At 39.2% G+C, this 57,671-nt stretch carries 30 protein-coding genes (1 of these 30 cut by a window edge); 22 read left to right on the top strand and 8 right to left on the bottom strand.

Annotated features, from left to right (window positions below; genetic code table 11):
• From TOL9009_RS0121105 to TOL9009_RS0121005, 21 genes are all read left to right on the top strand, one after another.
• Positions 1-2,297: the final stretch of a non-ribosomal peptide synthetase gene (locus TOL9009_RS0121105; RefSeq protein ID WP_029634528.1), read on the top strand. It extends 3,052 nt beyond the left edge of the window; only the last 2,297 of its 5,349 coding nucleotides appear in the window; its start codon lies beyond the left edge, outside the window; it ends in the stop codon at positions 2,295-2,297.
• Complete coding sequence (locus tag TOL9009_RS39975) at positions 2,290-7,827, top strand: type I polyketide synthase (RefSeq protein ID WP_063628697.1); 5,538 nt, start codon at positions 2,290-2,292, stop codon at positions 7,825-7,827. Before TOL9009_RS0121105 ends, TOL9009_RS39975 begins: the two co-directional genes overlap by 8 nt.
• Positions 7,811-8,722 carry a 3-hydroxyacyl-CoA dehydrogenase family protein gene (locus TOL9009_RS0121095; RefSeq protein ID WP_313770068.1) on the top strand — a complete coding sequence of 304 codons (912 nt, stop codon included), beginning with the start codon at positions 7,811-7,813 and terminating at the stop codon, positions 8,720-8,722. The genes TOL9009_RS39975 and TOL9009_RS0121095 overlap by 17 nt, the downstream gene beginning before the upstream one ends.
• A 15-nt stretch (positions 8,723-8,737) precedes the next feature.
• Positions 8,738-8,986 carry an acyl carrier protein gene (locus TOL9009_RS0121090; protein WP_029634526.1) on the top strand — a complete coding sequence of 83 codons (249 nt, stop codon included), beginning with the start codon at positions 8,738-8,740 and terminating at the stop codon, positions 8,984-8,986.
• Positions 8,987-9,026: 40 nt separating this feature from the next.
• Positions 9,027-10,211 carry an acyl-CoA dehydrogenase family protein gene (locus TOL9009_RS0121085; RefSeq protein ID WP_029634525.1) on the top strand — a complete coding sequence of 395 codons (1,185 nt, stop codon included), beginning with the start codon at positions 9,027-9,029 and terminating at the stop codon, positions 10,209-10,211.
• A gap of 3 nt (positions 10,212-10,214) precedes the next feature.
• Positions 10,215-11,285 carry an HAD-IIIC family phosphatase gene (locus TOL9009_RS0121080; RefSeq protein ID WP_029634524.1) on the top strand — a complete coding sequence of 357 codons (1,071 nt, stop codon included), beginning with the start codon at positions 10,215-10,217 and terminating at the stop codon, positions 11,283-11,285.
• 41 nt (positions 11,286-11,326) lie between these two features.
• Positions 11,327-14,713 carry a non-ribosomal peptide synthetase gene (locus TOL9009_RS39970; protein WP_051502974.1) on the top strand — a complete coding sequence of 1,129 codons (3,387 nt, stop codon included), beginning with the start codon at positions 11,327-11,329 and terminating at the stop codon, positions 14,711-14,713.
• A gap of 15 nt (positions 14,714-14,728) precedes the next feature.
• Positions 14,729-20,851 carry a type I polyketide synthase gene (locus TOL9009_RS0121070; RefSeq protein WP_029634523.1) on the top strand — a complete coding sequence of 2,041 codons (6,123 nt, stop codon included), beginning with the start codon at positions 14,729-14,731 and terminating at the stop codon, positions 20,849-20,851.
• A 17-nt stretch (positions 20,852-20,868) separates the two neighbouring features.
• Complete coding sequence (locus tag TOL9009_RS0121065) at positions 20,869-24,168, top strand: non-ribosomal peptide synthetase (protein WP_029634522.1); 3,300 nt, start codon at positions 20,869-20,871, stop codon at positions 24,166-24,168.
• 245 nt (positions 24,169-24,413) lie between these two features.
• Complete coding sequence (gene panP, locus TOL9009_RS0121060; RefSeq protein WP_029634521.1) at positions 24,414-26,075, top strand: pyridoxal-dependent aspartate 1-decarboxylase PanP; 1,662 nt, start codon at positions 24,414-24,416, stop codon at positions 26,073-26,075.
• A gap of 59 nt (positions 26,076-26,134) precedes the next feature.
• Positions 26,135-30,808 carry a type I polyketide synthase gene (locus TOL9009_RS0121055; RefSeq protein WP_038296496.1) on the top strand — a complete coding sequence of 1,558 codons (4,674 nt, stop codon included), beginning with the start codon at positions 26,135-26,137 and terminating at the stop codon, positions 30,806-30,808.
• Between the two features lie 33 nt (positions 30,809-30,841).
• On the top strand, positions 30,842-35,494 hold the full coding sequence (locus tag TOL9009_RS0121050; protein WP_029634519.1) for a type I polyketide synthase: 4,653 nt from the start codon (positions 30,842-30,844) through the stop codon (positions 35,492-35,494).
• 20 nt (positions 35,495-35,514) lie between these two features.
• A complete protein-coding gene (locus TOL9009_RS0121045; RefSeq protein WP_029634518.1) occupies positions 35,515-39,612 on the top strand; it encodes a non-ribosomal peptide synthetase in 4,098 nt (1,365 codons plus the stop codon).
• Between the two features lie 18 nt (positions 39,613-39,630).
• Positions 39,631-41,007, top strand: coding sequence for a cytochrome P450 (locus TOL9009_RS0121040; protein ID WP_029634517.1), 1,377 nt, complete (start codon positions 39,631-39,633; stop codon positions 41,005-41,007).
• 101 nt (positions 41,008-41,108) lie between these two features.
• Entirely contained in the window at positions 41,109-41,999 is an 891-nt protein-coding gene (locus tag TOL9009_RS0121035; RefSeq protein ID WP_029634516.1) for an SDR family oxidoreductase, read from the top strand.
• Between the two features lie 347 nt (positions 42,000-42,346).
• The gene (locus tag TOL9009_RS0121030; RefSeq protein ID WP_029634515.1) at positions 42,347-43,702 is read left to right on the top strand and encodes an MATE family efflux transporter; all 1,356 of its coding nucleotides are present in this window, start codon (positions 42,347-42,349) and stop codon (positions 43,700-43,702) included.
• Between the two features lie 447 nt (positions 43,703-44,149).
• The gene (locus TOL9009_RS0121025; protein WP_029634514.1) at positions 44,150-45,025 is read left to right on the top strand and encodes an oxidoreductase; all 876 of its coding nucleotides are present in this window, start codon (positions 44,150-44,152) and stop codon (positions 45,023-45,025) included.
• A 54-nt stretch (positions 45,026-45,079) separates the two neighbouring features.
• Entirely contained in the window at positions 45,080-45,232 is a 153-nt protein-coding gene (locus TOL9009_RS48485) for a hypothetical protein (RefSeq protein ID WP_190909849.1), read from the top strand.
• Positions 45,233-45,358: 126 nt separating this feature from the next.
• Positions 45,359-45,577, top strand: a complete 219-nt coding sequence (locus TOL9009_RS49530) for a hypothetical protein (protein ID WP_038296494.1) — start codon at positions 45,359-45,361, stop codon at positions 45,575-45,577.
• Positions 45,578-45,641: 64 nt separating this feature from the next.
• Positions 45,642-45,866 (top strand): MbtH family protein, encoded by a 225-nt coding sequence (locus TOL9009_RS0121010; RefSeq protein WP_029634513.1) that lies wholly within the window; start codon positions 45,642-45,644, stop codon positions 45,864-45,866.
• A gap of 297 nt (positions 45,867-46,163) precedes the next feature.
• Positions 46,164-46,598 (top strand): DUF1636 family protein, encoded by a 435-nt coding sequence (locus TOL9009_RS0121005; protein ID WP_242055538.1) that lies wholly within the window; start codon positions 46,164-46,166, stop codon positions 46,596-46,598.
• 145 nt (positions 46,599-46,743) lie between these two features.
• Here the strand turns inward: TOL9009_RS0121005 and TOL9009_RS0121000 are convergent, their stop codons facing one another.
• The 8 genes from TOL9009_RS0121000 to TOL9009_RS0120965 all read right to left on the bottom strand — a co-directional run bounded on the left by TOL9009_RS0121000 (position 46,744) and on the right by TOL9009_RS0120965 (position 56,303).
• Entirely contained in the window at positions 46,744-48,555 is a 1,812-nt protein-coding gene (locus tag TOL9009_RS0121000) for an ABC transporter ATP-binding protein (RefSeq protein ID WP_038296493.1), read from the bottom strand.
• Between the two features lie 100 nt (positions 48,556-48,655).
• On the bottom strand, positions 48,656-49,471 hold the full coding sequence (locus TOL9009_RS0120995; RefSeq protein ID WP_029634510.1) for an ABC transporter ATP-binding protein: 816 nt from the start codon (positions 49,469-49,471) through the stop codon (positions 48,656-48,658).
• A gap of 95 nt (positions 49,472-49,566) precedes the next feature.
• Positions 49,567-50,616, bottom strand: a complete 1,050-nt coding sequence (locus tag TOL9009_RS0120990) for a FecCD family ABC transporter permease (protein ID WP_029634509.1) — start codon at positions 50,614-50,616, stop codon at positions 49,567-49,569.
• Complete coding sequence (locus tag TOL9009_RS0120985; RefSeq protein WP_051502973.1) at positions 50,613-51,671, bottom strand: FecCD family ABC transporter permease; 1,059 nt, start codon at positions 51,669-51,671, stop codon at positions 50,613-50,615. The genes TOL9009_RS0120990 and TOL9009_RS0120985 overlap by 4 nt, the downstream gene beginning before the upstream one ends.
• A 632-nt stretch (positions 51,672-52,303) precedes the next feature.
• Entirely contained in the window at positions 52,304-52,798 is a 495-nt protein-coding gene (locus TOL9009_RS0120980) for a DUF427 domain-containing protein (RefSeq protein ID WP_029634507.1), read from the bottom strand.
• 360 nt (positions 52,799-53,158) lie between these two features.
• Positions 53,159-53,605, bottom strand: coding sequence for a hypothetical protein (locus TOL9009_RS0120975; RefSeq protein WP_029634506.1), 447 nt, complete (start codon positions 53,603-53,605; stop codon positions 53,159-53,161).
• A gap of 191 nt (positions 53,606-53,796) precedes the next feature.
• On the bottom strand, positions 53,797-54,609 hold the full coding sequence (locus tag TOL9009_RS0120970; protein ID WP_029634505.1) for a COP23 domain-containing protein: 813 nt from the start codon (positions 54,607-54,609) through the stop codon (positions 53,797-53,799).
• Positions 54,610-54,665: 56 nt separating this feature from the next.
• A complete protein-coding gene (locus tag TOL9009_RS0120965) occupies positions 54,666-56,303 on the bottom strand; it encodes a M48 family metallopeptidase (protein WP_029634504.1) in 1,638 nt (545 codons plus the stop codon).
• A gap of 236 nt (positions 56,304-56,539) precedes the next feature.
• On the opposite strand from TOL9009_RS0120965, the gene TOL9009_RS0120960 reads away from it, so the two are divergent.
• On the top strand, positions 56,540-57,334 hold the full coding sequence (locus TOL9009_RS0120960; RefSeq protein WP_029634503.1) for an HAD family hydrolase: 795 nt from the start codon (positions 56,540-56,542) through the stop codon (positions 57,332-57,334).
• Positions 57,335-57,671 lie beyond the last annotated feature (337 nt).

Below are 57,671 nucleotides of genomic sequence, written 5' to 3'. Positions count from 1 at the left end.
CTTTAGAAGCATATATTCATCAAGACCTACCTTTTGAGAAGTTAGTAGAAGAACTCCAGCCAAATAGAGACTTGAGTTACAATCCACTGTTTCAAGTGATGTTCGTTCTTCAAAATGTTCCAAAACCTAACTTAAGCCTATCGGATGTATCAGTTTCTTATGAAGAAGGTTACAACGGTACATCTAAGTTTGATTTGACATTGTTTATGGAGGACTCCGAGCAAGGTTTGGTTGCGACTTGCGAGTACAACACGGATTTATTTAATGTAGATACTATTACCCGGATGCTGGGACATTTCCAGACTTTACTGGAAAGTATAGTTAGCGATCCCCAACAGTGCGTTTCAGATTTGCAACTACTGACACCATCAGAAGTACAGCAGTTATTAGTTGATTGGAATGATACTAAAACAGATTATCCTCAAGATAAGTGCATTCATCAGTTATTTGAAGCACAGGTAGAGAAAACACCAGATGCGATCGCAGTTGTCTTTGAAAACCAGCAACTTACCTACCACGAGTTGAATAACCAGGCGAATCATCTGGCATACTATTTGCAAAAGCTGAGTGTTAAACCAGAGGTGCTTGTTGGTATTTGTATGGAGCGATCGCTGGAAATGGTAATTGCAGTGTTAGGTATTCTCAAAGCTGGCGGAGCCTACTTGCCCTTAGATCCTTCACATCCCAAAGAGCGTTTAGCCTTCATTTTACAAGACACCCAAAGTCCAGTACTGCTAACTCAGCAGAGGCTGATAAATAAATTACCAACTGATGGCATCAAAGTATTTTGTCTAGACTCCGATTGGAAAAAAATTGCTCAAGAGTCTTCAGAAAACCCCGTTTGCAAGACAAGTTCTGCCAACCTCGCCTATGTTATTTACACTTCTGGTTCCACTGGTAAACCTAAAGGAACATTAATTCCTCATCAGGGATTACTCAACTACTTAACCTGGTGTACTCAAGCATATACAGTTGAGCAAGGTAAAGGAACTACCGTTCACTCATCTCTTGCTTTTGACTTAACCATCACAAGTCTGTTCTCACCATTACTGGTTGGGTGTCAGGTAGAACTCATTCCCGAAGACCAAAGCATTGAGTCTTTAGGGAATGTACTTCGCCAAGAGTCAAACTTGAGTCTTGTTAAAATTACACCAGCCGAGTTATTATTACTTTCTGGGCAATTATCGTCAAAAGAAGTAGCAGGTATAACCAGAGCTTTCATCATTGGAGGAGAAAACCTCTTGACACAGAGCATCGCCTTCTGGAAAGCCTTTGCACCTGAGACGATGCTGGTAAATGAATATGGTCCAACAGAGACTGTTGTGGGCTGTTGTATTTATCGAGTGCCCAACGGTGAAATTGAGTCAAGCTCAGTTCCTATTGGTCAACCAATAGCTAACACTCAGCTATACATATTAGACCAATATTACCAGCCAGTGCCGATTGGAGTTCCAGGTGAACTATACATTGGCGGTGCTGGTTTAGCGCGGGGTTATCTGAACCAACCAGAACTTACGGCTGTTAAATTTATTCCCAATCTCTTCAGTCACGAGCCGGGAGCGCGATTGTACAAGACCGGGGACTTGGCTCGTTATCGTTGGGATGGAAATCTAGAGTTTTTGGGGCGGATTGACCATCAAGTAAAGGTACGTGGTTATCGTATTGAACTTGGAGAGATTGAGGGTTTACTGGGGCAACACCCAGAGGTTCAGGAAGCAGTAGTGCTGATGCGGGAAGATGTACCCAAAAATCAGCGTTTGGTAGCTTATTTTGTTGCCAATACTGAGATAGCACCTATTACCACCAATCTCCGGAACTTTCTCAAAGAAAAACTACCGGAATATATGGTGCCGTCGGTATTCGTACAGCTAAAGGCGCTGCCGTTAACGACGAATGGCAAAGTAGATCGTCGGGCATTTCCTGTACCAGATGGCGATCGCCCGGAGTTAGAAGAAGTTTATGTGGCTCCTCGTTTTGAGATGGAGCGAGTGATCGCTACTATTTGGCAAGAGGTGTTACACCTGGAAAAGGTGGGCGTAAATGACAATTTCTTTGACCTTGGCGGTCATTCACTATTGATGGTTCAGGTTAATAGAAAACTACGAGAAGTTTTGCAACGGGATTTATCAGTTGTAGAAATGTTTCAGAATCCAACTATCAATTCCTTGGCGCAGCATTTAAGTCAAAAGCAAGAGCTTTCTTTTACAGGAACACGCGATCGCGCTCAAAAGCAAATTGATGCACTGAATCGCCGGAAACAACTATTGAACAAACAAGGTAAAAATAATTATGAATAACGCTACAAATAATTTCTTAGAAGGTATTGCTATTATTGGAATGGCTGGACGCTTTCCCGGCGCAAAAAATATTTCTAGTTTTTGGCAAAATTTATGTGATGGAGTTGAGTCAATTTCTGCGTTTACAGATGAAGAATTAATTACCTCTGGAGTTTCAACAGAACTGCTCAGTGATCCTAATTATTTGAAAGTTGGAGCAATATTAGAAGATATTGATTTATTTGATGCTTCATTCTTTGACATTAACCCTAAAGATGCGGAAGTAACAGACCCCCAACATCGTTTGTTTTTAGAATGTGCTTGGGAGGCTTTAGAAAATTCTGGATATTACTCAACTAAGTGTGAAAGTCGGATTGGGGTTTATGCTGGTACTGGCTTAAACAAATATTTATTTATTGATTTAAACAATGACCTACTAGGCTCATCTCAATCGTATCAAAAGTTACTGGGTAATGATAAAGATTTTCTTGCCACTCGCGTTTCTTATAAATTAAACCTCACAGGTCCAAGTCTAACGGTACAAACAGCTTGTTCCACTTCCTTAGTGGCAATTTCTTTAGCTTGCCAAAGTTTGTTAAATTACCAATGCGACATGGCATTAGCAGGTGGAGTATCTATTCAAATCCCACAAAAAACAGGGTATTTGCACCAAGAAGGAGGAGTTCTATCCCCTGATGGTCATTGTCGTGCTTTTGATGCCAAAGCGCGGGGAACAATAATTGGTAGTGGCGTGGGAATTGTAGTTTTGAAGCGGTTAGCTGAGGCAATTGCAGATGGTGATCATATCTATGCTGTCATTAAAGGTAGTGCCATCAATAATGACGGTTCTGGTAAAGTTGGTTATACAGCCCCAAGCGTTAACGGACAAGCAGATGTAGTTGCAGAGGCACTGGCTTTAGCAGGTGTGGAACCTGAAACAATTAGCTACATCGAAGCTCACGGTACAGGAACTGTTTTAGGCGATCCCATTGAAATTTCGGCTTTAACAAACGTTTTCCGTGAAAGTACCGAGAAAAAGGGCTTCTGTGCCATTGGTTCAGTTAAAACGAATATTGGTCATTTAGACGCAGCAGCAGGGGTTACAAGTTTAATCAAAACTGTTTTGGCTCTCAAACATCAGCAAATACCCCCCAGCTTGAACTTTGAAGAACCCAATCCTGAGATTGATTTTGCTAACAGTCCTTTTTACGTCAATACCAAGCTAAGAGAATGGAAAACTAGTCATACTCCCCGGCGTGCGGGTGTGAGTTCTTTGGGTATAGGTGGGACTAATGCTCACGTCATTTTGGAAGAAGCCCCGATGCTTCCAGAATCTAGCCCTTCTCGTCCTTGGCAGTTATTATTACTTTCAGCCAAAACAGACTCAGCATTAAAAAGCGCTACTGTCAATCTGGCAGATTATTTAAAACAGCATCCTGATTTAAACCTCGCAGATGTTGCTTACACATTGCAGTGTGGACGACAAGCTTTTGAGCATCGGCAGACAGTTGTTTGTCGGGATATTGCAGATGCGATCGCCACACTGGAAAATCCCAAGTCAATGTCTACTAGTTTTCAAGGAACAGAGGAACGTCCTGTAGCTTTTATGTTCCCTGGACTTGGTACTCACTACGTCAACATGGCTGGAGAACTTTATCAAACTGAACCCACATTTCAAGAACAAGTAGACTACTGTTGTGAATTTCTTAAACCGCTTCTTGGTCAAGATTTACGAGATGTCCTGTATCCAAACAGAAATTCTCCACAACCTCAAGTCAACCAACAATCGACTCCTGAATCTCCAGGTTTAGATTTGCGGAAAATGTTAGGTCGAAATGAGACACAACCAGATGCACAACTGTTGTCTGCAACATACTTACTCAATCAAACTGATCTAGCTCAACCAGCCGTTTTTGTTATTGAATATGCGATCGCACAATTATTAATATCCTGGGGAATTCGTCCTCAAGCAATGATTGGCTACAGCATTGGTGAGTATGTAGCAGCGACTTTAGCGGGGGTTTTATCTTTAGAAGAGGGTTTAAAACTGATTGCTGCTAGAGCGCAGATGATTCAAAAGTTACCAAGTGGAGCAATGCTAGCGGTTCCACTTCCAGAAGCAGAAGTCTTCCCTATCCTTAATGATAAGCTCTCACTCTCTGCGGTCAATGGGTCATCAATGTGTGTTGTGGCAGGTGAAATCAGCGCTGTAGAAGCTTTAGAACAACAGTTAACTGAAAGAGGTTTAGCTTGTCGTCGTCTCGAAACTTCTCACGCTTTTCACTCTCAAATGATGGAGGATATTGCCCCTAATTTACGTGAGTTGGTAAAAACATTTAACCTCCAACCACCAAAAATTCCTTATATATCCAACGTTACAGGAACTTGGATAACAGCAGCAGAAGCCACCAATCCCGATTATTGGGTTAAGCATCTGTGTCAACCTGTGTTATTTGCTCCAGGTGTACAAGAGTTGTGGAAAAAACAGCATCCGATTTTATTGGAAGTAGGTCCTGGACAGACTCTAGGTAGCTTTGCGCTTCAATCTATAGAAAGTAATTCAGCGGTTAGTCCAATTGTTTTATCCTCTCTTCGGTATGCTTACGATAAGCAATCGGACTTGGCATTTTTGTTGAAAACATTAGGTAGGCTTTGGTTAACAGGAATCCAAATAGATTGGTCAGGATTTTATGCTCACGAGCGTCGTCATCGTATTCCTTTACCTACGTATCCTTTTGAACGTCAACGCTACTGGATAGAGCAACAAGAACAAGGGAGTCATTCCCGTACATATCAAGCATCGTCAGAAGAAAAGCTTGATGTCACAAACTGGTTTAACATTCCTTCTTGGAAACGTTCTGCTCCTCTTGTATCTGTTGCACAAGAAAAATTCATGGAGCCAAGCCATTGTTGGTTAGTATTTATTGACAATTGTGGTATTGGTAGTCAAATAGTAGAACAGCTTAAAGGCGAGCATCAAAGTATTATAACTGTCAAAATTGGAGAGCAATTTAGTCAAATTGGAGATTGGGAATATACGATTAATCCCCAAAGTAAAGATGATTATGATGCTTTAGTTAAAAAGATTCGCAATTTGGGTAAAATACCAAAGATAATTACTCATTTGTGGAACATTACACCATATAATGATGTAACATCGCGACTTGAATATTTTGAGGCGGCTCAAGATATAAGTTTCTGGAGTTTGCTCTTTCTCACCCAAGCATTGGGAGAACAAAATCTTACCAACTGTGTGGAAATTAGTGTTGTTTCTAACAATATGCAACAGGTGCTTGATGAAGAACATTTATGTCCCGAAAAGGCAACAATCCTTGGGCTATGTAAAGTTATTCCTCAAGAATATTCTGACATCTCCTGCCAAAGTATCGACATTAACCTTCCCCAAGTTGGTACTAAGCAATGGCAGCAGTTAATAGACCATCTTTTGATAGAACTTGCTACAGCAACATCTGACCAAGTAATTTCATATCGTGGAAATCAACGATGGATACAGTGTTTTGAACCCTTACCAATCGAAAGCAAAGACGTATCCACAAATAAGTTACGAGCAGGAGGAGTTTATGTTATCACAGGTGGATTAGGAGGAATTGGGCTTGCGATCGCAGAACACTTGGCAAAGACAGTACAAGCAAAACTAGTACTGATTGGACGTTCGGGATTACCTCCAAAAGCTGAGTGGGAGGAATTGCTATCAAGCCATGACAAGGAGGATTTGCTAAGTACAAAAATCAAAAAAGTTCAGCTTTTAGAGGAATTGGGTGCAGAGGTTTTAGTTTTGACAGCAGACGTTGCTAACCTCGAACAAATGCAGAGTGCGATTGATCAAGTACGCGATCGCTTTGATAATATTCATGGAGTGATTCATGCAGCAGGAACTCCAGGTGCAGGTCTGATTCAACTCAAAACACCTGCATTGGCAGCAAAAGTTTTTCAGCCTAAACTGAAAGGCACGCTGGTTTTGGATGCTGTTTTGCAAGATATTAATTTAGATTTTCTTGTTTTATTTTCCTCCAATACTGCAATTACAGGCGGTATAGGACAGGTAGATTATTGTGCAGTTAATGCTTTTCTCGATGCCTTTGCTCATTACAATTTTTACCAAAAACAAATCCCCACTGTCTCGATTAACTGGGATTGGTGGCAATGGGATAGTTGGCAAAAATCTTTGCTTTCATTTGCGCCAAATATTCAATCTGAAGTTAAGCAAATGAGACAGAAATGCGGTATATCTTTTTCAGAGGGTGTAGATGCATTTGAACGAATTTTATCTAAAAAATTACCTCAAGTAATTGTATCAACGAAAAAACTACAAACTGTAATAAAAGAACATAAAGCTTTCGCAGTGCCATTTATCTTGCAAAAATCAGGAGAATCTCGTCAATCTAAATTAGCACACCCAAGACCTATTTTAGAAACTGCTTATGTTGAACCCAATAATGCAGTCGAGCAAAAGATTGCTGATATTTGGCAGCAATTATTGGCTCTTGAGAAAGTCGGTGTTAATGATAACTTTTTTGATTTGGGTGGACACTCGTTAATCGCAATTCAATTAGTTTCTCAGCTTCGTCAATATTTTCAGATTGAACTATCACTAAGTCGTATTTTTGAAGTGCCAACTATAGCTGAGTTAGCCTTAGTGATTGAGGATATGCTGATAGGAGAATTGGAAGAATTAACCGAAGACGAAGCAGAAAAGCTTGTTTCAGTTCCTGCAAAACAGCAACAACTATCTCAGACTGTTAGCCAGCGACGCTGCAAACTACCTAATAATCTAGAAATTGTTTACCAAAGTAAAGCTGAGGTTGACTATTTCTACGAGGACATATTTAAGAATCAAGTGTATCTCAAGCATGGAATTAAGCTATGTGATAATTCCTGTATTTTTGACGTGGGAGCAAATATAGGTATGTTTACACTTTTTGCATCTCAACAATGCCAAAATCCCACGATTTATGCTTTTGAACCAGCACCTCCTTTGTTTGAAATTTTACGTCTCAACACTACTTTGCATGAGGTAAATGTTAAACTATTCAATCTAGGGATATCGAACGAAGTAAAGACAGCGACATTTACCTTTTATCCTCATAGTTCCGGGATGTCCTCGTTCTATGCTGAAAAAGAAGAGGAAAAAGAAGTCTTAAAAGCCATCATGCTTAATCAACTAGAAAGTGGGATGACTGGCATGGATGAAGTTATGGAATATGCTGATGAATTATTGGTAGAAAGGTTGAGAGGGCAGAATTTTACTTGTCAGTTAAAAACTCTCTCCGAAATTATCAGCGAACAAAAAGTTGAATCTATCGACTTACTAAAAATAGATGTACAAAAAAGTGAACTGGATGTTGTTCAAGGTATCCAAGATCAAGATTGGGGAAAAATCAAACAGATTGTAATTGAGATACATGATACAGATGGAAGGCTGGAAAGTATAACAAGTCTGCTGAAAAAGCAAGGTTACAACGTTGTAGCTGAACAAGAAGATTTATATCAAAATTCAGTTATTCATAATGTTTATGCTATCCGCATCTGAAATTAAAATATTAGGTAGCAAAGGTAGGTTCGTGGAAGTTATGAATATTAAAACAGTAGGTGTTGTTGGTGCAGGGGTGATGGGAATAGGGGTTGCACAAAACCTCGCTCAAACAGGTCATCAAGTTATTCTAGTAGATATTTCTGAACATGTTCTGGATAAAGCTAAACAGGAAATCAGAAATAACATCCGCTTTCAAGGTTTTTTCAAAAAAAGCGATCGCAAAGATACTCCAGATGGTATCATCGAAAAAATAGAGTTTTCGACAAACTATAAAAGCCTGGAAAATATAGATTTTGTAGTTGAAAATGTCACCGAAAAATGGGATATTAAAAGAGATATATATCCACTACTAGATTCTATTTGTCCACCAGATTGCGTATTCGCTGCTAATACATCAGCTATTCCCATTACCCGCATTGCTTCAGTCACCAAGCGTGCCGATAAAGTTGTTGGTATTCACTTTATGAATCCTGTACCCATGAAGCCGATGGTGGAGATGATTCGTGGATATCATACCTCTGATACAACAATTGAGACAGCAAAAAGAATGCTAGCTCAGATGGGTAAAGAATGCATAATTGTTAATGATTCACCGGGTTTTGTTTCCAACCGAGTTTTAATGTTGACGATTAATGAAGCCATTTTCTTACTACAAGACCAAGTTGCCTCAGTGGAGGATGTAGACAAAATTTTTAAAGGCTGTTTTGATCACAAAATGGGACCTTTAGAAACAGCGGATTTGATTGGGCTAGACACGATTTTGTTTTCTATCCAAGTCTTGTACGAAAACTTTAACGATAGTAAGTACAGACCATGCCCTTTACTAAAAAAAATGGTAGATGCAGGGTTGCATGGAAGAAAAAGTGGAAAAGGATTTTACGTATATCAATAGGAATAATCAAGACTAATGAACCAAATTCAAGTTAGAATAAAAACTTTCCTTTCAAAATTTTTCGGCAATCATGATTTGCAACCAGATGAAGACATTTTTGCTCTAGGTTTTGTCAATTCTATGTTTGCCATGCAACTTGTTTTATTTGTAGAGCAAGAGTTTCAGATTGCCATTGAAAACGAGGACTTAGAATTTGAAAATTTCCGGACAATCAACTCTATTGCTAATTTAGTTGAGCGTAAAACTGCTATTCTCGTGCAGTAATAAAATATAAATTGCCATTTTATGTGGCAGAAATGATATTATGAAACTGGAACTGTCTGCTCAACAAAAAAACGCCAAAGCTGAATTTAGAGCTTTTGTTAATCAGGAAATATACCCTAATGCTGGCGAATGGGATAAGAAAGAATTTACCCCGCCAGAACTAATTAAGAAAATAGCTCAACGTAGTTTTCTCGGTGCCATATTGCCCCAAGAATATGGCGGACAAGGAATGGACTTGATTACCTATGGCATACTCAACGAGGAAATAGGACGGGGATGTTCTTCTGTGCGGAGTTTGCTGACAGTTCACAACATGGTTGCTCATGCTTTGTGTAAATGGGGTAATAAATTCCAAAAACAGTATTGGCTTCCCAAATTTGCATCTGGAGAAATGATAGCTGCTTTTGCATTAAGCGAACCTAATGTAGGTAGCGATGCCAAAAGTGTAGAAACAACAGCAACACTTGCTGATGATGCTTATGTCTTGAATGGGCAAAAGAAATGGATTACCTATGGACAAATAGCAGATGTATTTTTGGTCTTTGCTAAATGCGAGGGGAAACCCACTGCTTTTTTAGTTGAAAAAAATAGTCCAGGACTTTCAGTCAAACCGATGTCTGGTATTTTAGGTACTAGAGCTTCAATGACAGCAGAATTGAATTTCAATAACTGTCAGATTTCTTTAGAAAATTTAGTAGGTAAACTAGGTTTTGGATTTTCCTATATTGCTGCTACTGCACTTGATTATGGTAGATATAGTGTGGCATCGGGTTGTGTAGGTATTGCTCAAGCTTGTTTGGAAGCTTGTATCAAGTATACAAATGAGCGAAAACAGTTTGGTGTTTATCTGAAAGAACATCAATTAATTCGCCAAATGATTAGTCAGATGATCACTAACGTGAAAGCAGCAAGGCTATTATGTTATCAAGCTGGTTATCTTAAAGATATTAACGACCCCAACTCGATTATGGAAACTTCCATTGCGAAGTATTTTGCATCCACAGTAGCTACCAAAATAGCAAATGATGCCGTGCAGATTCATGGTGGCAATGGTTGTAGTAGTGAATACCCAGTTGAAAGGTATTTACGCGATTCTAAAATCATGGAAATCATTGAAGGGAGTACTCAAATTCAAGAAATTACCATCGCCGAGTCAGGTTATCAAGATTATCTTTTTTCAACTGTTCCTACTGGCTTGGAAAAGAAATTAGCAGAGAGAATATAAAATATGATTAGTACTAAAGAGCAAGACATAAATAGCAAACAAAAAGACAAAAAAGTTATTAAATGTGTCGTTTGGGATCTAGATAATACCCTATGGCACGGAGTTTTGCTGGAAGATGAGAAAGTTTATCGGCGAGAAAATATAGTAAATCTTATTGAGACTTTAGATAATCGTGGTATCCTACAATCTATAGCTAGTAAGAACGAACGTGCTACAGCAATAGCCAAACTAGAAGAATTTGGGTTGAAAGAGTATTTTTTATATCCACAAATAAATTGGAACTCTAAAGCTACTTCTATCAAAGAAATTGCTAAATTACTGAATATTGGTCTGGATGCGATCGCTTTTGTTGATGATCAATTATTTGAACTAGAAGAAGTAAAATTTACCCTGCCAGAAATTCTCTGTATCAACGCAGATGATATAGGAGATATTTTAGATATGCCAGTCATGAATCCCCGTTTTGTTACGGAAGATTCACGAATTAGGAGATTGATGTATATTAGTGATATAGAGCGTAAAAATGTAGAAAAAGAATTTGTCGGCACAGCAGATGAATTCTTAGCTACTCTCAACATGAGTTTCACAATATCCTCTGCAAAAGAAGAAGATTTGCAGCGTGCAGAAGAATTAACACTAAGAACTAACCAATTGAATACAACTGGTTATACCTACTCCTATGACGAACTCAATCATTTTCGTCAATCAGAAAATCATAAACTGCTGATTGCAAGTCTGGAAGATAAGTATGGAAGCTATGGAAAAATAGGTTTAGTTTTGATTGAATGCCAAGTTGAAATATGGACAATAAAGCTTTTACTAATGTCTTGTCGCGTTATGTCGAGGGGAGTCGGGACAATTATGATGAATCATATTATGAGTCTGGCTCAAAGCAATAATGTCCGCCTTTTGGCAGAGTTTGTATCAAACAATCGTAATAGAATGATGTATATATCTTATAAATTTGCAGGTTTTAAAGAAGTTGATAAAAATTGTGATTCAATTATTTTTGAAAATGATTTAACTCGAATTCAACCTGCACCCTCATATGTAAACTTTAAAGTAATCGATTAAGTTATTTGTCATAAAAACTGATAAATTATAAATATAATACTATGGATAGTAAAATAGATAAAATTATTAAACGACGTTCTAACCTCTCACCTGCTAAACAAGCTATTTTAGAAAAGCGCTTAGGTGGTGAGCATCAGTCTGATAGTCAACAAATAGTTATTCTTCGTCGCTCCCAGCAAAGTCCAGTTCCTCTATCCGCACCTCAACAGCGACTATGGTTTCTCCAACAGTTAGAACCCCAAAGTTCTGTTTACAACGAATTTGCGTGTATACAGTTAAAAGGTATTCTGAATTTTGCAGCATTAGAGAAGAGTTTTAATGAAATTGTAAAACGTCATGAATCTCTGCGTACCTCTTTTGAAACTTTAGATGAGCAACCAGTTCAAGTAATTCATCCCACTTTGACTGTAGAGTTGCCAATGGTCAACTTGAGCGACTTACCCCAAGCATTGCAAGATGCTGAAGTTGAGCGGCTAACTACTGAAATTGCTCAAAAGCCTTTCGACTTAACATCCAGTCCGTTGCTGCGAGTAATGTTATTACAGACTGGTGAACAAGAACATTTACTTTTGTTAGTCATCCACCACATTGTCTGTGATGGGTGGTCAATACAAGTGCTTAACCAAGAATTAGCTGTATTATACGAAGCTTTCTCTGCTGAGAAATCTTCCCCGCTTTCGGAACTGCCCATTCAATACGCTGACTATTCCATTTGGCAACATCAGTGGTTGCAAGGTGAACGAGAAAAAACTCAACTTTCATATTGGAAGCAGCAACTGGCAGATGCTCCAACCACTTTGTCTGTGCCAATAGACCGTCAGCGACCTCCAGTACAAAGTTTCAAAGGGGCAGCTAGCTTTTTTAAGCTATCATCACACTTGACTGGTATGCTGAGGTCTTTGAGTAAGCAGCAGGGAGTTACCCTGTTTATGACCTTGTTAGCGGCATTTCAAGCACAATTGTACCGCTACACAAGTCAAGAAGACATCTGCATTGGCTCTCCAATTGCTAATCGCAACCATGCTGGTATTGAAGGACTAATCGGTTTTTTTGTCAATACCCTTGCGCTTCGTACAGACCTTTCTGGAAACCCAAGCTTTTTAGAATTGCTGGGTAGAGTACGCGAAGTATGCGTTGGAGCTTACGCCCATGCAGATATACCTTTTGAGCGATTAGTGACAGAACTACACCCTGAGCGGAATCTCAGTCATACCCCGCTATTTCAAGTCACATTTGCTTTGCAGGAAGATACTAAAAAAGATTTGCTATTATCTGGTCTAACTCTAAAATGGCTTCAAAACCAGAGTGAAACGGCAAAATTTGATTTAACGCTGTATGTGGTGGATTCAAAACCAGAACTTTGGGGGTGGTGGGAGTACAACACAGATTTGTTTGATGCTGCAACTATTGAGAGAATGGTGGGGCATTTTACTAATTTGTTAGAGGGTATTGTTAACCAACCAGAGAAGCGTTTATCAGATTTGCCGCTATTAACAGAACCTGAGCGTCAGACTCTTTTAGTTAACTGGAATGATACAACTACTGATTACCCCCAGGATAAATGTATCCATGAATTATTTGAAGCGCAGGTAGAAAAAACGCCTGATGCGATCGCTGTAGTATTTGAATCGGAACAGCTAACCTATGGGGAACTAAACGCCAGAGCCAACCAACTTGCACACTACTTACGCACTTTGGGAGTAAAACCAGAGGTATTGGTAGGAATTTGTGTAGAGCGATCGCTCTCTATGGTCATCGGGTTATTAGCCATCCTCAAAGCAGGTGGTGCATATGTACCCCTAGACCCCAGCTATCCCTTTGAACGCTTGGCTTATATGTTAGAAGACTCCCAACCAGATGTGTTGTTAACACAAAAATATCTGGTAGAAAGTCTACCAACTCACTTTGCTCAATTAATTTGCATCGATAGCGACTGGGAACTAATCCCCGATGAAAACATAGAAAATCCGGTATCCCAGATTACAGTAGATAACCTTGCTTACGTTATCTACACCTCCGGTTCTACAGGTAAACCCAAGGGTGCAATGAATACCCATCGTGGTATCTGCAATCGTTTACTGTGGATGCAGGATGCCTACCAATTAAGCCCAGCAGATACTGTTTTACAGAAGACACCCTTCAGTTTCGACGTATCTGTATGGGAATTTTTCTGGACGTTGATGACGGGTGCGCGTCTAGTAATAGCTCAACCAGAAGGGCATCGAGATCCCAGTTATTTAGTCAAGTTGATTTTAGAGAAGCAAATTACGACTTTACATTTTGTCCCATCAATGCTGCAAGTATTTCTAGAAGCAGAAGGATTAGAAAAATGTCAGTCTCTGGTGCGGGTAATGGCAAGTGGTGAGGCATTACCAGCCCAACTGCAACAACGCTTCTTTGAGCGACTTGATGCCCAACTGCATAATCTTTATGGTCCAACAGAAGCTGCTGTGGATGTTACTTTTTGGCAGTGTAAAGATAATATTACCAACCAAAAAACAGGGAGCATCGGTAGCCCAATAGCAAATATTCAAATTTATTTACTTGATAAGTATCTAAATCCTGTTCCGATGGGTGTAACGGGTGAAGTTTATATTGGTGGTGTAGGAGTAGGTAGGGGTTACTTAAACCGTCCCGACTTGACAGCCGAAAAATTTATACCCAATCCTTTTAGTAAAGAAGCAGCACGTCTGTATAAAACAGGAGATTTAGCACGGTATCTGCCGAATGGAGAGATAGAGTATATTGGTCGTATTGACTATCAAGTAAAACTCCGTGGTTTCCGGATTGAATTGGGAGAAATTGAAACACTCATCAGCCAATATCCAGAAGTAAGAGAAACTGTAGTTATAGTCAGCGAAGATTTGCTAAATTCTCAGCGAATAGTTGCTTATGTAGTCCCCCAAAAAGAGCAAACACTAACAATTTCTGAACTACGTAGTTTTTTAGAGTTAAAGTTGCCAAACTACATGGTGCCAGCAGCTTTTGTCACATTGGAGGCATTACCGCTCACGCCTAATGGTAAACTTGATCGTAAGGCATTGCCTGCAACTGATACAGTACGTCCAGAATTGGAAACAGTTTATCAGCTACCCCAAACCGAGGTTGAGCAAACTATTGCCGATATTTGGGAAGAAGCACTTAATATTGAGAACGTAGGAATTCATGATAACTTCTTTGAACTCGGTGGTCATTCATTGCTTTTGCTTAAGGTTCATAGCAAGTTGCGTGAAGTATTTCATAGAGATTTATCTGTTCTCGATTTATTTAGATATCCGACTATCAACTCCTTAGCACATTATTTTAATCAAGTTAAAAATCAACAACCATCTTCTTATATGACAGATATTGTCACCGAAAAAATTGCAGATGGTAAAGCTCAACAAAGAAAACGTCTACAAAAAATGAAATCTGTTGAAAATATTTAAAGATTGTTCAAAATCATGAGTATTACCACAGCATCAAATTCTCTAAATGGTTCAGAAATAGCAATTATCGGCTTAACAGGGCGATTTCCTGGAGCCAAAAACATTGATGAATTCTGGAAAAATCTTCAAAATGGAGTAGAATCAATATCTTTTTTCAGTGATGAAGAATTATTATCATCAGGTATAAGTTCATCCATATTAAATGACCCTAACTATGTAAAAGCACACGCTATATTAGAAGACGCAGAATTATTTGATGCCTCATTCTTTGGCTTTAATCCCAGAGAAGCAGAAATCACCGATCCGCAACATCGGATTTTTCTAGAGTGTGCTTGGGAAGCTCTGGAAAGTGCTGGATACGATTCACACAATCATAAAGGTGCTATAGGTGTTTATGGTGGATCTAGTTTGAGCAGCTACTTACTAAATGTTTACCTAAATCAAAATCTTGTAAATTCTATTGATCCTCAGCAACTGACAATAGCCGCTAATAAAGACTTTTTAACCACCCGCGTTTCTTACAAACTCAACCTAGAAGGACCCAGTTATGCTGTGCAAACTGCCTGCTCCACTTCATTAGTTGCTGTCCACTTGGCTTGTCAAAGCTTGCTGAACGGCGAATGTGATATCGCTTTAGCTGGTGGCGTTGCCATAAATGCGGAAAGAAAAGCTGGATATTTGTATACAGAAGGAGGAATAATGTCTCCTGACGGACACTGCCGTGCATTTGATGCTAATGCACAAGGTTCTGTGGGGGGCGAGGGTGTAGGCATTGTAGTATTAAAGCGATTAGAAGATGCTTTGAGCGATCGCGACACCATTCATGCTGTAATCAAAGGTTCAGCTATCAATAATGATGGTTCATTCAAGGTCAGCTATACTGCACCCCGCATCGACACCCAAGCAAAGGCAATTAGAACAGCCCAATTAGTAGCTGAGGTAGAGCCTGAGAGTATTACTTACATTGAGGCTCACGGTACAGGAACAGCTTTAGGAGATCCCATTGAAATTGCCGCCCTGACACAAGCTTTTGGGGCAAGTACCCAAAATATTGGATTCTGCGCCATTGGTTCCGTCAAAACCAACATTGGACATTTGGACACAGCAGCTGGTGTGGCGGGATTAATCAAAACCGTCTTAGCCCTGAAGCACAAACAAATACCTCCGAGCTTACACTTTACTTCGCCTAATCCCGAAATTGACTTTGCCAACAGTCCTTTCTACGTCAACACCACACTTGCCGAATGGCAAACCAATGGCACTCCCCGACGTGCAGGAGTTAGTTCCTTTGGATTAGGGGGAACCAATGCCCATGTAGTTCTCGAAGAAGCCCCGGTTGTCGAAGCTTCCAGCCCCTCTCGCCCTTGGCAGTTATTGATGCTATCCGCCAAAACGAATTCAGCGCTGGAAATGGCTACAACAAATTTAGCTAATTATTTCCGAGAACATCCCGATTTAAACCTTGCCGATGCAGCTTACACATTGCAGGTTGGGCGAAGAGCTTTCGACTATCGGCGCACGGTTGTCTGCCGAGATATTCAAGATGCTATCAAGGCACTTGAAGATCCAAGGCGAGTTATTACCAGTACTCAGAAGACTAAGCAACGCCCTGTTGCCTTCATGTTCTCTGGACTGGGAACTCACTATGTTGATATGGCTTTTGAACTTTACCAAACTCAGCCAACATTTCGCGCCTGTGTTGACCAATGCTGCGAACTCCTCAAACCCCAACTTGGTCTGGATTTGCGAGATGTCTTGTATCCCAATAAAAACAGTGAAAATGGCAGCAAGCAAAAACTAAATACTCAATCGACTGGGCTAGATTTGCGAAAAATGTTAGGTCGTGGGGAGGAACCAGCAGATGTAGAAACTTTGCGTGCAACGTCTCTACTGAATCAAACCGTTCTGACTCAACCAGCTATATTTGTCATTGAATATGCTCTAGCTCAGTTGTGGATATCGTGGGGAATTCGTCCTGCGGCGATGATTGGTTACAGCATCGGTGAATATGTAGCGGCAACTCTAGCCGAGGTTTTGTCTGTTGAAGATGCTTTAACCCTGGTAGCTAAAAGAGCGCAAATGATTCAAGAGTTGCCAGAAGGAGCAATGTTGGCAATTGGGCTTTCTGAGAAGGAAATACAGCCCTTCTTGAGTGAGAAGATTTCTCTATCTGCAATCAACGGCTCATCGTTGTGTGTGATTGCAGGTGCTACAGATGCGATCGCATCTGTAGAACGACGATTGAGTGAAAAAGGTTTAGTTGGGAAGCGTTTACAGAGTTCTCATGCTTTTCATTCGGTGATGATGGAGGCGATCACACCAGCCTTTGGTGATTTAGTCAAAACATTTAGCCTTAAACCGCCGAAAATTCCTTATTTATCTAACGTCACCGGAACCTGGATTACAGCAGAGCAAGCAACAGATCCCAGTTATTGGGTGAAGCACCTCTGTCAAGCAGTACGCTTTGCTTCGGGAGTGCAACAGTTATGGCAAAAAGACAATCCGATTTTATTAGAGGTTGGTTCTGGTCAAGCATTAATTAGTTTCGCATCGCAATGTATAGAAAGTAACGATAGAGCTAAATCGGTGATGCTCCCCTCCCTACGCCATTCCTATGAGCAACAGTCAGATGTCGCCTTTTTAATGAATACATTAGGTCGCCTTTGGCTGGCAGGGGTAGAAGTAGATTGGTCTGGTTTTTATGCCGATCAACAACGCGATCGCATCCCCTTACCGACATATCCTTTTGAACGTCAGCGTTACTGGATTGATGCCAACCCTGAAGCTAATTTGGCAATGCGATGCTCCCAAGGGGAGCCGCGCAAGGCGCTATCGCCGCAAGCATTACAGAAAAAACCGGATATTGCTGACTGGTTTTACATTCCTTGCTGGAAACGTTCTCCACAGATAGGAGCGAAATCAGCACAGAAATTAAATTATTTAGTCTTTATTGATAATGCTGGAGTAGGTTTACAAGTTGTCAAACAGTTGGAATTAGCAGGGCATGATGTGATTAGTGTGACTGTTGGAGAGCAGTTTACACAACTAAACAATCGCTCTTACGCAATTAATCCGCAAGCTAGTAGTGACTATGATGCCTTGCTGAAGGAAATATGGGATTTTCAACCAAATGCGATCGCGGAGCGTGCCGGATGGCATTTCGCTCATTTTTGGAGTCTCATCCCCAACCCACAACCAGAATTACCCCATCAGTTCTTTGAAGAATGTCAAAATAATGGTTTTTATAGTCTACTTTTCTTAGCACAAGCGTTGGGAAGACAAGAAGTTACCGATACTATCCAAATTTCAGTTGTTACCAACAATGTGCAAGAGGTAAATGGTGATGAAAAGTTGTGTCCAGAAAAAGCAACTATCATCGGAATTTGTAAGGTAATTCCTCAAGAGTATCCCCATATCACCTGTCGTAACATTGATGTTGTTATTCCTGAATCAAGAACATCCCAAAACAGTCAACTCATAGACCATCTTGTAACAGAACTGACTCAAACAACATCTGAGAATATGATTGCCTACCGTGGCAAACATCGTTGGGTGCAAACTTTTGAACCAATACAAGTTGAAGAGCCAAATCAAGAAACAATTCCCATCAGAGATGAAGGAGTTTACTTAATTATTGGTGGTTTGGGAGATATTGGTTTGGTGCTGGCAGAATATCTCGCCCAAACAGCACACGCCAAGCTAATTCTGACAGCGCGTTCCAATTTCCCTGCAAAACAAGATTGGTCGCAATGGCTAGCAACTCATGATAAAAACGATGAGATAAGTTGCAAAATTCAGAAGTTACAAACATTAGAAACATTGGGTGCTGAAGTTCTAATTTGCCGCGCCGATGTTGCTAATCTCGAACAAATGCAAGCAGTAATGATTCAGGCATCAAAACGCTTTGGTGAAATTGATGGTGTCATTCATGCAGCAGGCATAAAGTTGTTTAGCACTGTTCAACAGATAAGTAAAACTGAGTGTGAAAGTCAATTAACCTCAACAGGCTATGGATTATTTGTATTAGAAAATATCTTACAAGGAAAAGAGCTAGATTTCTGTGTAGTCATATCCTCATTAGCATCTGTTTTGGGGGTAATGGGTATGGCTGCCTATCCAGCAGCGCACTTATTTACTGATGCTTTTGTACATAAACATAACCAAACAAATTTTGTCCCCTGGCAGAGTATCAATTATGGGGATTGGATTACTCAAGAATTATCAGAATCAGTAACCTCACTCAAAGGTGCAGATTCGATGATGACAAGGCAAGAAGGACTAGAGGTTTTTAAACGTGCCTTATCTGTGAGAAAATTTAGTCAAGTAGTCACGTCAACAGTAGACTTACAAGTTAGTATCAAAAGATGGATTAAACTTGAATTTAGTCAAGGTTCTAAAGTTGCACAAAAAGCCAGTTCCGCCTCACTTTATTTAAGACCTAATTTAGATAATGACTATGTTGCTCCTAGAAATGAGGTAGAGCAAACCATTGCCAATATCTGGCAAGAACTTTTGGGAATTGAGCAAGTAGGTATTAACGATAACTTTTTTGAGTTAGGGGGAGATTCTGTACTTGGCATTCAAGTCAGTGCTAGAGCTGCGAAAGCAGGTTATCGGCTTGCCCCTCAGCAATTGTTTGAGCATCAGACAATTGCCGAACTGGCAGAAGTAACAACTACAAAACAAGTTGTCCAGGCTGAACAAGGTTTAGTAACTGGTTCGCTTCCTCTGACGCCTATCCAGCACTGGTTTTTTGAACAGAATTTATCAGAACCGTATCACTGGAACATGGCATTCTTTGTAGAAGTAATGCAAGTTATCGATCCAGGTTTATTGGAACAAGCATGGCAGCATTTATTCATCCACCACGATGCACTTCGCCTGCGGTTTATCCCCTCTGAGTCTGGCTGGCAGCAGGTGAACACTGACTTAGAAAAACAGGTGAATCTTACACATACAGATTTATCAGCGTTTTCGCCTGATGTTCAAAAATCTTCTATGGAAGCAACCGCCACCGAACTACAAGCTAGTTTGAATTTATCAGATGGGCCAATTGTGCGGGGTGTGCTTTTTGATTTGGGTGTCAATAAGTCAAGCCGCTTGCTAATTATCATCCACCACTTGGCAGTAGATTTCGGCTCTTGGCGAATCTTACTAGAGGATCTTGAGACTATTTATCAACAGCTTAGACTTGGTAAAGCCATTCAACTGCCGCAGAAAACAACCTCTTTCAAACAGTGGTCTGAACGACTAAAGGAATACGCTCAATCCGCAGAGTTGCAGAAAAACCTAAATTCCTGCCTCAGCAAAGGTTACGAACAGGTTTATCCCTTACCAATCGATTATCCAGGAGGCATTAACACTGTAGCATCAGGTGAAAGTGTTTCAGTAGCGTTAAGCGAAACAGAAACTCAGGCATTACTTCAGGAGGTTCTAGCAGTTTATCGAACTAATACACAAGAAGTTTTGCTGACTGCTCTTGTACAAGCTTTTACAGAATGGACAGGTATAAAATGTCTACTGTTTAATACCGAAGAAGATGCGCGAGATGCAAGTACTAGTATAGATAATGTGGATATATCACGGACAGTAGGTTGGCTGACTACTCTTTATCCTGTACTTTTGGATTTAGAGGGGGCTGAGAATCCAGGGGAGGCATTGAAAGCCGTAAAAGAGCAATTTCGTTGCATTTCTAGTAGAACCATTGATCATGGAGCGCTACGCTACTTAAGTGAGGATACAACACTGACAGAGAAAATGCGATCGCTTCCCCAAGCCGAAGTGTTTTTTCTCTACCTTGGTCAATTTGGTAAAAGCTTTGATCAATCTTCTCTGCTCAGACCGACTGAAGAATCCACTGGATCAATGTACAGTCTCCAAGGAACTAGTCCTCATTTACTAGGCGTGACCGCATGGGTTAATGAAGAAGGTCAGTTAAGACTGGAATTCGGCTATAGCAAGAATCTGCATAGACGGAAGACTATAGAGAAACTATCTCATAGTTTTGTCGAAGCCCTCAAATCTCTCATCACCCATTCTCGCTTCCTAGAAACAGTAGAGTATACCCCTTCAGACTTTTCGGCAGCAAACATCAATCAAGAAAATTTGAGTAACTTGCTGGCTCAGATTGGTCAGTGATATAGGAGGAATTTTCCATGAACCAAAAGAATATTGAAGATATATATGAACTTTCACCCTTACAGCAGGGTATGCTTTTTCACACGCTGGTTACACCTAATTCGGGGATGTACTTTGAGCAGTTTTGCTACGCTTTGCAAACTCAAGTTGATGTTCCAGCTTTCCACAAAGCATGGCAGCGAGTTTTAGATCGGCATCCAATTTTGCGTACCTCCTTCTATTGGGAAAATCTTGATAAGCCATATCAAGTGGTGTATCGACAAGTAGATTTGCCTTGGGATTTTCAAGACTGGCGCGAACTTTCTTTGCCGGAACAAGAAAAGCAGTTAGAAGTTTTTTTAGCAGCAGATCGCAAACGATGCTTTACACTTTCCCAAGTTCCACTGATGCGTTTGGCATTAATTCAGGTGGCTGATAACGCTTATCAATTTGTCTTCAGCTATCACCATATATTGATGGAAGGGTGGTCTTTAACATGGCTATGGAAAGAATTTTATGAATTCTATAATGCCTTTTGCAAAGGTCAAGATTTACATCTAGAAAGTCCTCGCCCCTTTAAAGAATACATTTCTTGGCTACAGCAGCAAGATATATCAAAGGCTGAAATGTACTGGCGCAAGATGCTTGAAGGATTTACGGTACCGACATCACTAATGATGGACAAAGCTGCCGATACTTTCTCTAGCGAAGACGAAGATCATGATTGTCAACAAACCCGACTTTCGGTAACAACGACAGATGCCTTAAATTCCCTGACACGAAAGTATCACCTTACCCTAAACATCCTACTCAAAGGAGCTTGGGCTATACTTTTAAGCCGGTATAGTAATGAGTCAGATATAGTTTTTGGTGCCACATCTTCAGGCAGACCGACTGAATTGGCAGAAGCAGAATCCATGATGGGACTTTTCGCCAACACATTGCCGCTACGGGTACAAATTCCTGCTGATGATTTGCTTATACCTTGGTTGAAAAAGCTGCAAATTCAAGAAGTGGAAATGCGTCAGTACGAGTATAGTCCACTCTTACAAATTCAACAATGGAGTCAAATTCCTCGCGGTTTGCCACTATTTGAAAGTCTTCTAGTTTTTAATAACTATTTAGTAGATGATACTGGAGAAAAGCTAGCTCAAAGCATGGTAATAGGTGAAACTCGGATATTTGAAAAGACGAATTATCCTCTTACCCTACAGGTATATCCGGGTTCAGATTTATTACTGTCGATTGGGTATGATACCCGTCGTTTTGATAGTGCGACGATTAATCGAATATTAGGGCATTTAAAGACTTTGTTAGAAAGTATAGTTGCCAATCCCGAACAACAACTTCGAGATTTGTCGTTACTGACTGCACAAGAAAAATCTCAATTGCTGCTAGAGTGGAATAATACAGAAATTGAGTATCCTCAAGAACAATGCATTCATCAATTATTTGAAGCGCAAGTAGAACGCACACCTGATGCAGTAGCAGTGGTGTTTAAAGATGAGCAGTTAACTTATCGCCAACTCAACACGAAAGCTAACCAATTGGCGCATTACTTGCGATCGCTAGGAGTAAAATCAGAAGTATTAGTGGGGATTTGTGTAGAGCGATCGCTTTCGATGCTCATCGGACTCTTAGCCATCCTCAAAGCTGGTGGTGCATACATCCCACTAGATCCAGCATATCCCAAAGAACGATTAGCTTTCATCCTAGAAGACGCTCAAGTGCCATTATTGCTGACTCAAGCCTCGCTCTTGTCAGCAATGCCTCAACACAAAGCTCAAGTCATTTGCTTGGATACTGATTGGCAAGCCAATGGCTACAAAACGGCTTTAGCGATCGCCCAACAAAGCCAAGAAAATTTATTCTCTGAGCTAACTCCTGAAAACCTAGCTTACATCATCTATACCTCCGGTTCCACAGGCAAACCAAAAGGCGTGCAAATACCCCACAGCGCTTTGAGCAATTTCTTGTTTGCGATGAAGCAAAAGCCAGGGTTAAGCGAGGAAGACACTTTACTAGCAGTCACTACCTATTCATTCGATATTGCCGCATTAGAACTCTTCCTGCCAATCATAGTAGGTGGTCGGTTAGTAATTGTCAGTCGGGAAGTGGCCTCAGACGGAATGCAGTTATCAGCAGCACTGGCTGATTCAAAAGCTACAGTCATGCAAGCCACACCAGCGACATGGCAGTTACTTCTAGTTACAGGCTGGAGTGGTAACGAGCAATTAAAAATCCTCTGTGGTGGCGAAGCCTTACCTGCACACATAGCCCATCAATTACGGCAACGATGTCACTCACTATGGAATATGTATGGCCCCACCGAAACCACCATTTGGTCAGCAGTATCTCAGATAAAAACTGATAGCAAAGTTGTACCCATTGGTCAGGCGATCGCTAACACGCAATTTTACATTTTAGACCAATACAGTCGGGTAGTTCCTGTAGGTGTAGTAGGCGAATTGCATATAGGTGGCAAAGGATTGGCACGAGGCTATTTAAACCGTCCCGAACTGACCGAAGAGAAATTTATCCCCAACCCCTTCAAAAGAGGCAGGGGAGCAGGGGAGCAGGGGAGCAGGGGAGGGCAAGAAGACCAATCCTCAAATTCCGAACGTTTGTACAAAACAGGCGATTTAGCACGCTATTTAGCCAATGGAGAGATTGAGTATATTGGTCGGATTGACCACCAAGTGAAGATTCGCGGCTTCCGTATTGAACTCGGAGAAATTGAAGCACTCATTAGCCAACACTCATCAGTACGTGAAACTGTAGTTGTAGCAGCAGACACCCAAAGTTTAGTAGCTTATGTAGTCCCACACACAGATCAAACATTGACTATTACTGAACTGCGGGGCTTTTTAGAACCGAAGTTACCAAACTACATGCTGCCATCAGGTTTTGTCACATTAGAGGCACTACCACTAACACCTAATGGTAAGGTCGATCGCAAAGCTTTACCAGCACCTGATACAGTACGTCCAGAATTGGAAGTAGTGTATCAGCCACCCCAAACTGAGGTAGAAAAAACTATTGCTAATATTTGGCAAGAAGTACTTAATGTTGAGAACATAGGAATCCATGATAATTTCTTTGAACTGGGTGGTCATTCACTGCTTTTAGTTCAGGTTCATAGTAAATTGCAAAAAAGATTTGAGAGGGATTTCCCATTAGTTGAAATGTTTCAATATCCAACCGTAAACCACCTAGCTAGATATCTTAGTCAGGAATCAACAGAAGAAACATCTTTTATCAAGCACTCTGAAAATAGAACAGCTTCAGTACAACGTCGAAAACAAGCCAGAAAAGAACACCGAGCAGCGACCAAGTAAAGGATAATTTCGCCTCAATCAGGTGAATAAAATCTAGAAACTTCACGTGAGTTGGTCTTAAACCCTTTGATTCAGATGCGACTCGAAAATACTCGCTATCCGCTTTTTCGTTCAAAATTCATTCTAAATTCTGGCGACTGACGCCTTTATTCTGTTTCGATAAAATGTGATTAATTTCACTGGAGATTTTAGTTACTAAGAGTATTAACAATGCCAGATAAAAAATACCTCTTTAAGGAGACAAAATGACATTAAGTGAAAAAGAAATTTTATTCAAAAGTAACTTTTCTCAACCTGAGCAAATACTAAATTCTGAAATTGGTGAGTATGTAACACAAATGTTTGCACATAGTCCAGGTAAATGGAATGAAACACAGATAGATGAAATAGTTAATGATTTTTCGCAGGAATTTTTAAGTACAAAAAATGCAAATACTAACATTGATATTGAATTGATAATCAGGAATTTTGGTGATAGCAAAATTCCGACAATACCTACTGATTTTGAAAGCTATTTTCAATCATTAAATGAAAATGTTGTTGCTCATTCAATACACACATCTTCGCCACAATTTATCGGTCACATGACCTCGGCACTTCCTTCTTTTGTACGCCCTTTAGCCAAACTGATGACAGCAATGAATCAAAATGCTGTCAAAATAGAGACTGCTAAAGCCTTGAGCTTCTGCGAACGTGAAGCTTTAGCAATGATGCATCGGCAAATTTATAATTTCTCTGATAATTTCTACACCGAGCATATTCAAAATAATCAGAGTACATTAGGAATTTTGGTTTCTGGTGGTACAACAGCCAATATCACAGCCCTTTGGTGTGCGCGAAATAAATCTTTAGGAGCAAAAAATGAGTTTTTAGGCATAGAAAAAGAAGGTTTAAGTGCAGCCCTAAATTTTTACGGCTACAAAGGAGCAGTTGTAATTGGCTCTGAATTGATGCATTTCTCTTTTGATAAAGCTGCGGATTTAATGGGCATTAGTACGCAAAATTTGATTAGAGTGGCTGTTGATTCTAATAATCGAGTCAATATCCGAGCATTACGCCAAGCCGTTGCAGATTGTCGCCAAAAAAACTTACATATTATAGCTATTGTTGGTATTGCTGGAACTACAGATTCTGGTAGTGTCGATCCGCTAGAAGATATTGCGGAGATAGCCCAAGAAAATAATGTACATTTTCATGTAGATGCAGCTTGGGGGGGTCCAATTATCTTTTCTCGAAAACATCAACAAAAGCTTGCTGGTATTGAAAAAGCTGATTCAGTGACCATTGATGGACATAAACAATTGTATTTACCAATGGGTATTGGTATGGTATTTTTCCGCGACCCTTATCTAGCTTCTTCAATCGAAAAACATGCTAGCTATACTATGCGTAAGGGATCGTTTGATTTAGGTAAACGTTCTTTAGAAGGTTCTCGACCTGGCATGGCTTTATTTTTACACGCTGCTCTAAAGCTGATTGGGCTTAAGGGATATGAGTTTTTGATTGATGAAGGAATTCGGAAAACTCAATACATGGCTGCTCGAATTTCGGTGATGCCCGAATTTGAATTGTTGGCAGAACCTGATACTAATCTATTAATTTATCGCTATGTTCCAGAACATTTTAGAGATGTGATTGCGAAAAAACACTTAACAGAAACAGATAATCAAATTATCAATAATTTTAATGAATATTTACAAAAGATGCAGCGTCAGATTGGTCGCACTTTTATTTCACGAACGACAAAAACAACTATCAGCTTGGATAAAGAATTTCCTGTAATTGCCATGCGTGCAGTCATTGCCAATCCATTAACTACTGAAGAAGATATTGAGGCAGTTTTAAATGACCAGATTCAGATTGCTTCGGAAATTTCCATTTCACATTTCTCAAAACTGAATAATTAAGTAAGTCTTCTTGAGTGCTTTGAACTTAGACAAAAATATTGATCATCAGGGTTTGACTTATGGATATAGCAAATAATTTTATTCATAGTTTAAATGATAAAGACGAAATCGCTATTATTGGTATGGCAGGTCGTTTTCCTGGAGCAAATAAAGTTGATAGCTTTTGGCAAAACCTGCGGGATGGTGTAGAGTCAATTTCTTTTTTCACAGACGAGGAATTAATATCTGCTGGGGTAGATTCAGCGATGCTGAATGATCCGAATTATGTGAAAGCAAGCGGTGTCTTAGAAGATATAGAATTATTCGATGCTTCCTTTTTTGGTTTTTCTCCTAGAGAAGCTGAAATTACAGACCCACAGCACCGCCTTTTTATGGAATGTGTTTGGTCAGCTCTAGAAAATGCTGGTTACAACTCTGAAACTTATAATGGTCAAATTGGTCTTTTCGCTGGTGTAGCAGCAAGTTACTATCTGCTTTCAAACTTATATCCGAACCGTGAGTTGATGGAATCAGTAGACAGCTTTCAAACTTTGATTGGAAATGATAAAGATTTCCTGCCTACGCAAGTTTCTTACAAGTTAAATCTCAAAGGACCAAGTATTAATGTACAGACTGCCTGCTCCACATCATTAGTGACTGTCCATTTAGCCTGCCAAAGTTTAATGAATGGCGAAAGCGATATTGCTTTAGCTGGTGGTGTTTCTATTGCAGTGCCACAAAAAACTGGCTACCACTATCAACAAGGAGGAATTCTTTCTCCTGATGGTCATTGTCGAGCTTTTGAAGCTCAAGCAAAAGGAACTAATGGTGGCAATGGTTTAGGTGTAGTAGTTTTGAAAAGATTAGAGGATGCTATTGCTGATGGTGACTTTATTCATGCAGTAATCAAGGGTTCTGCTGTTAATAACGATGGTTCTTTAAAGGTTGGATATACAGCTCCTAGTGTTGATGGTCAAAGGCAGGTAATTTTAGAAGCGCTTGCCCTAGCTGGAGTTGAACCTGAGACTGTTACTTATGTAGAAACGCACGGAACAGGAACCATTTTAGGAGACCCGATTGAAATTAAGGCTCTTACACAAGCTTTTCGTGCTAGCACAAATAAAAAAGGCTTTTGTGCTATTGGTTCAGTAAAAACTAATATTGGGCATCTAAATACAGCAGCGGGTGTGGCAGGATTAATTAAAACTATACAAGCATTAAAACATAAACAAATACCTCCAAGTTTGCACTTTCAGGAACCAAATCCACAAATAGATTTCGCTAATAGTCCCTTCTACGTCAACACCAATTTATCAGAGTGGAAAACCAACGGTACACCACGCCGAGCAGGTGTAAGTTCTTTTGGCATCGGTGGGACTAATGCCCATGTTATTTTGGAAGAAGCGCCAGTGATTGAGGCTTCGAGTCCCTCACGTCCTTGGCAATTATTATTGTTATCAGCCAAAACCAGCACGGCTTTAGACACTGCAACAGTGCAACTGCGTGATTATTTAGATCAAAACCCCGATATTTCCCTACCAGATGTCTCTTACACTCTACAAGTAGGTCGTCAAGCTTTTGACTATCGCCGCATCATGATTTGCCACGATCTAGATGATGCGGTGAAATTGTTTAACAGCCAAGATCCACAATGTATTTTTAGTCATTACCACAAGCCAGGTCATTGTCCAGTCATCTTCATGTTTTCGGGACAAGGGTCACAATATGCAAACATGGGTCGGGAACTGTACAAAGTCGAACCGACATTTGCTAAACACGTAGATAGTTGCGCTCTGATTTTGCAACCTCACCTCGGTCTTGATATCCGCTCCCTACTTTACCCCAGTGAACAAAATACCGAAACTGCTGCAAAGCAACTAGAACAAACAGCCCTCACCCAAAGCGGATTATTTGTTACAGAGTACGCCCTAGCTCAGTTATTAATGTCATGGGGTGTGCGTCCAGAGGCGATGATTGGTCACAGTATCGGGGAATATGTTGCAGGGGCGATCGCAGGTGTATTTTCCCTAGAAGATGCCCTATTGATTGTGGCAAAAAGGGGAGAGTTAATGCAACAAGTACCCAGAGGAAGTATGCTGGCAATTAGGCTTGCAGAAAAAGATGTGCGATCGCTACTCTCTGCACAGACCTTGTATAAAAACTCTCTAGAAATCGCAGTTGTTAACAGCCCATCTTCATGTGTAGTATCTGGAACAGACGAGGCAGTTGCTACACTAAAAAATCAATTATCCTCTCAACAAGTTGAATGTCAACTGTTGCATACATCCCATGCCTTCCATTCTGTAATGATGGAACCAATACTAGAAGCATTTATTCAGACCATCAAAAAAGTCAAACTGAACCCACCACACATACGCTTTATTTCTAATGTAACTGGTACTTGGATTACAGAAGAACAAGCCACAAATCCCAACTACTGGAGTCAACATTTACGACAAACTGTGAGATTTTCAGATGGAATATCACAACTGTTAAAGCAGTTTGAAGGGGTTTTTCTAGAAGTCGGACCAGGACGGACATTAAGCACATTAACAACACAGCATTTAGATAAAAATAGCAAACAACAAGTATTAACTTCCTTGCGCCATGTTAAAGAGCAACAATCCGATGTTAGCTTTTTATTACAGACATTAGGTAGGTTGTGGCTGGCTGGTGTAGAAATAGATTGGTTAGGATTTTATACTCACGAGCAGCGTCATCGTTTGCCTTTGCCTACCTATCCTTTTGAAAGACAAAGGTACTGGATTGATCCTCAAAAGCAAGGACAAGATAGCGAGCGGACACCAGTATCACTGGCGAAAAAATCTGATATAGCCGACTGGTTTTATATTCCTTTTTGGAAGCCTTCTTTACCCCCAGTACAACTAAAATCTCAAGAATTAGTAACACCAAAATCTAGCGCTTTGGTATTTCTTGATGACTGTGGCTTGGGTATCAAATTGGTCAAAGAACTAGAAAAACACAACCAGAATGTTATTACCATAAAACTCGGTGAGAAATTTACGAGATTAGGTAAGTCTGAATATACGATTAATCCTCAAAATTATCATGATTATAATATCCTTATCCAGGAAATTATCAGCCAAAATCAGTTACCCAAAACGATAGTTCATCTGTTGAGTGTTACACCTAGTAGTGAACAAGAATTAGAAATTGAACAAGTTGAACAAGCTCAAATAAGAGGATTTTATAGTTTACTATATCTTGCCCAAGCTTTGGGAAGACAAGAAAATACTGATAATTTTCACATCACAGTTATTTCTAACAACCTCCAGTCAGTAACAGGAACGGAAGTACTTTCTCCAGAGAAAGCAACTTTACTCGGAACAGTTAAAGTTATTTCTCAAGAATATTCAAATATTAATTGTCGTAGCATTGATGTTATCCTTCCCCCCAATAACAGTTGGCAAGAAGAAAAACTTTTAGAAAAAATATTAGCGGAACTGACTGTTGATGATTCCCAAAAATTAATTGCTTATCGAGGTTTAAATCGTTGGGTGCAAAGTTTTGAGCCTGTGCGTCTTGAGCAAGCTAAAATCGAAAAGCCTCAATTACGAGAAAAGGGAGTTTATTTAATTACAGGTGGACTCGGAGGTATTGGACTTGTTTTGGCAGAATACTTGGCTCGAACTGTACAAGCAAAACTACTGTTAGTAGGACGTTCTGCTTTACCAAAAAAAGATGAGTGGGAAAAATGGCTTGCTACTCATGATGAGGCTGATAGTACTAGCTGCAAGATTCGCAAAGTTGAAGAACTCGAACAGTTGGGTGCAGAAGTTTTAGTGGTGAGTGCTGATGTCAGCAACATAGAACAAATGCGAAGTGCTGTTTTTCAGGCTCAACAGCAGTTTGGTCAATTAAATGGTGTCATCCATGCTGCGGGAGTTCCTGGAGGTGGTGTGATTCAGCGAAAAACTCAACAAGAAGCAGAAAGTATTCTTGCTCCTAAAGTCAAGGGAACACTAGTTATTGATGCAATTGTTAAAGATATTCAGTTAGATTTCTTTGTGTTGGCATCATCAATGAATTCAATCTTAGGAGGATTTGCACAGGTAGATTATTGTGGTGCAAATGCTTTTCTTGATGCTTTTGCTCACTCTAATGCTTTAAAAAAAGATAGATTTACTACAAGTATTAACTGGGATGCTTGGCAAGAAGTTGGCATGGCGGTAAATACACAATTGCCTCAACAACTCCAAGAATTGCGAACTGAAAATCTTCAACAAGGTATATTGCCGAATGAAGGTGTAGATGCATTTCTCCGGATTTTAGGAAGTACAATGCCTCAAGTTGTAGTATCTACTTCTGACTTATTCCATTCCCTAAAACAGCATAATTCTTATAACGAAGCACAAGTTCTAGATTTTTTAGAAACTGCAAATCTATCCAAGTCAAAATATCCTCGACCGGAATTAAGTAATGATTATGTTGCTCCTCGTAATGAAATTGAGCAAAAGCTCGCCGATATCTGGCAACCAATCCTGGGAATTGAAAAGATAGGAATATATGATAATTTCTTTGAAATTGGTGGTGATTCTCTTATGGGTATTCAACTGATTGCAAGCTTTAATAAGGTATTTAATCTAAACATTTCTATTGCGAAACTTTATGAATGCCCAAATATAGGCTCTATGGCAAAAATCTTAACTCCTGAGAAATCTCCGGAAAATATTTTTGAACAAAGGCTAAGCCGAGGGGAAAGAAGAAGGCAGAATAAAATACACAATAGCTAAAAACTAAAGTTAATTCATCTGATTTAGAAAATTATGAACACCAAGACAACACTTGAAAACATAACAAATTTAGATATAGCAATAGTAGGAATATCTGGTCGCTTTCCTGGTGCAAAAAATATCGATGAATTTTGGCATAATCTCCAAAATGGAGTTGAGTCTATTTCATTCTTATCCAATGATGATTTAGTAGATTTAAATATTGAAGACGCGATTTTAAACGACCCTCAGTATGTAAAAGCAGCGCCTATACTAGAAGATATTGAGTTGTTTGATGCTAGGTTCTTTGGTTACAGTCCTAGAGAAGCTGAAGTTGTAGATCCCCAACATCGCCTCTTCATGGAATGTGCCTGGTCATCTCTGGAAAATGCTGGATACGATCCAGAAACATATAATGGTTTGATTGGGGTTTATGCTGGTGTTGGCACAAATACTTACTTTTTTAACAATATATATAAAAACATTAACTTAATAGATATTTCCAATAAATATACTCTTAATAAAGATTTCTTGACTACAAATATTTCGTATAAATTAAATTTAAAAGGGCCAAGTGTAGGTATCCAAACTTATTGTTCTACTTCATTAGTTGCTGTACATTTAGCCTGCAAAAGTCTACTTGATGAAGAGTGTGATATTGCTTTAGCAGGTGGGGTTACAGTTACAGTCCCACAAAAGTCAGGTTATTTCTATGAAGAGGACGGAATTTTGTCTCCTGATGGTCATTGTCGAGCCTTTGATTCTAAAGCACAGGGTACTATTTTCGGCAGTGGACTTGGAATAGTTGTCTTAAAAAGATTAAAAGATGCTATTGCAGATAAAGATTATATTCATGCAGTTATTAAAGGTTCAGCAATCAACAATGATGGTTCCTTAAAAGTTAGCTATACAGCACCTAGTGTAAATGGCCAGGCTGAAGTTGTTGTAGAGGCTCTGGCAAATGCTGGAATTAATGCTGATGATATTTCTTATATAGAAACTCATGGAACTGGAACTGCTACTGGAGATCCGGTGGAAATTGCGGCGCTTACTAAAGCTTTTCGTGCTTTTACACAAAGAAATGGCTTCTGTGCTATAGGTTCAGTGAAACCAAATATCGGACATCTAGATATAGCATCTGGTATAGCAAGTCTGATTAAAACTGTTTTAGCATTGAAATATAAACAAATACCTCCTAGCTTAAATTTTGAAGCTCCCAATCCGGAGATTGATTTTGTAAATAGTCCCTTCTACGTTAATACTAAACTTACCGAGTGGAAAGCTAATAATACTCCCCGCCGAGCAGGAGTTAGTTCGTTAGGTTTTGGCGGAACTAATGCCCATATAATTCTGGAAGAAGCTCCGGAAATTGAATATTTTGATGATTCTAGACCTTGGCAATTAATATTAGTATCAACCAAAACTAGTTCAGCACTTGAAACTGCAACTACAAATTTGGTTGACTATTTTAAACAATATCCAGATATAAATTTAGCCAATGTCGCTCATACTCTACAAGTGGGTCGTAGAGCTTTTAACCATCGCCAAATGTTGGTGTGCCAAAACATTAAAGATGCTGTAATTGCTCTGGAAACACAAGACCAACAACGGGTTTTTAGTGCATATCAGGAGCATAGAGAACAGCCAGTCATCTTCATGTTTTCGGGACAAGGGTCACAATATGCAAACATGGGTCGAGAACTGTACAAAGTCGAACCGACATTTGCGAAACACGTAGATAGTTGCGCTCTGATTTTGCAACCCCACCTCGGTCTTGATATCCGCTCCCTACTTTACCCCAGCGAACAAGATACCGAAACTGCTGCAAAGCAACTAGAACAAACAGCCCTCACCCAAAGCGCATTATTTGTTACAGAGTACGCCCTAGCTCAGTTATTAATGTCATGGGGAGTGCGTCCAGAAGCAATGATTGGTCACAGCATCGGGGAATATGTTGCAGCAACCTTAGCAGGTGTATTTTCCTTAGAAGATGCCTTAGCACTTGTGGCAAAAAGGGGACAACTGATGCAACAGTTATCTCCAGGAAAGATGCTGGCAATTGCACTTCCAGAAAAAGATGTGCGATCGCTCTTGGCTGATGCTGCTCTAGAAATTGCAGTCATTAACAGTCCATCTTCTTGTGTAGTTTCGGGTAGCTGTGAGGCAGTTGCTACACTAAAAAATCAATTATCCTCTCAACAAGTTGAATGTCAACTGTTGCATACATCTCATGCGTTCCATTCTGTAATGATGGAACCAATATTGGAACCATTTATTCAGGCGATCAAAACAATCAAACTGAACCCACCACGCATACGCTTTATTTCCAATGTAACTGGTACTTGGATTACAGAAGAACAAGCCACAAATCCCAACTACTGGAGTCAACATTTACGACAAACTGTGAGATTTTCAGATGGAATATCTCTACTGTTAAAGCAGTTTGAAGGCGTTTTTCTAGAAGTGGGACCAGGACGGACATTAAGCACATTAACAACACAGCATTTAGAGAAAAAAACCAAACAACAAGTACTAACTTCATTACGCCATGTTAAAGAGCAACAATCAGATGTTAGCTTTTTGTTGCAAACATTAGGTCGCTTGTGGCTTTTTGGTGTAGAGATTGACTGGTCGGGATTTTATACTCACGAGCAGCGTCATCGTTTGCCTTTGCCTACCTATCCTTTTGAGCGACAAAGATACTGGATTGATGCTAAATCCCCATCGCCTTCTTTAAATAGTAAGTCAGTCAAATTAGATAATAAACAAGATATTGCCGACTGGTTTTATGTTCCTTCATGGAAACGCTCTTTGCTGCCTAATTCATCCTCCGAACAAATAGAATCTACACAAGATGAGTGGCTATTTTTTGTTGATGACTTTGGAGTTGGTGAAAAATTAAGTAATGCGTTGCCAAATCAAGGTAAAAATGTCATTACGGTTAAACAAGGAGAACAGTTTAGTAAACTAAGCGATGGTGTTTATACAATTAATCCATATAGATGGGAAGACTATGACACTTTGTTTCAAGAATTAATTTTATTCGGTAAAATTCCCCAAAACATTGCTTATTTATGGAGCATCAACAAACCAGAAAATCGTCAATCTAGAAAATATTTAGAATTCAACAGTCTACTGTTTTTAACGCAGAGCCTTAGTAAGCTCAAAAATAGCGATGGGCTACGCCCCGCCGTAGGCGATCGCACTGCCATTATAGACAATAACTTACAACTTTGGGTTATATCGAACAACATTCAAGAAGTCAATGGTAATGAAAAACTAGACCCAGAAAAAGCAACAATATTAGGTTTATGCAAAGTTATTCCTCAAGAATATCCTAATATTACCTGTCGGTGTATTGATATTGCCTTAACAAATCGCCAAGGATCTGAGGATAGAGAGGAAAATTATAACAGTAATATTATTGACCAACTTTTAAGCGAGTTTACGGCTCTATCTTCAGACTTGATTGTTGCTTATCGCGATCGCTATCGTTGGGTACAAACATTTGAGCCAATTCGCTTGGAGTCAGTAGTTGACGAAAAAATACCATTCAGAAAACAGGGTGTTTACCTGTTTCCTGGTGGTTTAGAAAGTATTGAAGCTGTGCTTGCAGAATATTTAACAAAAACTTTCCAAGCACAACTGATATTTATTGAGGATTTAGCTTTCCCAGAAAAAGATGATTTCTCACAATGGCTTGAAACTCATACTCCAGATGATGAAGTGAGTTGCAAAATTCAACAATTGCTTGCATTAGAGAAATTAGGTGCAAAAATTTTGTTGATGCGTGCAGATACAACTAATTATGAGCAAATGTCTCAAAGCCTTGCATCTGAAAATATTGGACAAATTAACGGGGTCATTTATTCAGATGGAATAAAGCGCGAAAATATATTTGGTTCCATTCCAGAAATTGGTAAAATAGAATTACAAAAATTCTTGGATTCACAACTTTGTAATATTACAGTATTAGAACAAGTTTTACAGAATCTAAACTTAGACTTTTGTATCATTTTTTCTTCTTTATCTTCCATTTTAGGAGGATTTGGATTAGGCTTATATTCAGCAGGGAATCAATTGATTGATATCTTTACTAACCGACACAACCAAAATAATTATTTGCCGTGGTATATTATAAATTGGGATAAATTACAACTGAATGCGAACCAGGAACAAACAACGCTTGAGCAAGTATCTGGGTCAGAATTAGCTATTACGCCAACAGAAACTGTAGAAGTATTTAAACGAGTATTTTCTTTAAGTGAAAGAACTCAGATTATTGTTTCTACAGTAGATATTGATGCCAGAAAAAATCATACATTTAACCTAGACTCTTTAGCTAATTCAAAATCTTTCAATCAATTAGATTCATCCCCGCGTTATTCTAGACCTAACGTTAGTAATGCCTATATTGCTCCTAAAAATGAGTTAGAAAAGCAAATTATAGAGATATGGCAAGAGGTACTTGGAATTGCAGAAGTTGGTATTTACGATAATTTCTATGAGTTAGGAGGAGACTCCCTGATTGCAACTCAATTAGTTTCTCGATTGCGAGCAAAATTTCCTGTAGACTTACCACTGCGCGACCTTTTCTCGCAAGGAATGATACCAGCCAAACAAGCAGAAATGATTGAGCAACTTCTTTTGGAAAAAATTGAAGAATTATCTGAGGAAGAAGTAGCGGTTCTCTTAAATAATTTGTAATTCATAAATAATTATTAGCAATGGATAAACAACACTCTAATTTATCACCAGCGAAAAAAGCCCTTTTAGAAAAATGGAAGGGAGGAAAGCTTCAAGCTGATATTATTCCCAAGCGACAAGACTTTAAAAATATTCCCTTATCTTTCTCCCAACAAAGACTGTGGTTTATTGACCACCTTTATCACGGGAGTTCTTTCTACAATATTCCCATTGCTTTTCATATACAAGGAAATCTGAATATTGCTGCACTTCAGCAAAGCTTGAATGAAATTCTCAAGCGTCACGAAATTTGGCGTACAAATTTTACCCTTGTAAATGGAGAGCTAGTACAAGAAATTACTCCCCAATTAAATTGGAATTTATCTATTATTAACCTTGAAAATTTGTCTGGTCAAGATTGGGAATTTGAGGTTAAACAACTTGTAGCAGAGTCAGCAAAAAAAGCTTTTAATTTAGCTTCATGTCTTTTAGTTAGAGCAACTTTACTGCCCTTAAGTGGAGAAGAACACGTTTTGCTTGTGACCATGCACCACATTATTACAGATGGATGGTCTTGTAATGTGTTCCTGCGGGAGTTGTCAACGCTGTACGCTGCTTTCTCGACAAATCAACCTTCCGCCTTACCTGAACTCCCGATTCAGTATGCAGATTTTGCAGTTTGGCAACGCGATCGCATCCAAGGTAAATTCTTAGCAACCCAATTAAATTATTGGAAGCAACAACTAAGCGGTGAGCTTCCTGTACTACAATTACCCACAGACCGTCCGCGACCTAATGTTACTACTTTCACTGGCGCCAAGCAATACTTTACATTCTCCACAGTTTTAACTAATGCACTCAGACAATTAAGCCAGCAAGCAGACACCACTTTATTTATGAGTTTGCTGGCAGCATTTAACATATTATTATACCGCTATACAGACCAAAAAGACATCTTAATTGGTTCTCCGATTGCCAACCGCAACCGCGCAGAATTAGAAGGAATGCTGGGTTTATTTGTTAATACTTTGGTGTTACGTAATAACCTCAATGGCAATCCCAGTTTCCGCGAACTTCTACATCGAGTACGTGAGGTGACTCTTGATGCTTATGCACATCAAGATTTGCCTTTTGAGATGCTTGTAGAAGAATTGCACCCCGAACGCGACTTAAGTCGAAATCCACTTTATGAAGTCATGTTTGTCCTGCAAAACAGCCCAGTGTCTGTGCAAGAAGTGTCTGGTTTAACTTTGCGTACTTTGGAGTTTGATAGTGGTACAGCCCAACTAGATATTTTTCTATCACTGTCTGAATCTCAAGAGGGATTAACAGGGTATTTGGAGTACAACACGGATATTTTTGATTCAACAACGATTACCCAATTTATCAACAATTTCCAGACTTTATTAGAAAATATCGTTACTAATCCAGAGCAACACCTTAATGAGTTGTCGTTACTAACTACTTCTGAGCGAGAGCAACTATTATTTAAGTTTAATCAAACTCTTGCAGACTATCCTCAAGATGTATCTCTGCATCAATTATTTGAACAGCAAGTTGAACTAACACCTGATTCTTTAGCATTAATTAGCGAGTCTGAAGAACTAACTTATTGTCAACTTAACCATAGAGTTAATCAGCTTGCACATTATTTACAAAAACAGGGTATAACAAAAGAAACCCTGGTTGCTATATGTCTGGAACGCGACCTAGATATGGTAGTGGGAATTTTAGCTATTCTTAAAGCTGGGGGAGCCTACATTCCCCTTGACCCAAGTTATCCAGTGGAGCGTCTGAATTTTATGCTCTCTGATTCTCAAGCATTGCTGTTAATTACCCAACAGGAGATATTAGAAAAACTGTTATTATCTTCAGCTAAAACCGTTTGCTTAGATATCCACAAAGACGAAATTGCTCAAGAAAGTTCTGAAAATCCCATTAATATCTCTTCATCTGATAATCTCGCCTATATTATCTACACTTCTGGTTCAACTGGAACACCTAAAGGCGTTCTTGGCACTCATCGCGGTACAGTCAACGGCTTACACTGGTTATGGAAAACCTATCCTTTCAAACAAGGAGAAGTTTGTTGTCAGAAAACAGCCGTTAGTTTTGTCGATTCTGTGTGGGAAATTTTTGCTCCTTTACTTCAAGGAATTCCGACAGTAATTATTAGCAATGCAACTGTAATAGACCCGCAATTATTTATAGAAACTCTAGCGAATCACAAAGTTACTCGTATCATAGTTGTACCCTCATTACTGCGCTTACTTTTTGATAATTACAGCCATCTAGCTAAGAAGTTATCACAGCTAAAACTCTGGATAAGTAGCGGAGAAGCACTTTCTGTTAAGTTAGTTAAAACTTTCCGAGAATTGATACCATTCGCCAAACTAATCAACCTTTACGGCTCATCAGAGGTTTCTGCTAATGCTACTTACTACGACACGAGTTTATTGCAAGACCAAGCAAACAGTGTACTTATTGGTCGTCCTATTGACAATACCCAGGTTTATGTTCTAAATCGTGATTTACAACCAACACCTATAGGAGTTGTTGGTGAACTTTATATTGGTGGTGATGGATTGGCAAGAGGATATTTGCATCGTTCTGAATTAACTCAAGAACGGTTTATTGATAACCCTTTTATTGCCGGAAATAAACTTTACAAAACAGGCGATTTAGTACGATATCTCAAAGATGGTAATCTGGAATATTTTGGTCGTGATGATGAACAGGTAAAAATCAGAGGTTTTCGAGTAGAATTAGGTGAAATTGCGGCTGTTATTGCACAACATCCAGACGTACAACAATCGGTTGTAATTGCCAGTAACGATGCTCAACAAAATCAGCGTTTGATTGCATATCTGGTGACAGATAAACAGGATATAGCTACACAATTGTTGCCAGAATTGCAGCAAAAGTTGCCTAACTATATGCTACCGTCTACTTTTGTTATACTGGACAAGCTTCCACTTACACCTAATGGTAAATTAGACAAACTTGCCCTACAAAATAACGAAATTACACAATATAATAGTAATAAATCATTCGTTAATCCCCGAAATTTTACAGAATTAGCTTTAGTAAAACTTTGGGAAAGCCTTCTTAAGACCAGTCCTATCGGCGTGATGGACAACTTTTTTGAATTGGGTGGTCACTCATTTTTAGCTGTCCGCTTGATGGCTCAGATTCAAGACAAATTTGGACATAATCTTCCACTGTCTACTCTTTTTGAAAATCCTACAATTGAAAAACTAGCGACTATTGTTAGTCAGCCATTCCGCCAGAGTTCTAATTCTCCTCTAGTAGCAATTAACTCTTCTGGTAACAAAATACCTTTCTTCTGTATGCATGGGGCTGGTGGAAATATTAGCCCATACTTTAATTTATCCAAGAGGCTTGGTGAAGATTATCCACTTTATGCTTTGGAAGATACGCTAGAAAAAGATAAACCAGAAATTATTTCGGTAGAAGAAACAGCAACTCGCTACCTGCAAGAAATTCGTAAAGTACAGCCAAATGGTCCTTATCTTTTAGGTGGTCATTGTTACGGCGGTGTATTAGCCTTTGAAATAGCGCAACAATTACAAAAACAGGGACAAACAGTAGCTTTATTGGTTGTTATCGATGCCATATTATCAGAAACACCCATTGAATCCACAGACGATGACGATGCAAAATTTTTACTTCGCATAGCTGAATCAATAAAAACTGATAATAATATAGATTTTTCAGTACCTTTTGAAGAACTTCAAGATTTGTCGTTAACTGAGCAAATCAATTTGATTAATCAGAAGATCAATTTTATCTTTAGCGATGCAGAAATTCAAGATTTTCTTCGTTATTACAAACTTTTTAAAGCCCATGTTCAAGCTATGCGAGATTATGTTCCCCAGGTTTATCCTCAGTCTATAACTCTATTTCGAGCTAAGGAGGAAATTATTCATGACTTTCACAATCCAGAATGGAGTACTGATGACCCCTTACTGGGCTGGGGTAAATATTATAGTCAACCTATTGAAGTAATTGAAGTTGCTGGCGATCATTTCTCGATTTTCGTTGAACCTCATATTCAAGAATTAGCTAAACATCTGAGAAATTGTATCGATAATGCTGTGTGCAAACTAAATAGATAATGGGAGTAAAAGAAGCTGATGAAACTACCACCAGGACCGAAAACTCCTTCTTGGTTGATAACTCTGCAATTCGAGGCTGATCCCTTTGGCTATATGAATGCTATTTCCAAACGTTATGGTGATATAGTTACTCTAATGTCTGGTTCTACACCAATTGTTTATATCAGCAATCCCTTAGGAATAAAGGAGATTTTCACAAATACTAACGAAATTGCAGCTAGAGGTGCGTTAAACCGAGATTTCGCATTGATGACAGGAAATCAAGGAGTTCTTCAACTTGATGACTTAATTCATAAAAATCGGCGTAAGCTCTTAATGCAATCTTTTCACGGAGCGCGAATGCAAGCCTGTGGACGACGTATCTGCGAACTCACAGAAAAGATTATGAGTAAACAGGTGATTGGAAAACCTTTCGTTGCATACCCAACAATTGAAGATATCACCTTACGAGTGGGTATAGAAGTTGTAATGGGTTTAACTGAAGGAAAGATTTCTGAGAAAATCAAGCATTTGTTTATTTCTATTCTGAGATATGGACAATCACCAATAGATAAGATTCTGAAGAATATTTTTGGAGAAAGAGATTTAGGTCGATGGAGTCCACAAGGATATCTCCTCCACCTTCGACAAGAAGTTTTTCAATTGCTATTGACTGAGGTTGAAGAACGTCGTAAGCAAGCAGATTTTTCACGCACTGATATGATTAGCGATCTGATCTTTGCTGAAGATGAAACACGTCAAGCATTAAGCAATGAAGAAGTACGGGATCTGTTATTATCTCCTATATTTGCAGCTGGTGATGCTTCAGGAACTGCGATCGCTTGGTCTTTGTATTGGATTCATCGTTTACCTGCTGTGCGATCGCGCCTACTATCAGAACTTGATAGTCTTGGTGAAAACCCAGACCCCATGAGCATTGTCACATTACCCTACCTAAGTGCTGTTTGTAATGAAGCTTTGCGAATTTACCCAACTCAGTTGTTTGCATTTCCTCGATTGGTAGAATCGACCGTTGAGGTGATGGGCTATGAGTTGAATCCCGGTACAATACTTATTGGTAATATTTATTCCACACATCAGCGCGAAGATTTATACCCCAATCCAAAAGAATTTCAGCCAGAGCGCTTTTTAGAAAAACAATTTTCCCCCTACGAATTTCTCCCATTTGGTGGTGGTTCTCGTGTGTGTATTGGCGGGACTTTTGCCTTATTTGAAATGAAACTTATATTAGCAACTATTCTTTCACGTTATCAATTGGAGCTAGTTAGTAAGCGTCCAGAACGTCCCAAATTTGGAGGTCTGATTTGTTACCCAGCTAGTGGCGTGAAGATGGTTATGTGCGATCGGCGTCAAAATCAAAGACAGTCGCAGACATTCGTTGTCGGTTCAGTTTAGTATCTGAATTGAGTTTTTGATTCCGTTTCCTAAACATTTACCAAATTTCTCAATTTACCTTTTTCACACAAAAAAATACATTTTAAAATGAGGAACTAAGTATGACTAAGAGTAATAAAGGCGCTGTCGTCATTACAGGAACATCCACAGGCCTTGGTCGAGCAATTGCACTTTCATTAGACAAGCAAGGGTATCGTGTTTTTGCCGGAGTCCGCAACGAAAAAGACGCACAGTCACTAAAGGAGGCTGCATCTGGGAATTTAACACCTATTATTATGGACATCACAAAGCCAGAAGAAATTAAATCCGCAGTTGAAGTTGTCTCACTGGCGAGCGGTGATGAAGGATTATATGCATTAATTAATAATGCATATATCGGAGTAGATGGTCCATTAGAATGTATTCCGATAGATGATATCAGATTGAATTTTGAAGTCAATGTTATTGGTCAAATTGCAGTTACACAAGCATTCTTACCAATGATCCGAAAAACTAAAGGTCGAATTATTAATATTAGCGCAGTTTGTGGCAGATTCTCCATACCTTATAGAGGACTTTTATCTGTTTCCAAAATTGCGATTGAGGCAATTACAGATTCTTTGCGAATGGAATTGAGTTCTAGTGGGGTTGAGGTTCTTTCTATCTTACCATCAGCAATAGTGACACCAGAGCAGGCTGACAAAGTAGAGGCAAATCACCAAAAAGTATTAGCTAATATGTCACCGGAGGCTAAAACTATATATGGTAAAAATTTTACAATATTTATGCAATTAGGGGAAAAAGCAAATCGCAGTGGAAGTTTACCCCCTGAAAAAGTGATAGATGTGATTTTGGAAGCCCTGGAAGTTCGCAAACCTAAAAGACAATATTTTGTCACCCAATCACCGTGGGGAACTAAGCTTTTTGCTCTATATAAAAGGTTACTTCCATATCAGTACTTTTATGATAAGCATTATTTTGGTAATATGCGAAAAAACTTGGGATTAGATTAAAAATTACATTTGGTTTATTATGGAAGTTCCACAACCTTGGCCGCAAGAAATATTTCAGGAGAATTCCACAATCAAAGCATTGATAGGGGGAGCATCTCACCTTTGCAAATGTACCCTAAATCGACCCCCTTACTCCCCCCAAAGCATTGGGCAAAAACAAGACTTTTGCTCCCTCTCCTTACTAAGGAGAGGGTTGGGGTGAGGTTTAAAGAGCTTTCTGCACTCATTGAGATGCTCCCATTGATAGGTTTGTTCCAATGGAGTTAGAAGCAATAAAGCAGTATCGCGTTAGCCGTCTCATTAGGGTTGAGTAAAGAGTAGAAAGCCAAAAAATCAAACATAAAAGAATGACTTCACATAAACAATCTAAAATTAAAAATGAAATCCTGCAAGGTGATCTTATTAAGCTAACATTCAAGTTATCAATTCCTAGTATCATAGGAATATTAATGCTTAGTTTAAACAGTTTTATTGATGCTTTATTTGCCGGAAGATTTATTGGCGAAAATGCTTTAGCTGGTATCTCACTTGCACTACCACTTACAGGTATAATAAATGGATTTGCGTCCTTAGTGGGCGTAGGTTCTGCTTCTATTCTCAGTCGAGCTATTGGTTCTGGAGATATTAAAACTCAGTCTAAAATCTTTGGCAACTTGACGGTCATGAGTATTGCCATCTCCTTTTTTATCACAATTATTGGTTACAGCTTTGCTGAACAATTAATTGTATTTATGGGAGGAAGTGGTGAAGTCGCTTCATCTGGTGCGGAATATTTGAAAATTTATGTACTTGGTTCAGTATTTTTGATACTAGCAGAAGCTTGTAACGAGGTGATTAACTCCGAAGGTCAAATTAGACTTTCCACTATTTTTAGTGGTATTTTTGTCATAGTTAATATTTTTTTAAATTCCCTATTTGTTATTGTATTTAATTGGAAAACTCAGGGAATTGCACTCGCTACATTTATGGCAATGGTTGTTTATAGCATTGTAAATTTAGCTTATTTTGTGACAAGTAAAAGTTCTATTCCAGTTAACCTTAAAAAAATATCTCTGGCAATAGATTTACTACCCGCAGTCTTATCAGTAGGATCATCAGCACTATTTTATCCAGTTATGTCATTGGTTCAAAGTTTTGTAATTTTTAATTCGATTTCTTACTACGGAACCAATAATGACATTGCTTTCTTTGGAGCAGCAGGGAAAATTAATTCATTAGTATTTATTCCTATTATTGGTTTTGCACAAGCATTACAACCTATAATTGGGATGAACTATGGGGCAAAAAATTATGCTAGGCTGAAGAAAGCCTACTTAGTTTTTGTCATAATTGGAACTTTTTTATTAATACTAATGTGGTTGCCTTTGCAGTTATCTCCAAAAAGTTTTTTAGGACTAATTCTACCAAATGTTAATTTTACAGAAAATGATGTATGGAATTTTAGAATTGTTAGTATTTTAACACCAGTATGGCCTTTAGCATTCTTTAGTAATACTCTTTTTCAATCTATAGGTAAAGGTAAAATTGTATTAGGAGTACTTTTGTTAAGAAGCATAATTTTAAATGTGCCAGCAGTGCTATTTTTTCCAAAAATTTTAGGCATAAAAGGCATATATTATGGAATGCTCATTGCAGATATTTTATTTATTCTAATCGTATCTATATTAACATTTATAGAATTTAAAAATTTAAATAAAATCTGAATGATTAAGCTGTTTGCATTTTGAAGTTTTAGCAGTATTTAATCGTATCTAAGTTAAGATTTATTCATAATACTATAAAATGAGATATGATTTCGGAAAACTTTTTAAATAGCTGACAATATGGCATAATGAAAAAGTATTGCAAAACATATTCACTGATGGCATAACGTCAATTCGACGAATGTACGGAGAATTCAAAAAATACGAGAAAAGAAAAGCAACAGATGGATGGTAAATTTTAATAGAAAGAAGTCAGGACTAACATGAGACCACTCAGTCTTCGGAAAAAGATGCAGGAAATAGTTGGCAATATCCAATAAAAAATGTGTATAAAAATTGGATTTTGAGTATATTTTGCATTTTGATTCCATCAGAAAAAGCATATTTTGCTTCTGCAACCTCAAATTTCTTTAGCTTAGTAATACTTGTTCTAAAAGGAGAATTTCTATGGTGATGTCGTCAGAGCAACACACAAGAGTATGGTTTATTACTGGTTGTTCAAGTGGTTTTGGTCGAGCGCTGGCAGAAACAGTGCTTGAACGGGGTGAAACGGTGGTGCTAACGGCACGGAATCCCCAGCAGATAAAAGATTTAGCAGCAAGCTTTCCGGATCGTACATTAGCGGTGCAACTTGATGTAACGAAACCTGAAGAGGTTGCAGAAGCAGTAAAAAAAGCTATTACCAACTTTGGGCGCATAGATGTACTAGTTAATAATGCTGGATATGGTGTTTTGGGGGCAGTTGAAGAAGTAAGCGATAAGCTAGTTCGACTTCAATTTGAAACTAATTTTTTTGGTGTTCTGGAAATGCTACGAGCAGTACTACCTTACATGCGAAAACAACACACCGGACATATTATTAACATTTCATCAATTGCTGGCTTTGCTGCTGGTAGATCTGATGGAATTTATTGCAGTAGCAAATTTGCTCTTGAAGGAATTTCTGAAGCATTAGCTCACGAAGTTTCTCCCCTGGGAATTAAAGTGACATTAATAGAGCCTGGCTCGTTCCATACAGATTTTGTCACACGCTCTCTTGTTGTGACTGATACTCGAATTAAAGACTATGATACCTTTACTGGTGGACTTCTAGAGCAAGTACAGAGTGTGCGTGATATGAAAGTTCGGGAACAAGGCGATCCAAAAAAAGCTGCTCTGGCAATTCTTAAAGTGGTTGATAGCGAGAACCCACCATTTAGATTAGCATTGGGGGCAGATGCCGTTAATGGCGTTTATGGCAAGCTGGAGTTTGTCAAAAAAGAACTAGATGCTTGGAAGGACGTTTCTATGAGTACTGCATTTGACGAAGTTGCTAGTGCTTAAATGTAGAAACTACTGTCAAAACAAATTAGATGCGTTTCCCCTGAAGAAATAAAGTTGAGTAAACAGCATCTAGCCAAAAACCTAAAAATGACTTCCCAAAAACAATCTCAACTGACAAATGAGATCCTCCAAGGCAATCTCATTAAACTAATTTTCAAGTTATCAACTCCCGCTATTCTGGGAATGCTGCTGATTACTGGAGTTTAGACTAAATGCGATCGCTCGTCCGAACAAGCCTACAAACTTACGGAGTAAAAAAAATACATTATATAACGAGAAATGGAAGTGTCCTGAAAAAGAAAAAGTGGTCAGCCATGTTGAACTGACCACTTTATGGTCAATGCTGATAATAAGAAAAAATTAACAGCTAGACCATACAAATTAAAGTTGCCCCCGACATTGTTTCAAACAGAAGCTGACTTTGATAATCAGAAAGGTAATGTTCATTTAGTTGGAAATCTCACATTAAACTACGTAAAAGTTCGGTGTGTTGCAGATATTAACCTTGAAACTTTAGAAGGTAAAGGATACCTCGAACCGATAGAAACGTGAAATTTATCTGTTTTAATTACCTACCAATCTTTTGCTAATCATTATTAATTGACTGGAGAAATAAATGTATCAAGATGAAAAAGAAGATACGACAATTTATAAAGTCGTAGTAAATCACGAAGACCAGTACTCCATTTGGCCTGCTGACAGAAATAACGCTCTTGGTTGGAGAGATGTAGGCAAAAGAGGTTTCAAGCAAGAGTGCCTTGAATATATTAAGGAAGTTTGGACTGATATGAGACCTCTTAGTCTTAGAAAAAAAATGGAAGAAGCTAGTAGTAAAACCTAGTTACTTTGCATAGCGATCGCCAAAATTGTCTCTCCACCCTTTCACTCTCGGCGATTCCAGTTACTTCCTAATGCAATACGGTTCAGTTAAGGCTGAAAGTCATGTAAATTAGGTATTGGTATTGAAACTAGTACAGCATGGCGGAAATGAACCCACCATTGAACCTTGAAAAAATTATCATTTGCAGTCTTTTAAAATGGTAGGCGTATTTACGCCGCACGGTACTAGTATAAAATAAGCAATATATACAAATAAATTGACATGCTAAAGAAACTACTGGCGTTCATCGAGTCATTGATGAGTTCTAAAAATACCACCTCAACACACCCTAACTCCATATCTAAAGCCACTCTCTTTATCTGCACATCCTGTCATCGCTCCTCTGAAGAAAGACCAAAAAAACAACCTGCCGACGGCACAGTTCTACTTGACAAAATCAACAGTTTGTACACTGAAAAATTGACATCTGGGGAACTGGAAATAAAACCCGTTGGATGTTTATGGGCTTGCAGTCAAGGCTGTGTTGTCTCCGTATCAACTCCAGACAAACCCACCTACCTTTTTGTTAATCTTCCCCCAGAAGAAGAACCAGCAACAGCATTACTAGAATTTATGCAATTGTACATCAAGAGTCGTAAAGGCGCTGTTGCTTGGAAACTACTTCCTGAGCTTTTACAGTCTGCTATTTTCGCACAAATTCCCCCTGTAGTTTCTGAAAAAAATTACAACTAATTTTTGGTGTTACTGAATTTCAATATGAATTTTTAATTCCAGCTGAAATAAATCATTTCCAACTTTGCACAAAATAAAATTCATATTCCAAATGATTCATCAATTATCAAGATGCAACTCATTGATAACTGTTCACTATTAACTGTTAACTCATCCCCGACTGTACCCGCCACAAATTAGCATAAATCCCATTCTTTTCTAACAATTTTTCATGGGTTCCCGACTCAACTAATTTCCCATATTCCATCACATAAATACACGAAGCATTACGGATAGTGGAAAGACGATGGGCGATCGCTATTGTTGTTCTATTCACAGTAATTCGCTCCAAAGAACGCTGAATTGCTGCTTCCGTTTCATTATCTACAGCAGATGTGGCTTCATCTAGAACTAGAATAGGCGGATTTTTCAAGACAGCCCTAGCGATCGCAATTCTCTGCCGTTGTCCACCAGATAATTTTTGACCTCTTTCGCCAACTATTGTCTCATAACCTTGAGGAAGTCCCATAATAAAATCATGAGCTTCGGCAACTTTGGTTGCTTCTACTATTTGTCTATCACTAGCATCAAAAGACCCGTAAGCAATATTTTCTGCAACCGTTCCATGAAATAAAAATACATCCTGACTTACCAAGCCAATACTGCGACGTAAATCATGTAAATCCAATTGTTGGATATCAATTCCATCAATAGTAATAGTTCCAGAAGAGATATCGTAAAATCGCAATAGTAATTTAACTAAAGTGCTTTTTCCAGAACCTGTAGAACCAACAATTGCAATAGTCTCTCCTGCGGGAATATGTAAAGACAATTGTTTAATAATTGGCTCTCTATTTGGGTAGGCAAAACTAACTTGTGCAAAATCAACTTTCCCACGCACTTTATCAATAGGTAGAGCTATGTCTCCTGTAGTAATATGAATAGGAGTATCTAATAAATCCATGACACGATTGGTAGAAGCCATAGACCTTTGATACTTATCAAATATTTCTCCTAATTCTACTAAAGGCCACAACATCCTCTGGACTAAAACAATTAGGACACTATAATTTCCAATAGATATTCTCCCAGCATATGCTGCCATCCCTCCCCAAAATAACAAGGCAACAAATCCCACTAAAACGAGCATCCTAATTAAGGGAATAAATGCAGCTGACAGTTTAATTGCTTTAGTATTGCTTTTTCGATATGCTTCACTTTCCCCTGCTAATCTAGCACTTTCATAAGCCTCAGCAGTGAAACTTTTAATTGTATTAATTCCACTCAAATTATTTTCTAGTCTAGAATTCAAAAAGCTTACCCTTTCTCGAACATCTGCATAACGAGATTCTAGACGTTTTTGATAATTAAAAGACCCCCAAATAATAAATGGCATCGGCAACATTGCCACCAAGGTAATAGAGGGAGGTAAAATTAATATTGCACCACCAACTAAAATGATAATTGAGGTGGTAATCTGAATGATGTCATTGGCTCCATAATTCAAAAAAGTTTCTAATTGGTTGATATCATCATTCAAAATTGACATCAAACCACCAGTACTACTTTCTTCAAAGTAAGCTGAATCTAATTCTTGCAAATGATTGTAAGCATCCAAGCGCAAATTATGCTGAATATTTTGGGCTAAATTTCGCCAGAGTCGATCAAAAGCATACTGAGAAAGGGATTCGAGTACCCAAATAATAACAGTTACCACCGAAAGTAGTATAAACTGCCAAAATATATCTTTTACACCCAACTTTGCAATGACAGACTTTTGCTGTTCCACAAGTATATCCACCGCAATCCCAACTAACCACGGTGGTGCTAAGTCCAAAATCGTATTGATTATAGACAATAACGTTGCTAGCCAAATTTGTTGACGGTATTGGCTTCCATAGTTTAACAACCGTTGTAATGGATAGCTTGACTTTCTAGCCTTTTCAGGAATTCTATGAGATTTTGATAATATTGTCACGACTATTTATTGTTGGTATTTGGATGCAACACAACGCGAACACAACCAATTATCTGGTAAAGCATCAAACAATTATTGGTCATAAATTTATATTTTACTTTTATCTATTTCCTCCCTTCCTCCCAATTGGAACACACATCGGTGTCCCTGAAACTGGATCGGGGACAATCCGACACTCTAACCCAAAAACTTCCCTTACCATCTCCTCAGTCATCACCAAATTAGGTTCCCCAACTGTAAAAACTTGACCTTCTTTCACAGCAACTAAATAATCAGCATAGCGACAAGCTTGATTTAGATCGTGCAACACCATCACCAAAGTTCGTCCCTGATTTTGATTCAATTCCCACAGTAAATCTAAAACTTCAATTTGATGTGCCAAATCTAAAAAAGTAGTCGGTTCATCTAACAATAAAATATCCGTATCTTGAGCCAAAGCCATCGCAATCCAAGCACGCTGTCGCTGTCCCCCAGAAAGAGTATCTAATTCTCTTTCTGCGAATTCTTTCATTCTGGTAATTTCTAACGCCACTTCTACCAATCTTTCATCTTCCTTTGTCCACTGTTGCAACCAACTTTGATAAGGAAAACGCCCGCAAGCAACTAAATCTCTCACCGTTAATCCTTCCGGTGGAACTGGTCCTTGGGTAAGAATCGCCAACTTCTGAGCAATATCTTTTGTTGATAGTTTAAATACATCTGTTGCATCTAGATAAACACTTCCTTTACTCGGTTTTAGCAATCTCGCCAATCCTCGCAGTAAAGTAGACTTACCACAACCATTTGCACCAACTAAAGCTGTAATTTGCCCCTTTGGTATAGTTAAATCTAAATTTTTAATTATCGTTGTTCCGTTATATCCTAAAGTTAAACCACAAGTTTCAATTTGAAAGTGTTGTTGAGTGTTTAATACCATTTGGAGAAACTATTGATAGCTGGTTTAAAAATAAATTAACCTGCTCCTTAATCTTAAATATTCCGCTTTTCGAGCAGAAAATTAGATTAGAGAGGTTAGGTATTTTTCCGACTTTGCACTAATAAATAGAGAAAATAAGGCGCACCAATGACAGCAGTCACAATTCCACAGGGAATTTCCACAGGTGCAAATATAACCCTACCTAATAAATCAGAAATGACAACAATCATTGCCCCCAAAATTCCCGCTACTGGAATCAAACCTTGATGATTTCCTCCGACTAATTGACGCGCAATATGGGGAGCAATTAATCCCACAAAACTAATCGTTCCCGCAGTTGCTACAGCCGCACCAGACAAAGCAGCACTAATTACTAATAGTAAACCACGTTGCCATTCTACCCGACTTCCTAAACCTTGGGCGATTTCATCCCCTAAATTTAAAGTGTTTAATTCTACAGCTTTTATTAAAGCTAAAGGTATAAATACAATCAGCCAGGGTAACAAAGAAAAAAGCTGTTCCCAAGTGCGTCCGTAAACACTTCCGGCTAACCAAACCAATGCTTGATTTACATCATTAATTTCTCCAAATGTCACCATAAAGCTAGTACAAGCACCTGCAACGGCGGATATTCCTACACCGATTAAAATTAAACGAACTGGATGTGTACCCCTATCCCAAGCAAAAATGTAAATGAATAAAGAAGCAATTAAAGCACCAATAAAGGCTGATAAAGGTAAAATACTGGCGGGAAGATTGGGAAATAGTATAATTAAACTCACAGCCGCTAAACTTGCACCTGCATTAATTCCAATAATCCCCGGATCGGCTAGAGGATTTCTGGTTAATCCTTGCATAATTGCTCCGGAAATTGCTAATGCTATACCTACTAAACATGCAGTTAAAGTTCTGGGCAATCGTAGGGTATTGATGACAAAACTATAATCAGGATTTCCCGTATCAATTCCTAATAATGTTTGTAAGACTACGAGTGGCGAAGTTGGATATTCCCCAACAGAGGTACTAATTATAAATGTCGTTAACGTGATAATTAGTATTACAAGTAAAACTGTCGGGACTCGTCTGTGGAGACGAAAGGATATCTGCAAAAATTGGAAACGGAAACTTAGAATATTATTCTTCATTTTTTCACCTTAGTTTTGGCTAAATAAACGAAGAAAGGCGCACCGACTAAAGCTGTCATAATTCCGACAGGAACTTCTTGGGGTTGAATGATTAATCGAGCTAAAATATCCGCAACTAAAAGCAATATGGCTCCGAATAATGCACTATAGGGAATAATCCAACGGTAATCTACCCCCACCACAAACCTAACAATATGGGGAATTACCAAACCAATAAATCCTATTCCACCAGCTACCGCAACCGCACTACCATCTAATAGTAAGACACATATCACCGCAGCTATTTTCACCCATGTGGTTTGTTGTCCTAAACCAAGAGCGATATCTTCTCCTAAACTCAATATAGTGACTTGTCTGGAGATAGCTAAAGCCAAAATCATCCCGATACAAATGTAAGGTAAAACTTGGACAATAATGCTTGCATCTGTACCCGCTAATGAACCAGCTAACCAAAAACGAATTTCTTCTAAAGTGCGTTGACTGACAATTAATATCCCAGAAGTCAGTGAAGCAAGTAAACTGCTAATGGCTGCACCTGCAATGGTAAGATTTAACGGTGTAGCTCCACCACGTCCTAAAGAAGCCAGAAAGTAAACGCTTATTGCAGTGACACCAGCACCTAAAAATGCATACCAAACGTAAATACTTGGTGTGGATGCACCAAAGAAAAAAATTGCCATGACGACGGAAAAAGCTGCACCAGAACTAACTCCCAAAATACCGGGGTCAGCTAATGGGTTGCGAGTTACACCTTGCATCAGCGCACCTGCAACTGATATGGCTGCACCCACTATCATTGCAAGTAGCGATCGCGGTAGTCTAACGGTACGAATTATCAGATGTTCTCTAGAAGCATCAAAAGATAGAAATGATTGATAAATTGTGCCTAAAGGAATTTTTGCAGCGCCAAAAGTGACACTGAAGATTAGACATACTACGAGAATTATCAATCCGAGAATTAAACCCCCAACGGGTAAAGTTAGCGAGAAGCGGAGCTTAATGCCTCTGGCATATCGCAAAAATCCTCTCGCTAACGATGAATTTGGTTTATTCATTGTTAAGGCTTCTGAGTCGCTTTGACACTCCTCAGCATGACGGCTGAGGATTCTTGGTTTGTCCAGAAACCGTAAACCTTCGCATCCCTATTCCCATTCGCCGAATGGTACACGGGCAGTATCTAAACCAAACACCCGTGGAGTAGTTGACCAAGTGTCGAGTCAGTTTACGAAAGACCTAGAGGGCATCTGTCCCCAAGCTTTCAGGTACTTTGTTGAGAGTGCCGAAGTTGCGTGCTCCTCTCTTTTCCCTACGTTCCGGCGTAGCCCGGCGTACGCTGTCTTTTAAATTGTTACTAAATCATATTATCTATAATGTCGGCTACATATCTGTTTTTTCACAAATATATTTTATTATTTCTCAATATTGCGACCCGCAGGCGCTTCAAAAGTGCTGTCATGAGTTATAACCTTGAAGGAATTTGAACACTTAAAGGAATAAGAGCATTTTTCTCTTACCAGAGACATAAAAGAGGGTTAAGCGATCGCCTGTTACTGAGTGTAAATATTTATAATATATGCGTTTTGCGAAACGTCTCTAAATTATCAAAAATATTGGCGATATGATTTGACAATCAACATCGAATTTATCGACGTTTTGTAGAGACGTTCCATCGTAACGTCTCTACGATTCACCATCCCCAAGTGCCGGCACCACCTTTAAAAGGTCCGACAATATCGCTGGTAATCCAACCCCCATAAAAGTTACCTGGTTGGGGTTCTACTTTTTCCCCATCGACGTAGCACGCATCCATCATGTGAGCGTAAAAAGCTACATAATCTTTCATAGATGCAAACTCTGGTGTCGGTTCGGGGTAAAACCAAGCAGCATTTTGCACTTCTTTGTCACCCACGCAGATATTGTAATAACCAGCACTTCCCTTCCATTCACAAAAGCTCGAACGCGGTGTCAAAAGTAGGTATTCCATTTTGATATCCGCAGGAGGAATATAATAACCCGGTGGATGGCTGGTTTCTAAAACACGTTTAGCGCTGTGGGTATCTGCGATAGTTACATCATTAAAGATGATTTGGATGTGTTTAGTTGTGTCTTCTAAGCGGGGGGGACGAGGATAATCCCAAACTGATTCTTGTCCGGGATTGGGTTCGATGCGTTGGATGTTCATATAGGGGGTTAGGAATTAGGTATTTTTTGCATATTAAACCATAGATATAAGTAGAAAGGCGCAAAAAAACCGAAGTATGTAACGAAAAGTAAAGTTGCCCAAAAACCTCTTCCCTTCTGCCTCGTGCCTTGTCATAACGATAATTTTTAACGCCACATTCATGAGGTACAGAATATTGAATTAACCGCTTCGGAAGATAGATAAACGCCGATGGACGCAGATAAAGATGATTTTTGGTTATACGCGCTTGTTTTTTAAGCGATAATCTCAACTTTTTTACGGTTTATACGTTCAGTTTGATCAAATCTGAACGTATAACCTGTTTTTCAGATGAGGGTGTGTTTTAAGCTGATCTATTCTCTATTTGCCAAAAACACCCTTGATCTTATCAACAGCGCTTTCAACAGCATTCTTTGTGTTGTCTACTGCTTTTTGAGTCCGAGATGCATCTTCTTCTGCTCTTCGCTGAATTGTAGCTGCATCGCTTTTTGCTTTGCGCTCAACAAAACTACCACTATCAGTTCCTCGATCAACTTTAGCGGCATTGCTCTTTGCAGCTTCCTTAACTTTATCTGCGGTATCTCGGATGAAACCCTTAGCTCGTCCAGCATCTTCACTGGCTTTATATTTAACTTGATCCCCTGCGTCTGCCGAAGCGATTAAGTTGGCAGTAGGATTAGCCATTGCTGCGGTGTTCGAGAAAAACGCACCTTGCCAAACGAAAGCGATCGCTAACACACACAACACAGTTTTAGCCAAAAAGCGTCCTACAGTCGAGAGCTTTTCCATCAAATAATTCAGTTTCATAGAATACAATTTGCATTTAGATTTGGCATCTTATTTTTACTTCATCTGGCTTTGAGGCTAAATCGTTCCAGAGGCAGAAGTTCTGGGGTTATATCAAGTTCTGAATGAATAGTTAAAATCTGCAATGCCAAAAAAATATCCCTCTTAAGAAGGGGGATATAGGGGAGATATTTAAGCTTTTAAGCCATCAATTAACGGAAATTGCGGGGATTCAGCTTTTGCGAATTGCCTTGACGTGCTACACCATTTCGCAAACCAGTAGCAGTACCCCCATCTTTGGGGTCGAGGAAAGGTTTGAGATTGATTCCGGCTTTAGATGATGCCAGATTAGTGCGAGTGTTGCCACCACCGAGAAGTGTCCGACTTAAGTTGTATAAATCGTTTGTTCCGTTACTCTGACTCGTGTAAGTGTTGACGGCTGTGGTATATTGTCCATTGTCAGCGGAAACCAGATTTTGAAACACGTTATTGCGTACATCATAGGCATCTTTTCCTGGAGGTACTGTCAGCACAATTCGACAGGATGGATTAGCTTCGGTGGTGACGCAGATTGTGTTCTGTCTATTTTCGACGGCTGTTTGGAGTTCTAATAAGCCATCTTGACGGTATGATTCTAAACGACTAGCGATCGCATTACAACGAGCTTGGGAATCCCAACCACCACCTAATCTACCTGGTGCTGCCCAAGGAAAAAATTGATTTGGTTGACTTTGGGGCTGATACATTACGGTATACTGACCATTGTATGACTGACAGTTAAACCGAGCAATGTCATTAACGCTGGGGTAATTTGGTATACCTGTTGAGTTGTCTATTGGTCTGGATGTACCATTAGATGGTATTGAACCACCTGTTGAAGTTGTGGGTACGACAACGCCATCAGAAGTAGTGGTGGTGCTTCTGGTAGTTGTGTTATTGTATTGAGCAAATGCTGCGGTATTGCCCAGTAAGAGCGATAAACTCAAACTGCCAAAAAACAGAAATTTAAAGGTTTTTGATGACATAAATCATCCTCAACAGAACAGAGGTTAGGGGGTTGATAGTTCAAATGACGAAGAATTTATTTTTTTGATTCATCATTTGGCTTCTTTTTTTGTTCTTCACGTTCTTTTTTTTCTTTGAGTAGTTGCTTTACACGTTCTTTAATTTGTTGGTGACGCTCTACTCCTTCATAAGCATAACGGTTATAGCCAGTGCCAGAAATTAAGCTTTCTAAATAAGTAACTCGCTCTCCACCGCCTGGGTGAGAAGATAACCAAGTAGGTGGAGCATTTTTTTGTTGTTTTTCTAAGGTTGCCATTAAGTTACGCAAACCATCCGCAGCATAGCCGCTGGTAGCTATCAAACGTGTACCGAGGGTATCTGCTTGACGTTCCATATCGCGGCTGTAGCTAAGTCCAAAGAGTTGACCGATGGTGCCGCCAAGTGGTAAATATTGGGTGACGTTGGAAATTAAATTGCCTTGGGTGACTAGTTGAAAGCCGTGGGAAAGGACGACGTGGGATAATTCGTGACCGATTAACCCGGCTAATTCTGCCTCTGAATTGGCTTTAACGATCGCACCCGCATTAATGAAGATTTTGCCTCCAGGTAGCGCAAAGGCGTTAAGATCCTCCAAGGGGATGACAAAGAACTCGTATTTAAACTCTTCCCTTCCTGAGATTTTAACTAGTTTTTGTCCGATTTCATCAACGTATTTGACAACAGTTTCGTCGTTAATTAATTTCAGTTGTTTTTTTGCTTGTTTGGCTACAGATTCCCCGATCGCCCCTTCACCTTGTAGCAACAGTATGGTAGAATCGAGGGCAGAAAACGGACCGAGAAGGCTGCCGGTGAGAGCGTAACCTAATGCACCAGTAATAATATTGGCGATCGTGTTACCTCTAACTTGGGCGCGGATATGCGATTTATAACGTTTGAGATTGTCATCAGCTAGTTTTTTAAATTCTGGTGCTTGCGGATCGTTGGGGTTGAGAATCGCAAATTGACGCGCTGCTAAAGAAGCTTCGATCCATTTTTCCGCTTCTGCAAGTGCTGCAACTCTGGCTTTAATTAAGTCTGGTTGATTCGGATAGAGCGTTGCAGCTCTATCTAATACAGCTAGTGCTTTTTTCTCATCATTGTATTGTTTGAGAATAAGAGCGTATTTTATATGACCGGGAATAAATTCGGGAACTTGTTCAACTAATAGTTGCAGTGGTACTAAAGTTCTAGTTTGCAGCTTTGTTGCTATTCCGGCTTCGGCTTCCCGCCAGTATACCTTACCTGCTGGGGAAAGTTGTGCTGGATCGACTATTGCCGCTTTGCGTTCTTGATTCTTTAATTTTGTCGTGAAAGGTGCTTTCGCAAGACGATACATTTTTTCGGCTTCTGCGAAATTTCCCGCTAAATAAAGCTTATCTCCTTCCATTAATTTTTGCCGACGAGCGAGTTCTTCGGGAGTAGGTGGGGGTTCTACTGCCTCAGATGGCTTTTTATCAGTGGTTTGAGGTTCTGATGGCTTTTTCTCAGTTGCTTCTGGAGTGCTTGGGGGTTTTTCTGGTATTGAAGGCTTTTTCTCTTCAGTAGCTTCAATCCCAGGTGGTTGTTGTGCGGGAGCGGGTGAAATAGGTTGCGTCAGGATAATCAATATTGATGTACCCAATGACAGCAGTAACCAATTCCAGGCTAGCAGTAGAGACTTCCAGCGTCGTTTCATGTGATGTCAACCTATACCTTGATGCTTCTTTGTTTAAATGTATGAGGATTAACATCAATATGTATAGAGCGATCGCCATTGTTTTACAAATCTGTTGTTTTCAATACCCTTCTTCTTCTTACCCCTACACCCCACACCCTTACACCCTACACCCCATACTTTATATGTTGCTGGAAGCAACTAAACATTCTGAGGATTCAGTTAAGCTGACAACAGCAGTTTTAATTCCCAAAACAATGACGGCAAATAGTCCTACAATTCTCGCTCTAGACTTTGATGGTGTAATTTGCGACGGACTAATTGAATATTTTCAAGTAGCATGGCGTGCTTATTGTCAAGTATGGTTCCCAGCTAACCAAACTCCATCAGATGATTTAGCTTCTAGATTCTATCAGCTTAGACCTGTAATTGAAACAGGTTGGGAAATGCCCGTCTTAATTAAAGCTTTGGTAGCGGGAATTGATGATGAAAAGATTCTTCGAGAATGGGCAAGTATCGCTCAACAAATTTTGTTAGAAGACAAGTTACAGGCAAAAGAAATTGCCACTAAACTAGATAATCTCCGGGATGAATGGATTGCGAGAGATTTAGATGGTTGGCTGAGTCTGCATCGATTTTATCCGGGTGTGGTAGATAAATTAAAAGCAACTCTTGCTTGTCAAGTCAAGCTGTATATTGTCACTACTAAAGAAGGACGTTTTGTACAGCAATTGTTGCAACAACAAGGAGTTACTTTAGACAAAGAAGCAATTTTTGGCAAAGAAGTCAAGCGTCCTAAATACGAAATTTTGAGAGAATTAATTCAGGCTGCACAGGATAAAGCAGTCAGTTTATGGTTTGTAGAAGACAGAATCAAAACGTTACAGTTAGTTAAAGAGCAAACCGACTTGGAAAATGTGAAACTCTTTCTGGCAGACTGGGGTTATAATACTCAATCAGAAAGAAACGCGGCTGAAAACGATTCGCGAATTCAGCTAATATCGCTTTCTCAGTTTGGTCAAGATTTTTCTCACTGGGTAATGGATAGTTGATAGTGGTTGGTTGATAGTTGATAGTTGATATAGCAATCCTATCTGAGTTGTGAAAATGAACGAACCGCCTTCTCTGCGAGAGGCTTCCGCCAACGCGCTTCGCGTCTCCGAAGGAGAAGACACCAAGAGCAACAATAAAAGAAAAAGAAGTTTCACATATGATTTAGAATTGCTATAGTGGTAAATCTTAACAACTAACAACTATCAACTATAGCGGTTCTCAGTTCAGTGAGGTACAAGAACCCCACCCCGAAGATAGGCCCCGCAAGCGAGGAGGGGGCTATGATGTACCTCATGTGATTAGGAAACGCTATAACAACTAACAACTAACAACTAA

Origin of the sequence: [Scytonema hofmanni] UTEX 2349, assembly GCF_000582685.1 — a bacterium.
GTDB lineage: Bacteria > Cyanobacteriota > Cyanobacteriia > Cyanobacteriales > Nostocaceae > Hassallia > Hassallia hofmanni.
Note: the sequence above shows the minus strand (reverse complement) of the source record. Positions and strands in the feature narration are given on the sequence as shown.

Excerpts from the sequence above, each read along its gene's own strand:
- TOL9009_RS0121025 (WP_029634514.1), top strand. The coding sequence starts at position 44,150 with ATGGTGATGTCGTCAGAGCAACACACAAGAGTATGGTTTATTACTGGT.
- TOL9009_RS0120970 (WP_029634505.1), bottom strand. The coding sequence starts at position 54,609 with ATGTCATCAAAAACCTTTAAATTTCTGTTTTTTGGCAGTTTGAGTTTA.
- TOL9009_RS0121030 (WP_029634515.1), top strand. The coding sequence starts at position 42,347 with ATGACTTCACATAAACAATCTAAAATTAAAAATGAAATCCTGCAAGGT.
- TOL9009_RS0120960 (WP_029634503.1), top strand. The coding sequence starts at position 56,540 with ATGACGGCAAATAGTCCTACAATTCTCGCTCTAGACTTTGATGGTGTA.
- TOL9009_RS0121090 (WP_029634526.1), top strand. The coding sequence starts at position 8,738 with ATGAACCAAATTCAAGTTAGAATAAAAACTTTCCTTTCAAAATTTTTC.
- TOL9009_RS0120965 (WP_029634504.1), bottom strand. The coding sequence starts at position 56,303 with ATGAAACGACGCTGGAAGTCTCTACTGCTAGCCTGGAATTGGTTACTG.
- TOL9009_RS39975 (WP_063628697.1), top strand. The coding sequence starts at position 2,290 with ATGAATAACGCTACAAATAATTTCTTAGAAGGTATTGCTATTATTGGA.
- TOL9009_RS0120990 (WP_029634509.1), bottom strand. The coding sequence starts at position 50,616 with ATGAAGAATAATATTCTAAGTTTCCGTTTCCAATTTTTGCAGATATCC.
- TOL9009_RS0121080 (WP_029634524.1), top strand. The coding sequence starts at position 10,215 with ATGATTAGTACTAAAGAGCAAGACATAAATAGCAAACAAAAAGACAAA.
- TOL9009_RS0120995 (WP_029634510.1), bottom strand. The coding sequence starts at position 49,471 with ATGGTATTAAACACTCAACAACACTTTCAAATTGAAACTTGTGGTTTA.
- TOL9009_RS0121065 (WP_029634522.1), top strand. The coding sequence starts at position 20,869 with ATGAACCAAAAGAATATTGAAGATATATATGAACTTTCACCCTTACAG.
- panP (WP_029634521.1), top strand. The coding sequence starts at position 24,414 with ATGACATTAAGTGAAAAAGAAATTTTATTCAAAAGTAACTTTTCTCAA.
- TOL9009_RS0121040 (WP_029634517.1), top strand. The coding sequence starts at position 39,631 with ATGAAACTACCACCAGGACCGAAAACTCCTTCTTGGTTGATAACTCTG.
- TOL9009_RS0121055 (WP_038296496.1), top strand. The coding sequence starts at position 26,135 with ATGGATATAGCAAATAATTTTATTCATAGTTTAAATGATAAAGACGAA.
- TOL9009_RS0121050 (WP_029634519.1), top strand. The coding sequence starts at position 30,842 with ATGAACACCAAGACAACACTTGAAAACATAACAAATTTAGATATAGCA.
- TOL9009_RS0121005 (WP_242055538.1), top strand. The coding sequence starts at position 46,164 with ATGAGTTCTAAAAATACCACCTCAACACACCCTAACTCCATATCTAAA.
- TOL9009_RS0121045 (WP_029634518.1), top strand. The coding sequence starts at position 35,515 with ATGGATAAACAACACTCTAATTTATCACCAGCGAAAAAAGCCCTTTTA.
- TOL9009_RS39970 (WP_051502974.1), top strand. The coding sequence starts at position 11,327 with ATGGATAGTAAAATAGATAAAATTATTAAACGACGTTCTAACCTCTCA.
- TOL9009_RS0120985 (WP_051502973.1), bottom strand. The coding sequence starts at position 51,671 with ATGAATAAACCAAATTCATCGTTAGCGAGAGGATTTTTGCGATATGCC.
- TOL9009_RS0121085 (WP_029634525.1), top strand. The coding sequence starts at position 9,027 with ATGAAACTGGAACTGTCTGCTCAACAAAAAAACGCCAAAGCTGAATTT.
- TOL9009_RS0121095 (WP_313770068.1), top strand. The coding sequence starts at position 7,811 with ATGCTATCCGCATCTGAAATTAAAATATTAGGTAGCAAAGGTAGGTTC.
- TOL9009_RS0120975 (WP_029634506.1), bottom strand. The coding sequence starts at position 53,605 with ATGAAACTGAATTATTTGATGGAAAAGCTCTCGACTGTAGGACGCTTT.
- TOL9009_RS0120980 (WP_029634507.1), bottom strand. The coding sequence starts at position 52,798 with ATGAACATCCAACGCATCGAACCCAATCCCGGACAAGAATCAGTTTGG.
- TOL9009_RS49530 (WP_038296494.1), top strand. The coding sequence starts at position 45,359 with ATGGTCAATGCTGATAATAAGAAAAAATTAACAGCTAGACCATACAAA.
- TOL9009_RS0121010 (WP_029634513.1), top strand. The coding sequence starts at position 45,642 with ATGTATCAAGATGAAAAAGAAGATACGACAATTTATAAAGTCGTAGTA.
- TOL9009_RS0121070 (WP_029634523.1), top strand. The coding sequence starts at position 14,729 with ATGAGTATTACCACAGCATCAAATTCTCTAAATGGTTCAGAAATAGCA.
- TOL9009_RS0121035 (WP_029634516.1), top strand. The coding sequence starts at position 41,109 with ATGACTAAGAGTAATAAAGGCGCTGTCGTCATTACAGGAACATCCACA.